We start from the raw sequence: 54,900 nt of genomic DNA on the forward strand, positions 1-54,900 counted from the left end.
TGGAGCGTTTTGAGCTGCGAATGCGCTCAGCCGAAGCGAAGGGCCGGCAAGGCAGCGACGGCGAAGCCGGCAAAAGGCTCCAGTGGAGCGTTTTGAGCTGCGAATGCGCTCAGCCGAAGCGAAGGGCCGGCAAGGCAGCGACGGCGAAGCCGGCAAAAGGCTCCAGTGGAGCGTTTTGCGCTGCGAATGCGCTCAGCCTTAAGCGAAGGGCCTTCAAGGCAGCGAAGTCCTGCTATCTCGACAGCGGGATGCATTGCGGGGGGGATGCTCGGGTCGGGCCCGTGCCGGGCGACGGAGGGGGCAGGCATCTTGCCCACAGTCGAAAGGCGTCCGCAGGGGACGCCTTTGCCTATGCCCGGCCTTGCACCGGGATCAGCGGAGCGCGCCGACCAGGACGTCGCGGCCGTTTTCGATCGTGACCCAGCGGCCGGTGTCGTTCTCGGCCTGGCGCTTCAGATAGGTGTAGGCCGTTGCATACCAGGGCCGCACCTCGTCGTTCAGGTTGTCGAGGATGAAATCGCCATCGGTGGTGCGCAGGGTCAGGACAGCGTGGCCTTCGCCGTCGGGCTTGCGCACCACGGTGATCAACAGGTCCGTCGGCTTGATGCCGGCTTCCATCAGGTCGCGGCGCTTGAGCAGGACGTAGTCCTCGCAATCGCCGACCGTGACGGGATAGGCCCAGTATTCGTTGCGGCCGAATGCCTGCTGGTCGGTCATCGGCCGGATCTGCTCGTTGACCTGCAGGTTGACCTGGCGGACGACCTGCCAGCCATGCTCCGTCAGCCTGGCACCGGATGTGTTGGTGCTGCGGATCGAGCACTCGCTCTCATGGGTCTTGCAGAATTCATAATGCCCGATGGGCTGGGAGGTGAGGCCGCCGGTGACCATGGACGGCTGTGCGACCGGGGCTGTAAAGGCCTTGTTGGTTGGCACAACAAAACTCAGGCCCGCCAGTAGAACAGCGAGCAACCTCAAGCTGGTGACCATGCACTTGTCCCTTCATCGTTAACAAAAAATTAACGAGAAGGACGGGCAAGTGTCAATCTGCGGACCTGTCGGAAACGGTGGCAATCCCTATATATGGTTAATTATGATGTTGCGATGCAACACGTGTTAACCGGTTTCACTTCGGTTTCGCCAGTATTTCAAGGGTGAATTCTAGGCGCTCGAGATCCTGCGGTCGCGAAAGCCTGTGATCTCCATCGCGAATCAGGGTCAGCACGACGTCGTCCGACGGCAGATATTCCATCAGTTTGAGCGCGTGCCCGTATGGAACATCGGCATCGTTCATGCCCTGGAGGATGTGGATCGGGCAGTCGATCTGCAGCGGAGCGGCCATGATCCGGTTGTTGCGACCGTCCTCGATCAGCGCCCGCGTATAGATATTCGGCTCCGGGCTGTATTGCGAGGTTTCCTCGAAGAAGCCCCGCTCGGCGAGCGACGCCTTCTGGCTGTCGGTCAAATGCGGCTCGATCAGTTCGGCGGTGAAATCCGGTGCAGGTGCGATCAGGGCGAGGCCGGAAATCTTCGGTCCCTGGCCGCGCCGGGCGATTTCCTGGGCAAGCCTGAGCGCGATCCATCCGCCCATCGACGAGCCGACGAGCACGACATCGCTGACGCCGGCATGGTCGATGACCGCGAGGGATTCCTCCAGCCAGCGCGAAATCGTGCCGTCGCGAAAGGCGCCGCCCGAGGCGCCATGGCCGGAATAGTCGAAGCGCACCGCCTTCAGGCCGAGACGGGCGGCGACGGCCTCCATGGCCTGCGCCTTCGTGCCGGTCATGTCGGAGCGATAGCCGCCGAGCCAGATGAGGGCCGGACCCGTGTCCTGGTCGGCTTCGCGCACCAGCATTGCAATGTCGCGCGCCTGGTCGCCGGAGCCGACTGTCAGCATGCTGGGAGGGGAAGAAGTATCGCTCATGGATTGGAATCCTTTCTCAGCGCCCTATAAACCTGATTCGAACCTTTACCGACAGCAGGTGATTTCTCTGAGGAAAGCTGCTATTGACAGGTCCATGGCTGCGGGCGCATTGGCGGGAGGAGGAAATTCCGGCCACTAAATGCCGCGCGGCAATCATGAAACGTTTAAGGAGAATACGACCATTCGCAGACCGTACAAAGCCGACGCCCCCGTAAAGGAAGGCCCGCGCTCAAACCGCGAAATACGGGTCCCCCGTGTACAGTTGATCAACGCAGAAGGCGATAACCTCGGGCCGACACCGACCGAGCAAGCCTTGGCCATGGCCGAAGAGGCTGGCCTGGATCTGGTTGAGATTTCGCCGAACTCCGATCCGCCGGTGTGCAAGATCCTTGATCTGGGCAAGCTGAAATACGCCAACCAGAAAAAGGCGGCCGAAGCGCGCAAGAAGCAGAAGGTCGTCGAGATCAAGGAAATCAAGATGCGCCCGAACATCGACACCCATGACTATGAGGTGAAGATGAAGGCGATGAACCGCTTTTTCGACGAAGGCGACAAGGTCCGCGTCACGCTGCGTTTCCGCGGCCGTGAAATGGCGCACCAGGAACTGGGCATGAAGCTGCTGATGCAGGTCAAGGAAGATACCCAGGAGATCGCCAAGGTGGAAGCCGAGCCGAAGCTCGAAGGCCGCCAGATGATGATGGTGCTCGCGCCGAGGTAATCGGAGCGGGTATCGCCGTTGCGGGCCGCCGGCCACAAAGGGCTGGCAACCGCAGTGCCGGCGCCATCAAGGGCGCCGTGCTCGATGAAGGTCCCGATCCGGCAAGGCACGACCCTTTCAACGGGTCCCGCGTGCCTTGCGGGTCGCACCGCCTGCAACCGGCAGGATGCGCTTTCAAGATCCCTGGCTTCGGGGCCGCCGTCCCGGTGGGCACATTGCCCGTCTGCCCGGCTGCTTGGCCGGATATCGGCCGGGCCTTGCCCGTTTCACTGCCCATTCCGCGTGACGGTGCAGATAAGCGGCGATTGAAGGCGCACTGGCCATTGCACTTTTCCAAGACTGCGGTTATAAGCCGCCGTCCGAACGGTCCGGCAGGGCATGCCGTGGCCGTTTTTGATGCTTGAAGCCCGCCTCGTCAGCAGGCCTCGATACAAGAAAAATGGAGTAGCAAAATGCCCAAGATGAAGACGAAGTCCTCCGCCAAGAAGCGGTTCAAGATCACGGCAACCGGCAAGGTTGTCGCAGCGGCCGCCGGCAAGCGCCACGGCATGATCAAGCGGTCCAACAAGTTCATCCGCGATGCACGCGGAACGATGGTCCTGGCTGAGCCTGACGGCAAGAAGGTCATCAAGAACTACCTGCCGAACGGTCTCTGAGACCTTCCGCATTTTTGGATTTTAAGGAGATCATGACATGGCACGCGTAAAACGCGGCGTTACCGCCCACGCAAAGCATAAGAAGGTTCTGAAGCAGGCCCGGGGTTTCTACGGCCGCCGCAAGAACACCATCCGTACGGCCAAGGCTGCCGTCGACCGTTCCAAGCAGTACGCTTACCGCGACCGCAAGGTCAACAAGCGCAACTTCCGCGCTCTGTGGATCCAGCGTATCAATGCTGCCGTCCGCGAATTCGGCCTGACCTATGGCCGCTTCATCGACGGCCTGAACAAGGCTGGCATCGAAGTCGACCGCAAGGTTCTGTCCGACATGGCCATCCATGAGCCGGCCGCATTCGAAGCCCTGGTCGGCGTATCGAAGAAGGCGCTGGATTATCTCAAGGAAGCCGGCACCACCAACGAGTTTGAAAGCGCGGTCAAGTAACCAGCGCTTCCCAAGCTTGCTGAGCGAATATTGATTGGGAAACCCGCGCTGGTCCGGCCAGCGCGGGTTTTTCTCGTTTTGACCCCGTTTGCGGCCCGCCTGCCGCAAGCCTCCCCGGGACGACCATGACGAATGCCCTGAAAGCCGACCAACCGGCGCCCCTGATGGATTTCGGCGAAGACGACATCGCGACGGTGATGCGCGCGCTGCTCGACAGTTCGCGCCGGGTGGAGCGGGTCCGGCTGTCCGACCGCAGCGTCTGGATCAAGCGCCAGGAGGCCAAGGTCCTGCCGATCTGGGTTTCGTTTCAGGGGGCGGCGGCGACACTCCTCAGAATGCCGGTGATGCGCCCGTCGCTCAGACTGGCGCCGGCGGCCATGCAGGCGCGCGAGGTGGCGCGGATCAGGGTCTTCGCCGAGAAGGGCTTTCCCGTGCCGCCGCTGCTCTACACCTCCGAAACGGCCATGGTGCTCGGCGATGTGAGCCCGACGGTCGAGGCGCGCATGCGCCAGTTGAAGAAGACCTCTCCCGAAGACCATGACGATCTGCTGGTCCAGTCGGCCTCGGCGCTGGGCGAACTGCATGCCGCCGGTCTCTGTCATGGCCGTCCGCATGTGCGCGATTTCTTCCTGCAGGACGGGCGGATCGGCTTTTTCGATTTCGAGGAAGATCCGACGGCGGTGATGCCGCTGGAAACGGCGCAGGCGCGCGATATCGCGCTGCTGTTTCTCACCGTGACCTCGAGAGCGATCCGCAAGGACGAGACGTGCCAGGCGGCACTCGAAGCCTGGTGCGCCCGCGCTCCGGCGGCCTCCATCGTCGAATTGCGGCGCTTCGGCCGGATGATGGGCAGGATTCTGCCTCTGGCACGGTTGATCGGTCGCGTTCACATGGGTAGTGATCTGCGACGCTTCATCATGGCCACCGAATTCTTGATGCATGCTCCAGAAACCGAAGCCGATGGCGAGCCGCCCGGCAAGGCAGGATATGATGGTTGAACTTGATACTTTGAAATCTGAACTGCTCTCGCAGATCGAGGCCGCCGGCGACGAGGGCGCGATCGAGGCCGTGCGGGTCTCGGCACTCGGCAAGAAGGGCTCGGTCTCCGACCTGTTGAAGACGCTGGGCGCGATGACGCCGGAAGAGCGCCAGACCCGCGGTGCGGCGATCAACGCGCTGAAGACCGAGGTGACCGACCGGATCACCGCCCGCAAGAGCGAATTGAAGGACGCCGCGATCAATGCGCGCCTGGCCGCCGAGACCGTCGACGTCTCGCTTCCCGTGCGTTCGTCGCCGGCCGAGCGCGGCCGCATCCATCCCATCAGCCAGATTACCGACGAGATCACCGCGATCTTCGCCGACATGGGCTTCTCGATCGCCGAAGGTCCGGATATCGAGACGGACTATTACAATTTCACGGCGCTGAACTTCCCCGACGGCCATCCCGCCCGCGAGATGCACGACACCTTCTTTCTACAGCCCGACGAGAACGGCGAGCGCAAGGTTCTGCGCACCCATACCTCGCCGGTGCAGGTGCGCACCATGGAAGCCTCGACCCCGCCGATCCGCATCGTCATCCCGGGCAAGACCTACCGTCAGGACAGCGACGCCACCCACTCGCCGATGTTCCACCAGGTCGAGGGCCTGGTGATCGACAAGACCGCCAATGTCGGTCATCTGCGCTGGGTGCTGGAAGAGTTCTGCAAGACCTTCTTCGAGGTCGAAAACGTCGTGATGCGCTTCCGGCCGTCCTTCTTCCCGTTCACCGAGCCATCGTTCGAGGTCGATATCCAGTGCGACCGTTCGTCCGGGCCGATCGTCAAGTTCGGCGAGGGTACCGACTGGATGGAGATCCTCGGCTGCGGCATGGTGCATCCGAACGTGCTGCGTGCCGGCGGCCTCGACCCGGACGAATACCAGGGCTTTGCCTGGGGCATGGGCCTCGACCGCATCGCCATGCTGAAATACGGCATGCCGGACCTGCGCGACTTCTTCAACGCCGATGTCCGCTGGATGAGCCACTACGGATTCCGCCCGCTGGACATGCCGACGCTGTTTGGTGGCTTGAGCGCTTAAAGATCATGCCAACCGTGCTTCGCAAATACGGTTTCCGTTTTCACTTCTACTCAGGCGATCGGTATGAGCCACCTCATATCCATGTCGATGGGAACGGCGGCGAAGCGAAGGTCTGGTTGACAGAGGTCAGGCTGGCCGAGGCCGGGGGCTTTAGCCAAAGGGATCTTGCACGTATATTGGCGGTGGTTGAGGAGCATAGACAGCAGATGCTGGAGGCATGGAATGACTATTTCGCATGATCCGTATCCGGACGCTGAGCGCCCTGTCGAAGCATGGTGTGACCTTCGCGAAGTTCACGTTCGTCTTGCCGATGGGCGGCATGTATCCACGCCGTTGTGGTGGTACCCGCGTCTTTTGAGCGCAACGCCCGCACAGCGCAACAATGTCCATCTCATGCTGGCGGGCATCCACTGGCCAGACGTCGATGAGGATTTGTCGGTACGCGGTATGCTCTCCGGCTGGAAAGCACCGGGAGCTGTGGCGCCCGAGAGGGCGGCTTAGAATGGCAAAGCATACAGGCGGCTGCCGTTGTGGCGCGATCCGGTTCGAGGCGGATGCCGATCCGATATATGCCAGCTATTGCCATTGCGAGGATTGCAAGCGTGCCAGTGGCGCCCCGATGGCGGCCTTTGTCGGTTTTCACGCTGCAGACGTGACATTTGACGGCGAAGACGCCGCGACCTACGGCAAGGCGCCTGTCAGCCGCAGCTTCTGTGCCACCTGCGGCGCGCCGCTTGCCTATGCCGACGCGCGGCTGCCCGAGCGGATCTTCTTCATGCTGGGCGCCATGGATGCGCCTGAAAACTATCCGCCGACCGTGCATGCCTATGCACCGGAGGCACTACCCTTTTTGCATATGGACGATGGTCTGCCGCGCAGCGACACGATGACGGTGCCGAGACCCGATGGAGACAAGACATGAAATTCACGCTCTCCTGGCTGAAGGATCACTTGGATACCGACGCCACGCTTGATGACATCTGCGAGCGGCTGACCGCCATCGGCCTCGAGGTCGAGGATGTCGACGACAAGGCGGCCTACAAGCCCTTCGTCATCGCCAGGGTGCTGTCGGCCGAAAAGCATCCGGAAGCCGACCGGTTGAAGGTCCTGTCGGTCGATGCCGGTCCGCAAGTGAATGGCGGCAAGCCGGTACAGATCGTCTGCGGTGCGCCCAATGCACGCGCCGGCCTCGTCGGTGCGCTCGCGCAGCCCGGCACCTATGTCCCGGGCATCGACGTGACGCTCTCGGTCGGCAAGATTCGCGGCGTGGAAAGCCACGGCATGATGTGCTCGGAAAAAGAGCTAGACATGTCGGACGATCACAACGGCATTATTGACCTGCCCGAGGATGCGCCCGTCGGCACATCCTTCGCGTCTTACGCCGGCCTCGACGATCCGGTCATCGAGATCAACCTGACGCCGAACCGCCCGGACTGCACCTCGATCTTCGGCATCGCCCGCGATCTGGCCGCCTCCGGTCTCGGCACGTTGAAGCAGCCGAAGGCGCCGAGCTTCACTGTCGAGGGCGATACGCCGCAGGACGTGAAGCTGGAGCTCGACGATCATCTCTGCCCCGGTTTCGCCTGGCGCCTGGTACGCGGCGTGAAGAATGGCCCGAGCCCGAAATGGATGCAGCAGCGTCTGCTGGCGATCGGTCTTCGTCCGATCTCGGCGCTGGTCGACGTCACCAACTACATGACCTTCGACCAGGGCCGGCCGATGCATGTCTTCGACGCCGACAAGGTCCACGGCGCGCTGGTCGTGCGCCGGGCGAAGGAGGGCGAGGAGATTCTCGCGCTCGACACCCGCACCTATAAACTGAATGCCAACAACATCGTCATTGCCGATGACAATGGTCCCGAATCGATCGGCGGTGTGATGGGCGGCGAGCATTCCGGCTGCGACGAGAACACCACCAATGTGCTGATCGAATCGGCACTCTGGGATCCGATCAACATCGCCAAGACCGGCCGTGCACTCGGCATCATCACCGATGCCCGCTATCGCTTCGAGCGCGGCGTCGATCCGGAATACATGATGCCGGGCCTCGAGCGCACCACGGAACTGGTGCTCGACATGTGCGGCGGAACCGCTGCCAAGGCCAGGGTCGCCGGCTACAAGGGCTACGACGCGAAGGTCGTCGACTTCCCCTATTCCGAGGTCAAGCGCCTGACCGGCCTGACCGTCTCCAACGACGAGTCACGCGAAATCCTCACCGGCCTCGGCTTTGGGGTCTCCGGCCAAGGGGAGACGGTCAAGGTCGCCGTGCCGTCCTGGCGCCCGGATGTCGATGGCAAGGCCGATCTGGTCGAGGAAGTCATGCGCATCCATGGCGTCGACGAGATCAAGCCGGAACCGCTGCCCTCGATCGGCAACGTAAACGTGCGGATCCTGACCACGCTGCAGATCCGCAGCCGCACGGCCAAGCGTGCGCTTGCTTCCCGGGGCATGATGGAAGCCGTTACCTGGTCGTTCATTTCGGAAGAGCAGGCGAAGCTTTTCGGCGGCGGCGCAACCGCGCTGAAGCTTGCCAACCCGATCGCCGCCGACATGTCGGACATGCGGCCTTCGCTGCTGCCGGGCCTGCTGTCGGCCGCCCAGCGCAATGCCGACCGCGGCCATGGCGATGTGGCGATCTTCGAGGTCTCCGGTACCTATGAGGGCGATACGCCGGACGGCCAGCGCCGGGTCGCCGGCGGCGTGCGTCGCGGCACCGCCTCGATGGCCGGCGCCGGCCGGATGTGGTCGAACAAGGACAAGGGCGGCGGCAAGCCGGTCGACGTCTATGACGCCAAGGCCGATGCGCTGGCGGTGATCGAGGCCTGCGGCCTGCCGCTGGGCAATGTCCAGATCGAGGCAGGGGCGCCCGACTGGTACCATCCGGGCCGCTCCGGCACGATCAAGATGGGCCCGAAGGTGATACTTGGCCATTTCGGCGAATTTCATCCGAAGACATTGTCGGCACTCGACGTCTCCGGTGTGCTGTGCGGCTTCGAGGTCTATGTCGATGCCATGCCCGAACCGAAGAAAAAGGCGACCCGCACCAAGCCGGCGCTCGACCTCTCGCCCTTCCAGGCGGTCAAGCGCGACTTCGCCTTTGTCGTCGACAGCGCGGTCGAGGCGGGCCAGATCATCAAGGCCGCCGGCAGTGCAGACCGCAAGCTGATCACCGGCGTCAATGTCTTCGACATCTTCGAAGGCGCATCCGTCGGCGAGGGCAAGAAGTCGGTGGCAATCGAGGTGCTGATCCAGCCGGTCGACAAGACGCTGACGGACGAGGATTTCGACGCGCTGACGAAGAAGATCGTCGGCAATGTCGAAAAGACTACCGGTGGCACGCTGCGCGCCTGACATAGCGGCGTCATCGGTCCAATAATCCAGACACGAATGTCTCCCGAAACGGGCCCCGGATTCGGGAGACATGCGCCTAAACAAGGTGCTGGAGCGCGGCAGCGAATATGGAAGATCGCGACGTGCTTCAGGCTCGTCCTTGCACCGACACGTTTTGGGCAATGGCGGGCTTTCGCCGGCTGCTCCCACGCTTTGGTGCGACTGGCCGGATGCGGGTGGCGCGTATTCTCGTCCGGCGCGGTCCGGACCGGGTCAGTCCTGCTTTGACGGTCCGACGGCATCGGCGTGTTCAAGCGCCCATTCGTAAACGGCGTCGAACGGTCCGCGCAGGCTCTGGCCCAGGGGGGTGATCGAATATTCCACCCCAACAGGTTTGGTCGGCAGCACCTCGCGGTGGATGAAGCCGCCCTCCTCCAGACGCTTCAGCGTCTCGGAAAGCGCCTTGTGGGTGATCCCCTCCAGCCGACGCATGATCTGGTTAAATCGGGCCGGTTGGGCGCAAAGCACGATCAGCACCAGCAGGGTCCACTTGCCGCTGATCTGGTCTAGCACGGGACGCATTTTCCGGATGTCGATCAGCGCCGTTTCATCTGCCATGACGATACTCCCGTATATCTAGTTTACATTAGGTGCATTCTTGCGCCTAGATATAGAGTGTATATCTGTCCCGTGTCATCTTCGAAAGGAAACAGAATGACACGACTGAAGGACAAACGCGTGCTGGTTATCGGCGGCGCCAGTGGGATAGGCGCGGCGATCGTGGAGCGGTTCGCTGCCGAAGGCGCTATCCTGGCTTTCACCGGCCGCAACAGGGACACGTTTCGTGCAATCGAGGATCGTTGTGGCGCGACGGGTCTCGTGGCTGATGCGTCCGATGCCAAGGCGGTTGCAGCCGTCGTCGCCACGGCATGCGAGACCCTCGGTGGTCTTGATGTCATGGTTTTCAGCGCGGGCGCCAGTTCGCCGGCGGTGCTGGCCGATGAGACAGCGGAGCATCTCGATCAGATCATCGGCCTGAACCTGCGCAGCGCAGCGCTCGCTGCCAAGGCGACGGTGGAGCAGATCAACGCCGGCGGTGCCATGGTCCTGATCGGATCCATTGCCGGGTTTGTCGGGGTTCCGGGTTATGGAGCCTACGCCGCCAGCAAGGCCGGCCTGCGCAGCCTCGGGCGGACTTGGGCGAAGGAACTGGCGTCAAAGGGTATCCGCGTAAACGTCGTCAGCCCCGGCCCGACGAACACGGCGATGATGGCGGCTGTCCCTGACGCGGTGAAAGCACAGCTGATTGCACCGATTGCGCTCGGTCGCATGGCCGAGCCAGCCGAGGTTGCCTCTGCGGCGCTCTTCCTGGCAAGCGATGAGGCAAATTACATCACCGGAGCGGAACTGGTCGTGGATGGTGGCATGACGGCGTGACGGTGAAGCCGGGGAGGGCTTTGCCATGCCGGCATCGGACATGCAGGTGGCGATCTTGCAGACGATCATCCGGCAGCCATCAGCCTTCCCCAGCAAAGGCGTTCGGTGAAAAGCCCGGACCTAACCCGCGCTTGTCTCCGGAAGCGATGATGAGCCACAGAGAGGGACAGTGTTCTCAACTGCCCGCCTCTTAGTCATGACGCTTCTTCTCGAACAGGATCCCGAAATGGCGACATTGCGGGATCCTTCACAAGCGGGCTAGGCTTGCTTGCGTGACGCTCAGCGGCCGGCCATCTTCGCCATCTGTTCGGGATAGCGCCCGCCGGCGACCTTGGTCGGCGACAGCAGATCGCCCAGCTGCGCGGCTTCCTCTGCTGTCAGGGTCACGTCGGCGGCGGCCACGTTCTTCTCCAGATTGGCGACCTTGGTGGTGCCGGGGATCGGCACGATGAAGTCGCCCTGCGCCATGACCCAAGCCAGCGCCAGCTGGGCTGCCGTCACACCCTTTTCTGCGGCCATGTCTTCCAGCAGCTGCACGAGCGCCAGGTTGGCATCGAAATTCTCCGCCTGGAAGCGGGGCAGGCCACGGCGGAAGTCATCGGCGGCAAGGCCATCGAGCTTCTTCAGGCCACCGGTCAGCGTGCCGCGTCCGAGCGGCGAGAAGGGGACGAAGCCGATGCCGAGCTCGCGGCAGGTGTCGAGCACGCCGTTCTCCTCGACATCGCGGGTCCAGAGCGAATATTCGCTCTGGATGGCGGCGATCGGATGGGTCGCATGGGCGCGGCGCAGCGTCTCGGCGCTCGCCTCGGACAGCCCGAGCGCCTTCACCTTGCCTTCCTTCAGCAGTTCGGCCATGGCGCCGACGGTCTCCTCGATCGGAACCGCCGGGTCGACGCGGTGCTGATAGTAGAGATCGATGACGTCGGTGCCGAGCCGCTTCAGCGAGGCTTCGGCGACGGCGCGGACATTTTCCGGCGTGCCATTGGTGCCGACCATCATCTGGCCGGCCGGCTTGCTGGCGTCGATACGGAAGCCGAACTTGGTGGCGATCTGCACCTTGTCGCGCATCGGCTTCAGCACGCGCCCGACCAGTTCCTCGTTCTTGTAGGGGCCGTAGACCTCGGCCGTGTCGAACAGCGTGACACCGAGGTCTACGGCCCGGTGCAGGGTGGCGATCGAGCCGGTCTCATCCTGGCTCGGGCTGTAGCCATGGCTCATGCCCATGCAGCCAAGGCCAAGCGCGGAAACGGAAAGGGAACCGAGATTTCGGGTTTTCATCGGATATGCTCCTCGGGGGACGGTTGGAGATCGCAATAGAGACTAGGCCCGGTCCGGCCATGACGCCAGTCACGGTGAGCTCCGAGCCATCAATCGAAATCTAGCGTATCAGGACCCATCTGATAATTGATGCAAAAGAGATAGACTTGTTCTAAATGATGGAACAATGAACAGAACCCAGCTGTCGCAACTGGCCGTGCTGGCCGCGGTTGCCCATCACAGGAGCTTTCGCCGGGCGGCGCATGAATTGGCGATCGCACCCTCGGCCGTCAGCCATGCCGTCGCGACGCTGGAGGAGGCGCTCGGCGTTCGGCTTCTGGCCCGTACCACCCGCAGCGTCCGGCCGACGGAGGAGGGCGCGCGCCTGCTGGAAAGCCTGGCGCCTGCGCTCGCCGAGATCGAGGCCGGGCTGCAGTCGCTTGCCGACCGCGGCGACCACCCGGCCGGTCTGCTGAAGATCACCATGCCGATGCTGGCCGCCCAGGATCTGGTCCTCCCACAGCTCGGCGCATTTCACCGGCTCTACCCGGATATCGAACTCGACATCCGCACCAATGACCGTTTCGAGAACATTGTCGAAAGCGGTTTCGATGCGGGCCTGCGCCTCGGCGAGCACCTGGAGGCCGACATGATCGCGGTGAAGGCGAGCGGTCCCTGGCGCGGCCTGATCGTCGGATCACCGGAATATATCGAACGGCGTGGCCGACCGCAGGTGCCGGCCGACCTGGTCGGGCATGCCTGCATACGGCGGCGCTTTTCCTCCGGGCTGATCTACCGCTGGGAACTGGAGAAGGACGGCAAGCCGGTGGTGGTGGATGTGACCGGTCCGCTGGTGCTGTCGGACCAGACGCTGATCCGCCGTGCGGTGATCGACGGGGTCGGGCTCGGTTTCGTCTTCGACCGCCGGATTACGGCGGATGTCGCGGCGGGCCGGCTGGTTGCCGTGCTCGAAGACTGGTGCCCGCCCTTCGACGGCTTCTTCATCTATTATCCATCCCGCCGGCAGATGCGACCGGCGCTGCGCGCCTTCATCGATTTCTTTCGCTACAGGGAGCGTTCCGACTAAGGTCGTGTGGGCCTGTCAGCCGAGCCCGATCTTGTAGCAGACCGTGCCGTTCTCCTCGGCATAGCTGTCATAGAGCGACCGGGCGCGGGTATTGTCGCGGTCGGTGTGCCAGTAGAGGCGGCTCCAGCCGTTCCGGCGACAGATGCCGACAAGGTCGTCGATCAGCGCGCGGCCCACACCTTTGCCGCGGATCGTCGCGTCGACGAACAGGTCTTCCAGATAACAGGCCGGGTCGATCGCCCAGGTGGTGTCGTGGTGATGGTGGATGGCAAAGCCGGCCATCCGGCCGTCGATGACGGCAAGCCGCATCTTCACCCGTGCCTCGGGATCGAGGATGCGCGCCCAGGTGTGGGCCGTCACGTCCTCCGGGATCGCCACCTTGTAGAATGTCAGATAGCCGTCCCAGAGACCGCGCCAAGCAGACTCGTCGGCGGCGGCCGGATCGCGGATCTCGACACCCATGCGGTCAGGCCCCGGCGGCGTTCAGCCGTTCCATCTGGTCCGCGGTCAGGTCCAGCCTGCCGGCGGCGATGATCGCATCGAGCTGGGAAAGGCTGGTGGCCGAGGCGATCGGCGCGGTGATGCCGGGACGGGCCGCGACCCAGGCGATCGCCACGCTTGCGGGCGAAACGCCGGTTTCCTTCGCCACAGTGTCGAGCGCCCCAAGAATGGCGTAGCCCCGGTCATTCAGATAGTCGCCGACCCGGTAACCACGCGAGCTGCCCTTGACGTCTTCGGCCTTGCGATATTTGCCGGTGAGGAAGCCGGCCGCCAGCGCATAATAGCTGATCACGCCGATCTCCTCCGCCTGGCAGAGGTCTGCCAGCGGTCCCTCGAATTTTTCGCGGGTGTAGAGATTGTATTCCGGCTGTATCACGTCATAGCGCGGCAGCCCGCTCTTCGCGGCGGCATCGAGCGAGGCCTTCAGCTGTTCGGCGCTGTAGTTGGAGCAGCCGATGGCGCGGATCTTGCCCTGATCCTTCAGCCTGGAAAGTGCTGCCAGCGTCTCCTCGTGCGGCGTATCGTCGTCGGGAAAATGCGTGAGGTAGAGGTCGATATAGTCGGTCTGCAGCCGCGCCAGCGACTGCTCCACCCCTTCCATGATCCAGCTCGGTTTCAGCCGCTTGTCGTCGCCCATCGAGGGATGGCCGACCTTGGAAACGATCACCGCCTTGTCGCGGGCAACCGAGCCGCGCTTCAGCCAGGCGCCGATCACCGTCTCACTCTCGCCGCCCTTGTGGCCGTCGACCCAGGCGGAATAGACATCCGCCGTGTCGATGGTGTTGAAGCCGGCGTCGAAAAAGCCGTCGAGCAGCTGAAACGAGGTCGCCTCGTCGGCCGTCCAGCCGAAGACGTTGCCGCCGAACACGACGGGGGCAATGGAAAGGCCGCTGCGGCCAAGTGCGCGCATCTGCATCGAAATCTCCCTGGGGTTTGCGGGATCGGTCGCAGACAGCGACCACCTGCAAGTGGATCTAGGGCGAACCTAGCGGCTCGGCGAGGGATCGACCATTCAAATGAATTGATGACAAGGCGGCGCTGGCCGATCAGATGCCGGCGCTACGATAGTGGCTCGGCGGCACGGCATTGTGCTGGCCCCAGACCCGGCGCAGATGGCGCGCCGAGGCAAAGCCGCAGCGTTCGGCGACGCTTTCCATGTCGAGCCGCGACTGGCCGAGAATGTCGCGCGCCAACGTCACCCGCATGAGGTTGATATAGTCGATCACCGACATGCCCGTGTGTTCGCGAAACAGCCGGGACAGATGCCGTGCGCTGACATGGCCGATCGCCGCCAGACGCTCCAGCGACCAGTCCTGCGACGGCATGGCGATGATCGCGTCCTGCACCCGGTGGATCGCCGGATGGATGTGGTTGCGCCCGGAAAGCCACGGCGAAATCTGCGGATCGGCGGCACTGCGGCGCATGTAGACGACCATGGTGCGCGCCACCGAAACCGCGGTCGCGGGCGAGGTGAGGCGCGAGACGAGATGCAGCATCAGATCGGTGCCGGTGGTGATGCCGGCGCTGGAAAGCCGCTCGCCATCCTCGACGAAGAGCCGGTTCTCCTCGACCCGTGCCAGTGGGGCAAGCCGGCGCAGGTCGGCGATACAATCGGCATGGGTGGTGCAGGCATGGTGGTCGAGAAGGCCGGCCTCGGCGGCCAGAAGCGCACCGGAGCAGATGGTTACCAGCGTGATGCCCGGCCGCACGACGGCGCAAAGCCATGCACTGATCTCGCCCCGCAATCGGCGGACATCCGGGTCTGCCAGGCTTTCACCGGCAGACCCGGGCACCAGCACATAGGCGCCTTCGGGCAGGGTGTCGGGCAAAGGTTCAAGGCCGGTCAGTTGCAGGCCGATGGACGTGTCGAGCTGCGGCTTCGGGGCGACGTAGCGATACGCGAACCGAATGTCCTTTTGCGCCGCATTGGCATAGCGCAGAACCTCCACCGGCCCGCCGAGGTCGATCAGCAGCATCCGCGGCGGGATCACCACGAAGACGGGGATGACAAGGGGGCCGGCGAGGGTCTGCACGGGTGTCATGCGGCCTCGTCCTGCCGCATGGCGAGGGCTTCCGCCACGGTGACGATCCGGGCGAAGCGTCCGGAAAGCACCAGTTCGGTGCGCTTGCGAATGTCGGCAGCCGAAAACACCGTGCCGTCGGCATGGGTCATCGGAAAGGTCAGCGTCGCCTCGGTCACATAGTCGACCGCATAGCCCTTGTCGGAGCCGTGCCGTGTCGTCGTCTCGCAGCATTGCTCGGTGCGGATGCCGGAGACGATCAGCTTGCGGATTCCGCGTTCGGTCAGCCACACATCGAGGCCGGTGCCGACGAAGGCGGAATGCCGCGACTTGGTGAAGACGGCGTCAGGCGCGATCCTCAGGCCATCGAGCGTGCGCACATGGCCCGATTCGGTGGAGAAGGGACCATCGCCGTCATTATGGAAGATCTGGATCACCGGGATGCCGCGGGCGACGGCTCCGTCGATCAGCGCCTGCTGCTTGGCGAGGAAGGCGGCGGCTTCATCCGGCTGCCAGTAGTCGCGGTGGCGAAAGGATTGCTGCACGTCGATGACGAGCAGAGCGGTCTGGGTGTAGGACATTTTTCTCAAAGCCTCCTTGTATTGGGATAGCCCAGACTAGGCTTTTCTAGAAGAGAGGAAATGCATGTCCCGGACGAAGAAGGGACATATCCGGCCAAGGTTCTGGGATCAAAGTCTTCCGCTGTGGGGCTGCTCGCATTGCATGGCATCCGGCTTTGCGGCTAAGGTCCGCCCGCAAAAGCCAATGGAGGATCGGATGCTGCGTTTCGGAATTTTATCGACGGCAAAAATCGGGCGCGACGCGGTCGTGCCGGCCATTCAGGACGCCGAAAACGCGGTGGTATCCGCCATTGCCAGCCGTGATCTGGAGCGGGCCCGGGCGATGGCCGATCGCTTCTCGGTGCCGCATGCCTTCGGCTCCTACGAGGAGATGCTGGCCTCGGACACGATCGATGCGGTCTACATCCCGCTGCCGACCTCGCAGCATGTCGAATGGTCGATCAAGGCGGCGGATGCCGGCAAGCATGTGCTCTGCGAGAAGCCGATCGCGCTGAACGCCGGCGAGATCGATGCGCTGATAGCCGCCCGTGACCGCAACACGGTGATCATCTCGGAAGCCTTCATGGTGACCTATGCGCCGGTCTGGCTGAAGGTACGCGCACTTCTGGCAGAGGGCGCGATCGGCCGGCTGCGCCATGTGCAGGGCGCCTTCACCTATTTCAACCGCGACCCGGCCAATATGCGCAATATTCCGGCGCTCGGCGGCGGCGGTCTGCCGGATATCGGTGTCTACCCGACGGTTACCACGCGGTTTGCCACCGCCAAGGAACCGCAGCGCGTCCAGGCGGTTACCGAGCGCGATGCCGAGTTCGGCACCGACATCTATTCGAGCGTCAAGGCGGATTTCGGCGATTTCGAGATGAGCTTCTACGTCTCGACCCAGATGGCCAACCGCCAGCTGATGGTGTTCCACGGCACGGAAGGCTTCATCGAGGTGAAATCGCCGTTCAACGGCGAGCGGTGGGGGGCCGAGGAGGTCGAGCTCGCCAATCAGAACCATGGCCAGTCGCAGATCTTCCGCTTCCCTGGCAGCCGGCAATACAAATGCGAGGCTGAAGCCTTTGCCTCCGCCGTTGCCGGCAAGGATGTCGAGATCTTCACGCTCGAGCAGTCGCGCGCCAACCAGCGCTTCATCGATGCCATCTACCGCGCCAGCAAAAAGGACGGCTGGGAGCCGGTCTGACATATCGGACGATGGACGGAAAACGGCGAATCGTGATGATCTCCAGCGATGGATCACCTTCGTTTCGCCGGTGCCTCGGCTGAGGAGCAGCAGGCTGCATTGATCGCCATGATCCGGTCGCAAGACTGGCTCATGGCGGCGCTGGAAGGCGTCAGCGGCATGGACTGGCCGGATGCCTGGATCGTTGCCGGCGCGATCTACAACATGGCCTGGAATTGCCTGACCGGCCGGCCGGGGGCAAGCGCCGTCAAGGACATCGATATCTTCTATTTCGATGCCGCCGATCTGTCCTACGAGGCAGAAGACCGGATGATCCGCCGGGCAGCAGAGCGGTTCGGCCATCTTCCGGTTCCGGTCGAGCTGCGCAACCAGGCGCGTGTTCACCTCTGGTTTGCCCGCCATTTCGGCTTTAAGATCGAGCCGATCCGCGACAGCCGCGATGCCATATCGCGCTTCTCTTCGGTGGCCTATGCGATTGGGGTCCGGCTCAACGACGAAGGCGAACTAGAGATCTTCGCGCCCTTCGGTCTTGAGGATCTGTTTGCCTTCCGCATCCGCCCCAACCGCTATTATGACAATCGCGATACCCATGCCGCGAAGGCCGCCCGTGCAAAGGCGGTCTGGCCCGAACTCACGGTCGATCCCTGGTAGGGATCAGCGGCGGAAGACGAAGCGGGAATAGCCGAAGAAGCTGAACAGCATGGCGCTTGCCGACGACAGGACCATGGCCGCCAAGGGATTGACCTCGGGATAGGTAAACACGACGCCTGCATAGATCAGGTAATTGACCAGCGACGAAGTCAGGCCGACGGAACCGTAACGAAACCCTTCGCGGATGAGCGAATGCCGCGAGGCGCCGAAGGTGAAGCGACGGTTGAGCTGCCAGGTGGCGCAGACCGCGAAGGCGATCGCGATGGCGCGCGAGACGTAAGGTCCGAGCGGAGTGAAATGCAGCAGGATCGCCAGGGTGCCGGCATCGACGATGAAGCCGACACCGCCGACGAGACTGAAACGAAGCAGTCGTTTCATGCGGCACTCTTCTTCCGCAGGCGAGGCTGTACCGGTGCGGCGACCGCCGGTTGCGGGGCCTTTGCCTCTTCGCGCCGCAGCGCCGGCAGGCTCATATAGCGAATGCGCAACTGATCGACCCGCGAGCGGGCGACGGAATCGAGGATGATGCCGGCGGTGAAGAACAGCAGGCCGATCATCATCAGGGTCATCGAGAAGACCCAGGTCGGCAGCCGGTCGACGAGACCGGTGAGGAAATAGGTATAGAGCACCGGCGCCATCAGGGTGAGGCTGGCGGCCACCAGGCCCGATGCGAAGATGCCGAAAAACGCAAACGGCCGCGTTTCCTTCATCAGCATGGCGAACATCCAGAGGATCCTGAGACCGTCGCCATAGGTGGAGAGCTTGGAATGCGACCCCTCGGGCCGCCGGCCATAGTCGAGTTCGATCTCGGCCACCGGCAGCTTCAGGTTCGAGGCATGGACGGACATTTCCGTCTCGATCTCGAAGCCGTGCGAGACCGCCGGGAAGCTCTTGACGAAGCGGTGGGAGAAGGCCCGGTAGCCAGAAAAGATGTCGGTGAAGTCATTGCCGAAGGTCGAGCGATAAAGGCGGTTGAACAGCCGGTTGCCGAAGGCATGGCCATTGCGGCCGGCATCGTCATGGACGCCGCGGCGGGTGCCGACCACCATGTCGGCTCGTTCGCCGACCAGCGTGCGGATCAGCTCTTCGGCGTCCTCGGCCCGGTAGGTGCCGTCGCCGTCTGCCATGATATAGATGTCGGCGTCGATATCGGAAAACATGCGGCGCACCACATGGCCCTTGCCCTGTCGCCGCTCGCGAAACACCGTGGCGCCGGCCAGCATGGCCTTCAGCGCGGTGCCGTCGGTCGAATTGTTGTCATAGACATAGATGGCCGCCTCGGGCAGCGTCCGGCGGAAATCGGCAACGACCTCGCCGATCGTCGTCGCCTCGTTGTAGCAGGGCAGAAGAACCGCGACCTGCTGCTGTTGTCTGTCGGTGTCGCCCATGGCCCCTGACCTTACGCAATACTTGCCCTGCCGCTCAAAGACTGCGGCGTCGGGCTTTACTATTTCTTGATTAGGTTAAGGCTAGGTTTCGCTCGTCCAACAGAGGGAGCATGAAACGCAGACATGGGTGTGGCAGGCATCACGACGGCCGGGACGAACCGGGCAGGGCTGGATCGCGGCAGCCTTTGGGATCGTTTCGCAGTCTCGCTGGCGCTTTATTGCGCCCTTGCCGTCATCCTCATCCTGGCGACCACCCTGCCGTTTGCGACCGATTATATCGGTGGCGACAACGACGACACCATGCGGCTGGTCGAGGTGCGCGATTTTCTCGGCGGACAGGGCTGGTTCGACCTGATGCAATACCGGTTGGGGCTCGGCGATGGCACGCTGATGCATTGGTCGCGACTGATCGACCTGCCGATCGCATCCCTGATCCGCTTCTTCGCTCTATTTGCCGGACCGGAACGGGCCGAGGCGCTTGCGGCGGCGGCCTGGCCGCTGTTGCTGACCCTGCCGCTGCTGGCAGCGCTCGGGCTCGGCGCCCGCAGGCTGGGCGGCACGGTCGCCATGCACGTTGCCTTTGCGCTCGGCGTGCTTTTCCTCGTCACCACGAACCGTTTTCTACCCGGCGCGCTGGACCACCACAATGTCCAGCTGACGCTGGTGGCCTGGATGGCGGCCATGCTGATCGACGCGCGCATGCGCGCCTCCAGCCTTGCCGTGGCCGGTTTCTGTGCCGCACTGGCGATCGCCATCGGGGCGGAGACGACGCCGCTGGTGGCCATCGTCTGCTTGATCGTCGCGATCAGCTGGCTTCTGGTCGGGCAGGCCTATCGCCGGGCAGCGGCTGCCTACGGCCTGTCGCTGGCACTGTTCATTTCGCTGTTCTTCTTTGCAACCGTGCCGCCGCATCTCTACGGCGCCCGGACCTGCGACAACCTGTCGATCTCCTATTACGGGCTCGCCTCGATCGGTGGCCTGCTGCTGGCCGTGTCGGCGCTGGCCTTTTCCGGACGATCCCTTGCCGTGCGGGCCGGCCTGCTGGCGGTCGATGGCCTGATTGCCGGCGCTGCGGTCCTCATTCTTGCGCCGCATTGCCTGCAGGGACCGCTTGCCGATCTCGACCCGATGCTGGTGAAATTCTGGCTGAGCCATGTCAGCGAGGCCTATTCCGCGCTCGAGGAACTGAAGCTCGATCCCGGCAAGTTCGGCGGCTTCTATGCCGTCGGGCTTTTCGGCCTGTCGGTCTGCCTGTTCCGTGCCCTGAAGGGCGACCGGGCCTTCCAGCACTGGACATTGTTCGCCATGATCCTGGTTGCCTGGGGTGTGGCCTTGATCCAGGTGCGCGGTGCGGTGTTCTCCGACATGCTGGCCATCCCGCCGCTGGCCTTCCTGATCGCCGAGCTGCGCGATATTTCGCGGCGCGAGCCGGAGAACCCGAGCAAGAGCTTTGCTTTCGCGGTCAGTGTGCTGATGGCGGTGTCCAGTGTGTGGGGATTTGCCGGCATGCTGTTGACCAATGGCACGGCCGAGGTCACCGAAAGCTTCGCCAATACGGTCAGCGCCTCCGAGGATTGCCGCTCGGGCAGCGCCATGCGGCAACTGGCGGGCCTGAAGGCCGCAACCGTCGCAGCGCCGGTCGACAGCGGCGCGCAGATCCTGCGCTTTACCCATCACCGGGTGATCGCCGGCCCCTATCACCGCGATCAGGGCGGCATGCTGACCGAACTGCATATCGGGCTTGCCCCGCCGAGCGAGGCGCCGGCGTTTCTGCGCGGCGCCGATATCGGCATCGTCGCATTCTGCCCTTCGGACTACCAGACGCAATTCCTGATCGACAGCAAGCCGGACGGTCTGTTCGCCGCGTTGAAGCGTGGCGATGTGCCGCCTTATCTGGTGCCTTTGCCGAAGGATCCTCAATCGGGCTTCCAGCTTTACCGGGTGGCGCTTGGCAAGAATTGAGCGGTCATCGTCGGCCTGTGCCGCCGAGGGCGCCGTTGCGTGACGGACCGCGGGGATCAGGAGGCGTCGTTCTGCCGGCGACGGAGCAGCAGCAGACCGAGCGCGACGCATTCGATCAGGCCGGCATTGTAGCCGGCGATGGCCAGGACGAGCGAGAGGATCGGCGGCATTGCCGGCGATATCAGGGCCGCGAGCGCAAAGGTCGCGACGATCAGGAAGGCGGCAACAGCAATCGCCGTCACCGAGCGCATCAGGCTCGCTGCGATACCGATCGTCATTGCCGTTACAAAAATCATGGTGCTGAATATCCGCTTCGGAGCGCTTCGATAGCTGACGATATAAGGGCTGCGCTAATAAAAGGTTTCATCGCCGTGCCCCGTAGTGGAACACGACGATGGTTTTTCAGACGAGACCGAGAATGTCGCCGGCGGTCGTTCCGGTCGAGAACACCTTCTGCACGCGGACCGGCAGGATGCTGCCGGCCGGCACTGCCTTGAAGGTGATGTCGGCCCCGGCAATGGTGGTGACCGCGAGATCGCCGCCCTGGCCGACATAGAGGCCGCGGGTCGCCTCGCTCAGCGTGTCGTCGTCCTGCGGAACGATGGCAAAGCCGAAAGAGGCCGGGCCGCTCAAGGACGCGTTGGAACCGGAAAATCGATCATGCATGGCAATTGCTCCTGTTGTTCGAAACGCTGCCATTATCCGCCTGTCGAAACGCATGCGGAAAACGAAGTCGCCAATTATGAACAGGCCGACGATCAGCGAAGGGCTGTGGCTCTCTGCTGGGGACCGGCGATTGCTTGCGGCTGAACTTGACGGCGATTTGCGCTAGGAATGAGGCATGGCCGATTTCTTCAGCGATGATTCGCGATCCAACGTCACAGAGTTTTCCGTCTCCGAGCTGTCCGGTTCGATCAAGCGGACGGTCGAGAACGCCTTCGATCACGTGCGGGTGCGCGGCGAGATTTCCGGCTATCGCGGTCCGCATTCCTCGGGCCACGCCTATTTTTCGCTGAAGGACGACAAGGCGCGGATCGACGCGGTGATCTGGCGCGGCAGCTTTTCCAAGCTGAAGCATCGCCCGGAAGAGGGGATGGAAGTCATCGCCACCGGCCGCATCACCACCTTCCCGGGATCCTCGAAATATCAGATCGTCATCGAGACGATGGAGCCGGCCGGTGCCGGCGCGCTGATGGCGCTGATCGAGGAGCGCAAGCGGAAGCTCGGCGCGGAAGGCCTGTTTGATCCGGGGCGCAAGCGGCCGCTGCCCTTCATGCCGAACGTGATCGGCGTGGTGACCTCGCCGACCGGCGCCGTCATCCGCGACATTCTTCACCGGATTACCGATCGCTTTCCCGTCCATGTCATCGTCTGGCCGGTGAAGGTTCAGGGCGAAGGCTCCGGCGAGGAAGTCGCGCGCGCGATCCACGGCTTCAATGCGATGCAGCCGGGTGGCGCGATTGGAAGGCCCGACGTGCTGATCGTCGCGCGCGGCGGCGGCAGTCTGGAGGACCTCTGGAGCTTCAACGACGAGAGCGTCGTGCGTGCGGCGGCCGAAAGCGCGATACCGCTGATCTCCGCCGTCGGCCACGAGACCGACTGGACGCTGATCGATCTGGCGGCCGACATGCGCGCCCCGACGCCGACCGGAGCCGCCGAAATGGCGGTGCCGGTGCGGGCCGAACTGGAAGCGCAGCTCGCCAACCTGTCGGCCCGGCTTGCCGGTGCCTCGTCGCGCCAGATGGAGCTGCGCCGGCAGAATGTGCGCGCCCTTGCCCGCGCGCTGCCGTCGCTCGACCAGTTGCTGGCGCTGCCGAGGCGTCGTTTCGACGAGGCTGCAGGCGGGCTTGGCCGCAGCCTGGAATTCAACACGGTCAGCAAGCGCGGCGCGTTCGAACGCGCGGCCTCGCGTCTGTCGCCCGACATCCTGGCGCGGCGGCTTTCCGACTGGAGGAACCGGGTCAGCGAGCGGGCGACGCTTGCCGAGCGGATCGTCGAGCGGCTGATCGACCGACAGCGGGCAAGGCTCGACCGCTTCGATGCGACCCTGTCGGCCGTGCCGGGGCGGCTGACAGCCCAGACCGGCCGCGCCCGCGACCGGCTGGAGACCTTCGGCCGGCGTGCCGACAGCGCCGTTGTCAACGATCTCAGGCGCCTGCGCTCCGGCCTCAGCGCCCATGAGCGCATGCTGCAGTCGCTGTCCTACAAGAACGTGCTGAAGCGCGGCTATGCGGTGATCCGCGACGAGGCCGACATGCCGGTCTCGCGCGGGGCGATGCTGGACCATGGCCAGCGGGTGGCGATCGAATTTGCCGATGGCCGTGTCAGCGCCGTGACCGGCGAGGGCGTCGCGCCACCACCGCCTGCCGATGGCAGCGCTTCGCAAACCCGGTCTGCATCCGCAAAGCCGCGTCCGAAGACGGCAAAGCCCGGAAAGCAGGCGCCTGCGCCCCCCGCACCGGTGCAGGGCGACCTGTTCTAGGGCAAAGCGGCATGGTCGAGCAGGCTCCCCGTCGCTACAGGGTGATCGAGACATGGGACGTCAGCTATCCCGACCCGATTGCGCTTGCGATCGGCGACCGCGTCTCGCTGACCGGCCGCGAAGATTTGTGGGACGGCCATCGCTGGCTCTGGGCGCGCGGTCCATCCGGCAAGGAGGGCTGGATACCCGACGCCGTTCTGGTCGATAGTGCCGGCAGTTTCAGGGCAAGCCGGGCCTTCAACGCGCAGGAACTGGGTTGCCGTCCGGGCATGGTGCTGGACGGGCTGGAAGCGCTGCATGGCTGGGTCTGGTGCCGCAACGCCGACGGCGCCTGCGGATGGGTCCCGCGCCGCAATCTCGCGGCCATGCCATCTTCGCCATCCTCCTGACATCAAGGGCGATCAAATGGCGGTGAACGATGGAACCGGCGGCCGTGGCTCGCGCGTTCCCTCATTACGTTTCAAGGAGACCTTCCATGCTGAAAATATTCGCTGTTGCCGCCACTGCCGTCGTTGCCACCCTGACTGTTGCCTGCCTTCCCGCCAAGGCGGATCAATCGGTCGCCTCGCAGGTCGTCTTCGGCAAGATCTACAATGACGGCGTCACGGCGATCCATGTCCTCGGTCCGAACCGCCGCACCCTTGCCGGCATGCTGCCGCTGTCGGTGACGGTTGCCACGCCCGCCAGCAAGCGTCGCGAGCAGGCGGAGGCGTCTGCCGATCCCCGTGTGATGGATGCGCTCGCTGCCCGCCATATCGAGCTGCAGAACGTGATCGAAGTGCAGACCGCCGCCAATGGCGGCAAGATCATCTATTATCGCTGACTTTGCTGCGCAGCGCTCAGCCTTGCAGAGCCCCGGCCTGACCGGGGCCCTTTTGCGTCAGCGAGGCGGCGTCAGGTCCATTCGCCCTTGCGCATCACCGGCACGGTCGATCCGTCAACCCGCACACCGTCGATATCGACCTTGTCGGAGCCGATCATCCAGTCGATATGGATCAGCGAGGCATTGCCGCCCTGGGCGGTGATCTGGTCCTGGGTCAGCGTCGCGCCGTCCAGGAAGCACTTCGAATAGCACTGCCCGAGCGCGATATGGCAGGAGGCGTTCTCGTCGAACAGGGTGTTGTAGAACAGCACGCCCGATGCCGAGATCGGCGAGGAATGCGGCACCAGCGCCACTTCGCCAAGACGCCGCGCGCCCTCATCGGTATCGAGCACCTTCAACAGCACTTCCTCGCCCTTCGAGGCATGGGCCTCGACGATCCGGCCCGCTTCGAAACGGACCTGGATGTCGTCGATCAGCGTGCCCTGATGCGACAGCGGCTTGGTCGACGACACCGTGCCCTCGACCTTCAGCGCGTGCGGCGTGGTAAACACCTCCTCGGTCGGAATGTTCGGGTTGCAGGTCACGCCGTTCTTGGCGGTGGAGGCGCCACCATGCCATTCGTGGCCATCCGCCAGGCCGACAGTCAGGTCTGTGCCGGGACCGGTGAAGTGGAGGGCGGAAAAGCGCTCGCCGTTCAGCCAGGTCGAGCGCTTTTTCAACTCGCCGTTATGCTGGCCCCAAGCCGCGACCGGGTCGTCCAGGTCGACGCGCGAGGCGGCAAAGATCGCCTCTGCCAGCTTCCTGACCGCCTCGTCGAGCGGCAGGTCGGGAAACACCTGCGCCGCCCAGGCCGGGTTCGGATAGGAGACGATGTTCCAGTTGATGTCGAAATTGGCGATCTTTTCGAGCGCCGGCTTGTAGGCCATGGAATTGGCCTTGTTGGCCCGAGCGACCTTGGCAGGATCCTGCGCTGCCAGCATCATCGGATTGTCGCCGGCGATCGCGAGCCGCGCCGCGCCGTTCTCATAGGCTTTCGCCATGCCCTCGTAGAGCCAGGCGGCCGCCTTGTCGAAGCTCTGGTCGGAGGCGTATTCGTAGCGGGCAAGAGTGGTCTCTTCATCGGAATAAAAGGTCGAGACGATCCCGGCGCCGGCCTTGTAGGCATGTTTGGTGATCGCCCGCACCAGCGGCAGGGAAGCCAGCGGCGCGGTGATGACCAGATCCTGGCCCTGCTGCAGCCCGAGGCCGACCTTGACGGCCACCGCCGCCAGCTTGTCGAGCTTTACGGGATCGATGGAAGCGGAAAAATCGGGAAGGGTCATGAGGCATCCTGCTGTGGTGATCGGTAGGCTTCAGACTTAGTGCCGTTTGCCGGCAAATTGAAGGGCGGGATTTGTCGATGACTTCGGGTATTGCGTCTTGCGATCCGATACACGAGGTGCCCGGTGCACCCCCCTCTGCCCTGCCGGGCATCTCCCCCTCAAGGGGGGAGATCACTCGTGGCGCGCGACCGCATCTCTCCGGCTGTCAGAATGCTGAAAGCGACTGAAGCCCGTTGCATGTCATGGTACGCGGGCCAATCTGGAGCGCGCTTGCACGGCTGGCTGATCTCCCCCCTTGAGGGGGAGATGCCCGGCAGGGCAGAGGGGGGTGTCCCGAGGCATAAACCACGACAGTTTGGCTCGATAATTCCAGCCGATCCGGCCAGCCGACTCCCGCTTACCTGTTATCTTCCAGCATCATCGCTGACGCTTTTTCGGCAATCATCACGGTCGGCGAATTGGTGTTGCCGGAGGTAATCGTCGGCATGATCGAGGCGTCGGCGATCCGCAGCCCTTTGAGACCGCGCAGCCGCAGCCGGGGATCGACGACGCTCTGCTCGTCGGCGCCCATGCGGCAGGTGCCGACGGGGTGGAAGATCGTCGTGCCGATCTCGCCGGCGGCCCGTTCCAGGTCGGCATCGGTCTGATAGCCGGGGCCGGGCTTGAACTCCTCCGGGTGAAAGCGGGCGAAGGAGGGCTGGGCGGCGATGCGGCGGGCGATGCGGATCGCCTTGACCGACACGTCGCGGTCCGCCGGCGCCGACAGATAATGCGGCGAGATCGCCGGCTGGGCGGAAAAATCGGGGGATTTCAGATGCACGCAGCCGCGGCTTTCCGGCCGCAGATTGCACACGCTCGCGGTGATCGCCGGGAAGGGATGGACCGGATCGCCGAATTTCTCCAGCGACACCGGCTGGACGTGAAACTGCAGGTCGGCCGTCTCCTTTTCCGGGCCGGAGCGGGTGAAGATGCCGAGCTGGCTCGGCGCCATCGCCATCGGGCCGGAGCGCCTCAGCGCGTATTCGAGTCCGATCGCCGCCTTTCCGAGCAGACGCGAGGCCTTCTCGTTCAGCGTCGGGACGCCGGTCACCTTGAAGGCGAGACGTAGCTGCAGATGGTCCTGCAGGTTCTCGCCGACATTTGCCATTTCATGCCGGACCGGTACGCCGGCCGCCTGCAGCGCGGAGCCGCGGCCGATACCGGAGAGTTCAAGGATATGCGGCGAGCCGATCGCGCCGGCCGACAGCACGGTCTCGACCGTCGCCGTGAAGCGTTTCGTCACGCTGTCATGGCGAACCTCGACACCGGTCACCGTACCGTCCTCGACGGTCAGGCGTTCGACCTGCGCCTTCGTCAGCACGGTGAGGTTCGCCCGCTTCATCGCCGGGCGAAGGAAGGCGCGCACCGCGCTCCAGCGCAAGCCGGATCGCTGGTTGACGTCGAAATAGCCGGACCCCTCGTTGTCGCCGCGATTGAAATCAGCGGTCTTCGGAATGCCCGCCTCTTCCGCTGCCTGCTGGAAGGCATCGAGCACCGCCCAGCGGACGCGGGCGGTTTCCACCCGCCATTCGCCGCCGCTGCCGTGGTGTTCGTCGGTGCCGCGATAGAAATCCTCCGACCGGCGGAAGGCCGGCAGCACCTCGTCCCAGCCCCAGCCGGTGCAGCCCATTTGGCGCCACTGGTCATAGTCCCGCGCCTGGCCGCGCATATAGATCATGCCGTTGATCGAGGAGCAGCCGCCCAGCACCTTGCCGCGCGGATAGTTGAGCGCGCGGCCGTTGAGACCGGGCTCCTTCTCGGTGGTGAAGCACCAGTCGGTGCGCGGATTGTTGATGCAGTAGAGATAGCCGACGGGAATATGGATCCAGTGATAATTGTCGTTGCCGCCGGCCTCCAAGAGCAGAACCCGGGTGTTGGGGTCGGCCGACAGCCGGTTTGCCAGAACGCAACCGGCCGTGCCGGCGCCGATGACGATGTAGTGAAAGCTGGTCTCCGCCGCATTGCGCATTGTCATGGGGCTGCAGCCCCGAACCTGGTCCGGTGCATAGGATGCATGTCGTCTCCTCCCGTTGCGACCGGTCCTCCAACCGGCATGTGGTCGCGAAGATGACGGCAAATCCGACGCAGGGCAATGGGTGTGAGGCAAAGGGGTAAGGGCAAGAGGAGAGCCTGCGCACCAAAGGCCGCGGTGGCCGGCTGCTGACCTTGTCTCGCCAGGAGGCTGTGCTAGATCTTCGCGCGAAGAGAGCAAAGGAAAACGATCCGATCATGCTGACCATCCATGGCATCAAGACCTCCGACACGATGAAGAGGGCGAGGACCTGGCTCGACGATCATGGCATCGCCTACGTCTTTCACGACTACAAGGTGAGCGGCATCGATCGCCAGAGCCTGGAGCGCTGGTGCGCGGCCAAGGGGTGGGACACGGTGCTGAACCGCGCCGGCACCACGTTCCGCAAGCTCGACGAGGCGGCGAAGTCCGGCCTCGATCAGGACAAGGCGATCGCGCTGATGCTGGAGCAGCCGTCGATGATCAAGCGCCCGATGCTGGAAGGCGAGGGCGTGCTGGTCGTCGGCTTCAAGCCGGAGATCTATGCCGCCGAGCTAAAGGCCTGAGCCATGGCAAGGACGACGCGGGCGACGCAGTTTCTCGAAAGGTCGGGCGTCGCCTTCGAAACGGCGACCTATGACTATGATCCGAATGCCGACCGCATCGGCCTGCAGGCGGCAGAGGCGATCGGCGAAGCGCCGCGCCGCGTGCTGAAGACGCTGATGGCGGTGCTCGACGGCAAGCCGGTCTGCGTCATCGTGCCCTCCGACCGGGAGGTCAGCATGAAGAAGCTGGCCGCCGCCTTCGGTGGCAAGCATGCGGCGATGATGAAGCCGGCGGAAGCGGAGAAGACGACCGGCTATGTGGTCGGCGGCATCAGCCCGTTCGGCCAGAAGAAGCAGGTGCCGACGGCGATCGAGATCGCGGCGCTCGACGAGGCTCTGGTCTACATCAACGGCGGCCAGCGCGGGCTGCAGGTGCGGCTGTCGCCGGTGGATGCGCGGGATGCGGTGAAGGCGATCGCGGCGTCACTGGTGGCGTGATCGGCGCGGGGTAGAGAGGGTTTGCTCTGCGCCTTGCTTTGTCATCACCAGCTAGCCATTTGGCTTGCCGCCTAACCCCCCTCTGGCCTGCCGGCCATCTCCCCCTCAAGGGGGGAGATCGACTCGTGGGGGCCGCTCGTTTTCAATCGCCGACGGTGCGACCGGGTTAAGTCCTTCCCTTGTGGCGAGGGTTGGGAGGGGACCTTTCGCCTATGCGATTGCCTATCCTCAAGGGGGAGGAGATCTGCTCGCGGCGGTCGCTCGGATTTCATCGGGGCTTGGCGTTCGGAACAGGTTCGAAATCTCGGGAATGTGGATGGCTTGTTCTTGCCGCTCTCGAAGATCGCCCAGTCCAGTCCCACACTCAGGCGCGGTTTGATGAGAATTCTGCACCAGCACTGCACGGCAATGGGACGGCTAAATTTCGGAATGGGCGATCAATACCAGCTGATCCCCTCTTGAGGGGGAGATGGCCGGCAGGCCAGAGGGGAGTATGGCGGGACGACGAGCCGGCCATTGCCGCGTCCAGAATCGCGATGGCCGACCTCAAAACGCCAGATCGGCGACCACGCTGTCGAGGACCAGCATGCCCTTCGGGGTGCAGCGCAGTCTCGAATTGCCCAGGCGTTCGATGAAGCCGAGGTCGAGCAGGGCCTGTTCGCGGTCGGGATCGGGATCGCGGCGGGAGAGGTGTTGCCAGCGGGCAAGATCGACGCCCTCGCGCAGCCGCAGTCCCATCAGCAGCAGTTCGTCGGCCTGTTCCTCCGGTCCCAGGAGTTCGTTCTCGACCATGCCATTGCGCTCCGCCTCGACCCGCTGCAGCCAGGCTTCCGGATTGCGCTCGGTGGCGGTGGCGCGCTTGGCCGCGCCGTGGCGCAGGCGGCCATGGGCGCCGGGGCCGATGCCGGCATAGTCGCCGTAGCGCCAATAGGTGAGATTGTGCCGGCTCTCGGCGCCGGGGCGGGCGTGGTTGGACACCTCGTAGGCCGGCATGCCCTGGGCTGCGGTGATCTCCTGCGTCGCCTCGTAGAGATCGGCGGCGCGCTCCTCGTCCAGCGTCTGCAGCTTGCCGGCCTTGTAGAGGCCGTAGAAAGCGGTGCCTTCCTCGATCGTCAGCTGGTAGAGCGAGAGGTGGTCGACGGCATAGGAGATCGCCTGCTTCAGTTCGGCTTCCCAGGCTTCGATCGTCTGGTCCGGCCGGGCATAGATCAGATCGAAGGACATGCGCGGGAAGATGTCGCGCGCAAGGCCGATCGCCTTCAGCGCTTCCTCGACATTGTGCAGCCGGCCCAGAAAGCGCAGATCCTTGTCGTTCAGCGCCTGCACGCCCATCGACACGCGGTTGACGCCGGCCGAGCGGTAGCCGCGAAAGCGGTCCGCCTCGACCGACGACGGATTGGCCTCCATGGTGATCTCGATGCCATCGGGCACATGCCAGCTGCGCGCGACACCATCGAGCACGGTCTCGATCGTTGCCGGATCCATCAGCGAGGGCGTGCCGCCGCCGACGAAGATGCTGGTCACGGTCTTCGGGCCGGACAGCTCGCGCATATAGGCGATTTCCTTGATGAAGGCCTCGGCGAAGCGCTGCTGATCTACCGGCTGGTGGCGGACATGGCTGTTGAAGTCGCAATAGGGGCATTTGGCCGCACAGAACGGCCAGTGCAGATAGATGCCGAAGCCCGGTTCGCCGGTATCAGGCAGGATGTTGGCGTTGGGCTTGATCAGCACGGCGGGTCAGGCGTCCAGGCAGGTTTCGACGAAGAGCTTGAAGGCCCGCGCACGGTGCGACAACGCCTGTGCGTCGCCCGGTTTCCAGCCGTGCTTTTGCTCGGCACTCATTTCGCCGAAGGTGGTGTCGTAACCCTCAGGCTGGAACACCGGGTCATAGCCAAAGCCGCTGCTGCCGCGCGGCGGCCATGCGACATGGCCCTCGACCTCGCCGCGGAAGAGTTCGGTATGGCCATCGGGCCAGGCCAGGCAAAGCACGCTGACGAAGCGGGCGGTGCGCTGGTCGGGCTTGTCGGCTCCCTTGTCGGCCAGTGCCGTCTCGACCTTCTGCATGGCCATGGCAAAGTCGCGGCTGCCGTCGGGAAGCTCGGCCCAGTCGGCGGTGTAGACGCCCGGGGCGCCGTCGAGCGCATCGACGACGAGGCCGGAATCGTCGGATAGTGCCGGAAGTCCCGATGCCGTCGCAGAGGCCAGCGCCTTGATCTTCGCATTCTCCTCGAAGGTCGTGCCGGTTTCGTCCGGCACGTCGAATTGCAGTTCCGCCGCCGACTTGGCGGAAAAGCCGAAGGGGCCGATCAGGTCGGCGATTTCGGCGATCTTGCCGGCATTGTGGCTGGCAACGACGATGGTCTTGGTCTCGAGCTTTCGCATGAACTACTCCAGGCCCCAGAGGGCGGGTTCGGCACATTCCAGACTGTTGCCGGCAGGATCGCGAAAATAGAAGGAGCGCGTACCGTTCGGCCAGTGAACTTCGGATTCGATTGTCACGCCCGCCTCGGCGAGCCGCTGCCGGACACCGTCCAGCGCCGGGCCGGCGACGCGAAAGCAGGCATGTCCCGGACCGCGGGCGCCATGGGCTGGCACGGCAATGGCATCGGACGCCGGCGGCTTTTGCGTCTCGGCGGGGTTGAAAATCAACAGCATGCCGGATCCGCAACGGAAGAAGACATGCCGGCTGTCAACACGGGTCAGCCGCTCCAGGCCGAGCACGTCGGCATAAAAGGCATCGGCGGCGTCGAGATCGTCGGCATAGAGCGAGGTCTCGAGTATCCCGTCAATCGCAATCGACATGCCGCCTCCGTCTGTCCGTTTCTCAGGCGAGCGCCTGTTTCTGCATCTCCACCAGGTCGGCGATGCCGTTGCGGGCCAGCCGCATCAGGGTCAGGAATTCCTCTTCCGAGAAGGGAACCCCCTCGGCGGTGCCCTGGATCTCGACGATCGAACCCGCACCCGTCATGACGAAATTGGCGTCGGTCTCGGCCGAGGAATCCTCCAGATAGTCGAGGTCGATGACCGGCTGGTTGGCGAAGATGCCGCAGGAAATGGCGGCGACATGGTCCTTCAGCACCTTGTCGACTTTCACCATGCTGCGTGCTTCCATCCATTTCAGGCATTCGTGCAGCGCCACGAAGCCGCCGGTGATCGAGGCGGTCCGGGTGCCGCCATCAGCCTGGATGACGTCGCAGTCGACGGTGATCTGTCGTTCGCCGAGCGCGGTCAGGTCGACCACGGCGCGCAGCGAGCGGCCGATCAGGCGCTGGATTTCCTGGGTGCGGCCGCCCTGCTTGCCGGCGGCAGCCTCGCGGCGCATGCGGTCACCGGTGGCGCGCGGCAGCATGCCGTATTCCGCCGTCACCCATCCCTTGCCGGAATTGCGCAGCCATGGCGGGGTCTTTTCTTCAAGGCTTGCCGTGCACAGCACATGCGTGTCGCCGAACTTGACGAGACACGAGCCCTCGGCATGTTTGGACACGGCCCGCTCGAACGAGACTTCCCGCATCTGATCTGTCTTCCTACCGGACGGGCGCATGGAGTTCTCCTTGAATTTCGTCTTGGCGCAACGCGCTTTCGGGGACTTCTACGGGGGGCGGAGCGCATTTGCAAAGGAAAAGGCGCAAGCCCCGGGGCCGCCGGGGTCCCGGAGCATTTACGATTTGTGCTGGCCGTGGGAATGCTTATATTTCGCCATGACGGAAGCAGAATGGCGAGGCCGGTTTTAAAGGTATGGGTATTTCGAGGATCACGGCAGGGGATACCGGCACGACGCTCGATGATCGTTCCCGGGAAATCTTTCGCCGCATCGTTGAGAGTTATCTCGATTCCGGCGAACCGCTTGGGTCGCGCAACCTCTCCCGCATCCTGCCGATGTCGCTTTCGCCGGCATCCGTGCGCAATGTGATGAGCGATCTGGAGGATCTCGGCCTTATCTACGCGCCGCATGTCAGTGCCGGCCGGATGCCGACCCAGGCCGGCCTGCGTTTCTTTGTCGATGCCTTCATGCAGGTTGGCGACCTGTCGCCCGATGAGCGGGGCGAGATCGAGCGGCAGATTTCGCCCAAGGGGCAGGACATGCCGCATGACAGCCTGCTGAACGAGGCGAGCCGGATGCTGTCGGGCCTGTCGCGGGGCGCCGGCCTGGTGATCTCGTCCAAGGGCGACCCCGTCCTCAAGCATGTCGAGTTCATCCGGCTGGAACCGACCAAGGCGCTTGCCATTCTGGTCGGCGAAAACAACCAGGTCGAGAACCGCATCATCGAATTGCCGGCCGGCACCACCGCGTCGCAGCTGACGGAGGCGGCCAATTTCGTCAACGCGCATCTCGCCGGTCAGACGCTGCCCGAGCTTCGCGCCGACCTTCTGCGACTGAAGCAGCAGGTGGCAAGCGAACTCGACATCCTGTCGCAGGACCTCGTCGAGCGGGGGCTGGCCGTCTGGTCGGGTGCCAGCGATATCGAGGCGCCGGGTCGGCTGATCATCCGGGGTCGCGGCAATCTGCTGGAGGGACTGGCCGGTGCCGAGGATGTCGACCGCGTGCGCCTGCTGTTCGACGATCTCGAGCGCAAGGACAGCCTGATCGATATCCTCAATCTGGCGGAGACCGGACCCGGCGTGCGGATCTTCATCGGGTCGGAAAACAAGCTGTTTTCCCTGTCGGGTTCGTCGCTGATCGTGGCGCCTTTCCGCGACAATGAAGAGCGCATCATCGGTGCCGTCGGCGTCATCGGTCCGACGCGGCTCAATTATTCCCGGATCGTGCCGATGGTCGACTATACGGCGCAGTTGATGGCCCGCCTGTCGCGCTGAGTTCTCACCTCGGCCCGCTTCTTTTCCTGCAAAGCCTTGATTTTTTCGCGCCGAACGCTGATATCGGGCACGATTTTGAAATCCAAAACCGGAGACCGTCATGACCGACGAAACGACCAAGAACGGACCTGACGCAATGGCTGGGGAAAACCAGGACACCGCAGCGCCGAAAGAGGCGCCGGAAACCGAAGCCGTCGCCGCCGAGCCCGATCTCTTCGATATTCTGAAGGCGGAAAATGCCGATCTGAAGGACCGCTTCCTGCGTCTGGCCGCTGATATGGATAATCTGCGTCGCCGCACGGACCGCGAGATCAAGGACGCCAAGAGCTATGCGGTGACCAATTTCGCCCGCGACATGCTGTCGGTGTCCGACAATCTGCGTCGCGCGCTGGATGCGATCCCGGCCGATGCCCGCGAGCAGGGCGATGCCGGCCTGAAGACACTGATCGAAGGCGTCGAGATGACCGAGCGGGCCATGCTGTCGGCGCTGGAGCGTCACGGCGTGCGCAAGATCGAGGCCGACGGCGAGAAGTTCGACCCGAATTTCCACCAGGCGATGTTTGAGGTGCCGAACCCCGAGGTGCCGAACAACACCGTCGTCCAGGTGGTGCAGGCAGGCTATGCCATTGGCGACCGGGTGCTGCGCCCGGCCATGGTCGGCGTTGCCAAGGGTGGCCAGAGGGCGGAGGCCGGTGAGGCTGCCGCGACCGAGCGCAAGGACGGCTGACGTCGAAGGGGCGGTAAACGCCCCCCTTTGCACTCTGCTGCAATGCCGGAATATCAGATGCGAGAAACGAGGACGCGGCTGCTCAGGCCGCGTTTGTCGTTTGGTCCTCGTTGAGGAAGGTATAGATCGCCTGCGCCGAATCGGTGGCGCGCAGCTTGGCGACCAGATCGTGATCGCGAAACACCCGGGCGATACGCGACAGCGCCTTCAGGTGGTCTGCGCCCGCACCTTCCGGTGCGAGCAGCAGGAAGGCCAGATCGACAGGCTGGTCGTCGAGCGCCTCGAAATCGACAGGCGTTTCCAGCCTGGCGAAGACGCCGACGATCGACGAGATGCTGTTGAGCTTTCCGTGCGGGATCGCCACACCGTGACCTACGCCGGTCGAGCCGAGTCGTTCACGCTGCAGGATCACGTCGAAAATCTCGCGCTCGGGAATGGAGGTGAGCTTCGATGCTCGCGCCGCCAGTTCCTGCAACAGTTGTTTCTTGGAGTTCACCCTCAATGTGGGGATGATCGCATCCTGTTGCAGCAAATCTGCCAAGGCCATATTTTTATCCTTCATCCCGCCAAACCAAGAACGCGGAGGTGGCTGGAAAGCCGACGCCTGGACGTCAGCCCTTTACGTTTGCTGAGTCGATCCAGCCGATATTGCCGTCATTCCGTCGGTAGACGATATTGATTTCGGTATTGCCCGGGCTGCGGAACAGCACGATGGGTTCATCCGTCATGTCGAGTGCCATGACGGCCGTGGCGACAGTCATGGTCCGCAGCTGCTTCGTGCTTTCGGCCACGATGGTCGGCGCGTAGTCCTCGGGCAGTTCTTCGGTTTCCGTCGGCACGGCGTCCATCACCGAATAGGCGATCTCGACGGAGCCGTTGCCGGAATGGTGATCCTTGAGCTTGCGCTTGTAACGGCGCAAGCGCTTGTCGATACGCTCCGCTGCCATGTCGAAGGCGACCTGCGGGTCGTTGGCCTGGCCATTTGCATGGAGGTTGACGCCCGTATCGAGATGGACGGTGCAGTCGGCCGAATATCGAGAGCTCGACTTGGTCACGGTGATCTGGCTGGAGAAGCCGCCGTCGAAATATTTCTCGACGCCTTCCTTGATGTTGCCCTCGATCCGCTCGCGGAACGAGTCGCCAATCTCCATATGTTTTCCGGATACACGCACGCTCATGGAGTAGTCCTTTTCTCGTGATTTGCGGGTATCAGTTTACGTCAAGGCTCGCTTGCATCCAAGCTCTTCAAGCAGAAAGTCCGCGCCCGGGTCGACCGGGCCGAAAGCAAGGCGGTCAAAGCTTTATGTCCCGCCTTCCGCCGATTGCCGCGGGCTTCTAACGTTAAGCCTCATGAAAGTCAACGCCGCCGCCCGGCTTTGACCGGCTCAGGCGGTGGCAGCCCTTGCCAGCGCACGCTTTTCGCGCCGTCGCTGGACCGAGGAGGGGATGTTCATCGCCTCGCGATATTTGGCGACAGTGCGGCGGGCGAGGTCGATGCCGCTCTCACGAAGCGCCGTGACGATGTCGTCGTCGGACAGCACGGCCTCTGGCGTTTCGGCCGTGATCAGCGCGCGAATCCGGTGGCGGACCGATTCCGCCGAATGGGAATCACCGCTGTCGGAGGCGTTGATCGACACGCTGAAGAAATATTTGAGTTCGAACAGGCCGCGCGGCGTCAGCATGTATTTGTTGGCCGTGACGCGGCTGACGGTCGATTCGTGCATCTTGATCGCCTCGGCGACGGCCTTCAGATTGAGCGGCCGAAGATGATTGACGCCGTGCCGCAGAAAGGCGTCCTGCTGGCGCACGATCTCGGTCGCCACCCGCATGATGGTCTTGGCCCGCTGGTCGAGGCTGCGGGTCAGCCAATTGGCATTTTGCAGGCATTCCGACAGGAAGGCCTGGTCCGCGGTGCGCTGCACGCCCTTGCGGGTGACACTTGCGGCATAGATCTGGTTGACGATCACCCGCGGCAGCACATCGCTGTTGAGCTCGATCATCCAGCTCCCGTCGGTTGCCGCCCGCACCAGAATATCGGGCACGACGGCTTCGCTGACGGTCCGGTCGAAATCGCTGCCGGGCTTGGGATTGAGCTTGCGGATTTCCGACAGCATGTCGACGAGGTCTTCCTCGTTGACGCCGCACAGTTTTTTCAACGACGCGAAATCGCGTTTTGCCAGCATTGTCAGATTGTTGACCAGCGCCAGCATGGCAGGGTCGAGCCGGTCGCGCTGCCGCAGCTGGATCGCCAGGCATTCGCTGAGCGAGCGGGCGAAGACGCCCGGCGGATCCAGGGACTGCAAGCGGTCGAGAACCCGTTCGACATGCCGGATGTCGGTGGTGAAATGCGCCGCGATATCCGCAAGCGCGCAGTGCAGATAGCCTGTGTCATCGAGCTGGTCGACAAGGGCTGCAGCAATCAGCCGGTCGGCGGGGTCGCGGATGGCGAGCGGCAGTTGCTGCTCCAGATGGTCGCGCAGGCTGGCATGACCGGCGACGAAGTCTTCCAGGTCGTAGGCCTCCCCGCTGCTGCCGGAACCCGGCATGGACTTCCACTGGCCGATCAGTTCGGGGGCGGCGGCCGGGGTCGGGCTGGCTTCATCGCTATAGGCTTCACCAAAATTGGCGTCCATGCCTTCGCTCAGCGCGCCGTCCTTGCCTTCTTCATACCAGTCGCTGGCACTCGTGCGGTCGACGTCGCCTTCCGCCTCGCTCTGGGCGGCGCTGTCGGTCGCGGTCTCCGGCGCATCGCCTATTATCTCGTCATTTGACGCCAATTCGAGCAGCGGATTCTTTTCGATCTCCTGCGCAATGAACTGGTTTATCTCCAGATGAGTCATATGAAGCAGCTGAATCGACTGCATCAGCTGTGGAGTCATTACCAGAGATTGGTTCTGTCGCAGGTAAAGACTTGCCGACAACGCCATGGCGTACGCGAAACTCCCCTAAATCCCCAAGACCTCCGTTGTCTTTCCATACGGAAAGGCCAACTGGCCCAAAAATTGCTTTTTTATGCAGTTTGGTCAAGCTGTGGATGGGGCGGGCATGCGTTTTTCTGGATGCAGCCTCAAAGGCTGAATTTGTCGCCGAGATAGAGGCGGCGGACATCGGCATTGCTGACGACTTCGTCGGCACGGCCGTGGGTCAGCACTTCGCCGGCATGGATGATATAGGCCCGGTCAATCAGGCCGAGCGTCTCGCGCACATTGTGGTCGGTGATCAGCACGCCGATGCCGCGGGCCGTCAGATGACGCACCAGGTTCTGGATGTCGGAGACGGAGATCGGGTCGACGCCGGCAAACGGCTCGTCCAGCAGCATGAAGGTCGGGTTGGTGGCCAGCGCGCGGGCGATTTCCAGGCGGCGGCGCTCACCGCCGGATAGCGCGACGGCTGCCGAATTGCGCAGCTTCTCGATGTGGAATTCTTCCAGCAACTCGTCGAGCTTGGCTTCGCGGGCCTTCTTGTCGTGCTCGTGCACCTCGAGGACGGCGCGAATGTTCTGCTCGACGGTCAGGCCGCGAAAGATCGAGGCTTCCTGCGGCAGATAACCGACGCCGAGCCGGGCGCGGCGATACATCGGCATGCCGGTGACCTCGTTGCCGTCGATCGCGATCATGCCTTCATCGACCGGCACAAGGCCGGTGATCATGTAGAAACAGGTGGTCTTGCCCGCCCCGTTCGGGCCCAGAAGCCCGACGGCCTCGCCGCGCCGAACCACCATCGACACGCCGTTGACGACGCGCCGCGAGTTGTAGCTCTTTGTCAGGCCATGGGCGATCAGCGTGCCGTCATAGCGCGTCCGGTCGAGCCGTGGTGCCGTGTCATCGGGCTTCGGGCCTTTGGCCGAAGCGAAAACTTTGGGTAGGCTGGGGAATTTCACGATGGAGGATCTTACTTTTTCTTCTGGGATTTCGGATCGAGCTGAATCTGGACGCGCCCTCCGCAGCTTTCCAGCTTCGCCTCGCCCGAGGTCATCTGTACGGTCAGCTTGCAGCCGACGAATACATTCTGTCCCTCCGACAGCACCACGCGGTCGCCCTGCAGCACGAAAACCTGCTTTTGCAGGTTGAAGGTGCCGTTGTCGGCTGTCGCCTGCTGCGTGCCCGACGACAGGAAGACCTTGTTCGAGACGTCGATCTTTTCGATATCGGCATTGCCGGCGGTCACATCCGTGCTTTCGCCGGTATAATGCACGACCATCTCTCCGGCCTTCAGCGTGGTGGTGCCCTGTACCACTTTCACATTGCCGGTGAAGGTCGCCGCCTTGTCCTGCTGGCGGAACTGAAGCTGATCGCTCTCGATCTGGATCGGTTCGTCATTGGAGAGCTTCATCCCGTCCATCTTGGTGGTCTGTGCCGCGCCAAGGCCGGGCAGGGCTAGCAATCCGGTCATCAGAAGCGCCGAGAAAATACCTGTCTTGTTCATTTCCTGTCGCCCTTATCCCTTGTTGTTGCGGATGGTCGCGGGGTCGATATGGACCCTGACCGAGCCCGAGAAGGTCACCGTTTGCCCCTTATCGGTGATATTAAGGGAGTCTGCAACAATGGAGGCTTCATTGGAGGTGATCGAGACCGGCTCCTTTGTGTCCATCTCGCCGCCCTTGATGTCGAGGAAGGCGGACTGGAATTTCGCCTCCAGCCCGCTGGAAAGCCGGATCGTGAACGGTGCGGTCATGTTGAGCCGGTCCGACGACCGGTCGTATACGCCGGATTCGGCGACGACGCGGGCGATCGACTTCTCGTTCAGCGGCACCGCCGCGGTGATGTTTTCCAGCGTGATGAGATTCGGATCCTTGATGTCCTGCAGGGCCCGGACGGCTCGCATGGAATAGTTGATGCCGTCGCGGTTGCGCCCGGAGACGGCCGGGCGTTCCATGACGATCTTGCCGTTTTCGATATGGGCCGCCTCCAGCTGCAGATTTTCCGGCAGGAAGGTGCGGATCACCGATACAGCGACGAAGCAGAGCGAAATTATGACGGCGATCAAGGGCAGCAGAATCTTCAGCCGGCGCACGCGGGCCGAATGCCGCAGAGCCGCGCGATAAGCCGTGTTGCTCGCGCCCGGAGCAAGGACCCCCGCGCTATCCGCTACCCTGTTGAGCATGCAAAGCCTTGTGTCTTCATGTCGGTTGACTTGGGCCGCTGGAGGTCTAGATGTGCGGCTCCAGCGGTCGGCCGGTCAATTCGCATGATTGTGCTTGCTTGCCAATATGGAAATTGCGCGTGCAAAAACAAGACATCATCGAGGCTGTTCGCCATGATCAGACATGCTAAGCTGACGGTTCGCAACCGGGGCAAGTTGTTTCTTGACGCTGCACCCGGCGTTTGGCACCTTGCCGAGGTTCACAAGCGAAGTATTCGGGCCAATTATTCGGGGGGTTCCCGTGATCAAATCTGAACTGGTGCAGATCGTGGCTGCGCGAAATCCGCACCTCTACCACCGCGATGTCGAAAATATCGTCAACGCCGTGCTCGATGAGATTACGGATGCCCTGGCGGGTGGAAATCGCGTCGAACTGCGCGGCTTCGGCGCATTTTCGGTGAAAAATCGCCCATCGCGCTCGGGCCGCAATCCGCGCACCGGCGAGGCGGTCTTCGTCGAGGAAAAATGGGTGCCCTTCTTCAAGACCGGCAAGGAGCTGCGCGAACGGCTCAATCCCGATCTGGTCGATGGTGAAAGCGACTAGGCTCTTGCCATGTCGCCTGTGCCGCGCCACATCCGTTACCGGTAGAGACGCATCGGGCGTATGCGAGTGTGGTCAGGCTCTCATAGCCGGGACCGGGCCTGCGGAATGAAGGAGAGATCCATGCTGAAAAAGATCGTCACCCTGTTCGTCCTGGTGCCGCTCGGCATCCTGCTGATCGTGCTTTGCGTGACCAACCGGCAGAGCGTCAGCCTCGCCTTCAATCCGTTCAAGCCTGCCGACCAGGCTTTGTCGCTGACGGCGCCGTTCTTCGTCTGGCTGTTCGTCGCGCTGATCCTCGGCATGGTCGTGGGATCGTTCGCCACCTGGTTCTCGCAGGGCCGCTATCGCAAGCGCGCGCGCGTCGAAGCGAAATCGGCGGTCCACTGGAAGAAGGAAGTGGACAAGAAAACCCGCACAGATCAGGTGCCGGTCAGCGAAATCCCGCGACTGACCTGATCATTTCCATCACACCTCTATGGCAGGGGCTTGGCCTTGGGGCTTTTCCTGGCCGCCACACAGTGGTACTTGCGGCTTCTTTCAGCATGTCGCCGAAGGCGGGAGCCGGTTTCGGCATCGAGACATGCGTCAAAATGAGGATCTGAAGCGCGAGCCGCTATGCAGATCTGGCGGATGGCGGAACACGACCTTTGAAGAAGCAACGCATGCGGGACCGGAAAGATCAGGCAGGCGCGCCCGACAAGGGCAAGCGCCCGGCTGCGCCGGCAAAGCGCGGGCCGGGTGCTGGCAACTCCGCCCCCAAGGCGGCCGCCAAACCCTCCGGCGAGCGCTCTCAGCCGAGACCGCCAAAGGCCGTGCGCGAACGCGAGCCTGCGTCCGCTGCCGCCGAAGCACCCCGCATCCTGTCGCTGAAATCCGGCGAACGTCCGGCCGAGCATGTGCCGCTGATCCTCGAATCGGCCTCCGCCGGCGATTTCCACCTGATCGACAGTGGCCACGGGTTGAAGCTCGAGCAATACGGTCCCTACCGGATCGTCCGCCCGGATGCCCAGGCGCTCTGGCCGAAGAGCCTGCCGGACCATAGCTGGGACGGCGCCGACGCCATCTTTACCGGCGACACCGACGAGGACGGCATGGGGCGCTGGCGCTTTCCACGCCAGGCGCTCGGCGAGACATGGCCGATGCAGTTGCTGGACGTCGATTTTCTCGGCCGCTTCACCGCCTTTCGCCATGTCGGTGTGTTTCCGGAGCAGATTGCCCACTGGACCTGGATGAAGCAGCAGGTCGAAGCAGCCGGCCGGCCGGTCAGGGTGCTGAACCTGTTCGGCTATACCGGGGTCGCCTCGCTGGTCGCCGCCGCCGCCGGCGCGGAGGTCACCCATGTCGATGCGTCGAAGAAGGCGATCGGCTGGGCGCGCGAAAACCAGCAATTGAGCCGCCTCGACCGGGCGCCGATCCGCTGGATCTGCGATGACGCGATGAAGTTCATCCAGCGTGAGGAACGCCGCGGCAACAGCTATGACATCATCCTGACCGATCCGCCGAAATTCGGTCGCGGCCCGAACGGCGAAGTCTGGCAGCTGTTCGACCATCTGCCTGTGATGCTCGACATTTGCCGCGCCCTGCTGTCGCGGGATGCGATCGGGCTGGTGCTGACCGCCTATTCGATCCGGGCAAGCTTCTACGCCATGCACGAATTGATGCGGGAGACGATGCGCGGCAAGGGCGGCCTGGTGGAATCCGGCGAACTGGTGATCCGCGAGGCCGGTCTCGACGGCCATACGCCGGGTCGCGCACTCTCAACCTCACTCTTCAGCCGCTGGGTGCCGAAATGACGGATAGACACGATGAAGGCGGCCCGCGCCGCGTCGGGCAGGTGAAGGAGATCACCAGCCTGTCCAACCCGATCATCAAGGACATCAAGGCGCTCACCAACAAGAAGACGCGGGAGGAGACGAAGTCCTTCCTCGCCGAGGGCCTGAAGCTGATCATCGATGCGCTGGATCTCGGCTGGACGATCCGCACGCTGATCTATTCCAAGGCCGCCAAGGGCAAGCCGATCGTCGAAAAGACCGCAGCGCGCACCGTGGCATCCGGCGGCCTGGTGCTCGAAGTCAGCGAGAAGGTGATGACCTCGATCACCCGGCGCGACAATCCGCAAATGGTCGCCGGTGTCTTCGAGCATCGCTGGAAGCCGCTGAAATCCGTCGAACTTGGCCGCAACGATACCTGGATCGCCCTCGACCGGGTCCGCGATCCCGGCAATCTGGGCACCATCATCCGCACCGCCGATGCCGCGGGCGCCTCCGGCGTGATCCTGGTCGGCGACTGCACCGATCCCTTCTCGCTCGAGACCGTGCGCGCCACCATGGGCTCCGTCTTCGCCCTGCCGATCGCACGGGCCGGCGTGTCGGAGTTTCTCGACTGGTCGCGCAAATCGGGTGCCCGGCTGGTGGCAACCCATCTGGCCGGCGCCGTCGACTATCGCACCATCGACTACAAGAGCCGTCCGGTCGTCTTGTTGATGGGCAACGAGCAGTCCGGCCTGCCCGAAGAGCTGGCAGGGGCTGCCGATGCGCTCGCCCGCATTCCCCAGGCCGGTCGCGCCGACAGCCTCAATCTGGCGGTTGCCACCGGCGTCATGCTGTTCGAGGCGCGCCGCCATTGCCTCAGCCTCGACGGGGAGGGCGCATGACCCAGCGTTCGGTCTTTTCGCATCCGCTGCCTGCCGGCATTGCCATCGTGATTGCGCTGCTGCTCGACCAGGTGATCAAATATCTGGTGGAGATCAGCCTGCCGCTGCAGCAGGTGGTGCCGGTGATGCCGTTCTTCGCGCTCTACCGCACCCATAATCTCGGGGTTGCCTTCTCCATGCTGTCGGGCATGGACAGCTGGTTTATCGTCGGCATGCGGCTGATCATCGTCGGCTTCGTGCTGTGGATGTGGCGCCGGACCGACAAGACGCACCATTTCGCGCATTTCGGCTATGTGCTGATCGTCGCCGGTGCGCTCGGCAATCTGGTGGACCGGTTCATTTACGGCCAGGTGGTCGACTATGTCCTGTTCCACACGGCGACATGGTCGTTTGCCGTCTTCAACCTCGCCGACGCCTTCATCACCATCGGTGCCGGCTGCGTCCTGCTGCAGGAGATTTTCATCTCCAGGGCCCGCAAGGCCGACTGACGGTCCGCAAGCCGGGACAAAACTTCAGAACCCCTGAAGCAACGCGGCAGCCTGTCACGCTGGTGTTGCATATACGTGATTTATCGCCGCATATTATTACAGTAGCGGGAGACGAATCACGGTGAGCGGTGATCTGTTGGACCGGGAAAGGGTGCGCGCTGCGCAGCTCTCCCCGAAGGGTACTATTGTCTTTGGCGCCAGCGATGTTCTGGGGCGTATCGGCTCGCTGCAGGTGCGGCTTGCGCGAAACACACGGGAAATCGAGGCGGCACAGGCCGTGCGCTACCGCGTCTTCGTCGAGGAGATGCGGGCGACCTTGCCGCCCATGGCCATGCGGTTGCGCCGCGATATCGACCGATGGGACGCGATCTGCGATCATCTGCTGGTGCTTGATACGGCAATCGAGGGAGATGCCGAAGACCAGATCGTCGGCACATACCGCCTGTTGCGACAGGATGTCGCCACTCTCCACGGCGGCTTCTATTCGGCCTGCGAATTCGAAGTCGAGACGCTGACGGGTCGTCATCCCGGCAAGCGGTTCATGGAACTCGGCCGCTCCTGCGTGCTGCCGACCTACCGCGCCAAGCGCACGGTCGAACTGCTGTGGCAGGGCAATTGGGCCTATGCGCTGCGCCACAATGTCGATGCGATGTTCGGCTGCGGCTCCTTTCCGGGTACCGCGCCGGAAATGCATGCTCTTGCGCTATCCTTCCTGCATCACGTTGCGCGTGCCGATCCGGACTGGCAGGTCGCCGCGCGGCCGGACCAGTTGCGTGACATGGACATGATGCCGGTCGAGGCGATCAGTCCGCGGCGCGCGCTGCTCGCCCTTCCGCCGCTGATCAAGGGCTATCTGCGGCTCGGGGCCATGGTGGGAACCGGGGCGGTGGTCGACCAGGCGTTCAACACCACCGACGTCCTGATCCTGTTGCCGGTCGAGCGGATCGCCAACCGCTACGTCAATTATTACGGCGCCGATGCCGGTCGCTTCGCCAGTTGAGCCGTGTCGGCGGCTCGCTCCTTCTTGACCCGGGGCGCCGGTCCCGGGCGTCATCCCTTGCGGTCGAAGGGCAGGTCGCCGCGTTCGCGTTCCCCCATCGCAAGGATGTCCGGATGGGCCAGAGGATCGCCAGGTTCTTCGGACGCGACCCGCCCCGCGCGACCCGTATCCCGCGACAAGCAGCTGATCACCCTCAAGAAAAACTGAAGCATGGCCATCGCCTCCCGGCCCGTTTGCGCAATGGCCGGAAAACTGGCTAAATTCAGCCATGGGCACAATCGAGATTTGTCTGCGATGTCTATAGGTATTCTATATGCGTAACCTGAACCTGGTCCATCTGAACGGACTGAAGGCGGTGGAAGCGGTGGGACGGCTCGGCTCGCTGCAGGCGGCGGCCGATGAGCTTGGCGTCACCATCGGAGCCGTCAGCCAGCAGGTGATCAAGTCGGAGCGCCAGCTTGGCCGCACCCTGTTCCTGCGCGAGCCGCGCGGCATGGTTCTGACGGGTGTCGGTGCGGCGCTGTTGCCGCGGTTGAGCGCCGCCTTCGGGGCGATCTCGCAGGCGCTGGACACCCTGCGCGATGACCGCGAACAGGTGCTGACGATCTCGGTCGCACCGGTCTTTGCCGCCCGCTGGCTGGTGTTCCGGATAGGCGAATTTGCCGAGCGCCATCCCGACATCAGGCTCAGGCTGGATGCGACCACCAAGATCGCCGACCCCTCCATCGGCGATGTCGATCTGTGCATTCGGGTCGGACGCGGCAACTGGCCGGGCGTCGAGGCGGAGCTGCTCCTGCCGCAGCTGGTGTTTCCCGTCTGCGCACCGGCCCTTGCCGAACGCCTGAAGGAACCACGTGATCTCATCGGCATGCCGGCCGTGCTCGACGGACGCTCGATGTTCAGCTGGGATGTCTGGCTGTCGGAGGTCGGGCTGGGCGGGCAGGAAATGTCCACGGGCCACGTGTTCAACGAGGCATCGCTCAGCCTCGATGCGACCATTGCCGGCCAGGGCGTCATGCTCGCCTGGCAGACGCTTGCATCCCACGCGATCCGGGCGGGGCAACTGGTCGTGCCTTTCGCCAGGCCGGTGCCGACCGGCGCCGGGCACTATCTGGTGACCGCCAGCGGTACCCGAAAGTCACCCAAGCTTGAGGCCTTTCGCAGCTGGATCACCGAGGCCTTGCAGGCGGACATGGCCGCACTCGAGCCCTTGATCAATTCCGCCTGACGCCGACTGCCCGGCGGCCTGTCATTCCTCGCCGATGGCGTTATAGGCAGCGATCATCGCCATGTTGACGATGTCGCTGTCCTTGGCGCCCATCTGGGCGATCTGCACCGATTGCGCCAGGCCGACCAGCAGCGGGCCGATGACCGTCGAGCCGCCGAGTTCCTGCAGCATCTTGGTCGAGATCGAGGCGGAGTGAAAGGCCGGCATCACCAGCACGTTTGCCGGAGCCGACAGCCGGCAAAACGGATACTGCTCCATCCGGCTCATGTTGAGCGCGACGTCGGCCCCCATCTCGCCGTCATATTCGAAATCGACATGCCGGCCGTCGAGCAGCTTGACCGCCTCGCGGACGCGTTCGGAGCGTTCGCCGGTCGGATGGCCGAAGGTGGAATAGGCAAGCAGCGCCACCCGCGGCTCGTAGCCCATGCGCCGGGCAACGGTGGCCGCCTCCTCGGCGATGTCGGCCAACTCCTCCGCCGTCGGCATGTCGTGCACGGCGGTATCGGCGACCAGCACCGTTCGCCCGCGGGTCAGGGCCAGGGAGACGCCGATTACCCGGTGCCCCGGTTCGGCGTCGATGCAGCGGCGCACGTCTTCGAGCGCGGTCGAATAATTGCGCGTCGTGCCGGTGACCATGGCGTCGGCATCACCGAGCGTCACCATGCAGGCGGCGAAATGGTTGCGGTCGGTGTTGATCAGCCGCTGGCAGTCCCGGTAGAGATAACCGCGCCGCTGCAGCCGCGAATAGAGGTGATCGGTATAGGCCTCGACCCGGTCGGAGACGCGGGCGTTGACGAGTTCGATGCCGGGGCGGTCGAGATCGATCCCGGCATGGCCGGCGGTCGCCTTCATCGCCTCGTCGCGGCCAAGCAGGATGGCGGTGCCGAGCCCCTGGGCGGCAAAGGCGACGGCGGCGCGCATCACCTGTTCCTCCTCGCCCTCGGCAAACACGACGCGCTTCGGGTTCTTGCGCACCCTGTCGAACAGGCGCTGCGTCGTCGCGGCGATCGGATCGCGCCGGGCCGAGAGTTCCTGGGCATAGGTGCCGATATCCTCGATCGCCTTGCGCGCCACGCCGCTTTCCATCGCGGCCTTCGCGACCGCGACCGGAATGGCCGAGATCAGTCGGGGGTCGAAAGGCACGGGAATGATGTAGTCCGGGCCGAAACGCGGCCGGTTCCCCTGATAGGCGGCGACCACGTCGTCGGGCACGTCCTCGCGGGCGAGGTCGGCCAGCGCCTGGGCGGCGGCAATCTTCATCGCGTCGTTGATCGAGGTCGCGCGCACGTCGAGCGCGCCGCGGAAGATATAGGGAAAGCCGAGCACGTTGTTGACCTGGTTGGGGTAGTCCGACCGTCCCGTCGCCATGATCGCATCGTCGCGGATCTCGGCGACCTCTTCCGGCGTGATTTCCGGGTCGGGATTGGCCATGGCGAAGATGATCGGGTTCTTCGCCATCGAGCGGATCATCTCGGCGGTAAAGGCACCCTTCTGCGACAGGCCGAAGACCACGTCGGCACCGTTCATCGCATCCGCCAGTGTCCGGTCCTCGGTCTTTGCCGCATGCGCCGATTTCCACTGGTTCATGCCCTCGGTGCGGCCTTGGTAGATAACGCCCTTGGTGTCGCAGAGCGTGATGTTTTCAGGCGCAAAGCCCATGCTCTTGATCAGCTCGACGCAGGCAATCGCAGCGGCGCCTGCGCCATTGCAGACGAGTTTCGTCGTCTTCAGGTCCCGCCCGGTGAGGTCGAGCGCATTGATCAGGCCGGCGGTCGCGATGATCGCGGTGCCGTGCTGGTCGTCGTGGAAGACCGGGATATCCATCAGTTCGCGCAGCCGCTGCTCGATGATGAAGCAGTCGGGCGCCTTGATGTCTTCCAGGTTGATGCCGCCGAAGGAGGGGCCGAGATAGCGCACGCTGTTGATGAATTCGTCGACATTCTCGGTGTCGACCTCCAGGTCGATCGAATCGACATCGGCAAAGCGCTTGAACAGTACCGACTTGCCTTCCATCACCGGCTTGGAGGCAAGCGCGCCCAGATTGCCGAGGCCGAGAATGGCGGTGCCGTTGGAAATGACGGCGACCATGTTGCCACGGGTGGTGTAGTCGTATGCGGCGAGGGGATCGGCGGCGATTGCCCTGACCGGCACGGCAACCCCCGGCGAATAGGCAAGCGACAGGTCGCGCTGCGTGGCCATCGGCTTGGTCGGAATGATTTCCAGCTTGCCCGGACGGCCCTTGGCGTGAAAGTCGAGCGCTTCCTGCTCCGTGACCGTCGAACGGCTCCGGCGTTTCCTGTCCTGCATCGGGGTGCGTCCTCCACGCTATTTTGTGGGCAGCATCTGTTACGGCCACCCTTGATGTTGTTTTTGCCTCTCCAAGCCCGTTAGTGTGGCACGACTTCCCGCGCAATTAAACCAGACGTTGCCTGACCCATGAACAGTCCCCTCGATATGGAGGTCCTGAAGACCGCTCAACTCGCCTCGCAGGAGAGCCGTGCCTCGGCGACGCCGATGATGGAGCAGTTCATCGAGATCAAGGCGGCCAATCCCGACAGCATGCTGTTCTACCGCATGGGCGACTTCTACGAGCTGTTCTTCGAGGATGCGGTGGATGCGTCGCGGGCGCTCGGCATCACCCTGACCAAGCGCGGCCAGCACATGGGCATCGACATTCCGATGTGCGGCGTGCCGGTGCATGCGGCCGACGACTACCTGCAGAAGCTGATCGGTCTCGGCTTCCGCGTCGCCGTCTGCGAGCAGGTCGAGGATCCGGCCGAGGCCAAGAAGCGCGGGTCCAAATCGGTGGTCAAGCGCGACGTCGTGCGGCTCGTCACACCGGGCACGATCACCGAAGACAAGCTGTTGTCGCCCTCCGAATCGAACTACCTGATGGCGCTCGCCCGGGTGCGCGGCGCCGGCAACAACATGGCGCTCGCCTGGATCGACATCTCGACCGGCGTGTTCCGCATTGCCGAAACGGACGATCAGCGACTGCTGGCCGACATCCTGGCGATCGAGCCGCGCGAGCTGATCCTCGCCGACAACCTGTTCCACGACGACGAACTGCGTCCGGTGATGGAGGTGCTGGGCCGCATTGCCGTGCCGCAGCCGGCGGTGCTGTTCGACAGCGCCATGGCCGAGGGCCGCATCACCCGCTATTTCGATGTGGCGACGCTCGAAGGTTTCGGCAATTTCTCGCGTGTCGAACTGGCGGCCGCCGCCGCCGCGATCGCCTATGTCGAGAAGACGCAGATCGCCGAGCGTCCGCCGCTTGGCGTGCCGGAGCGGCTGGCGTCTTCCTCGACGATGTTCATCGATCCGGCGACGCGCGCCAATCTGGAACTGGTCAAGACGCTGTCGGGCGACCGCAACGGCGCGCTGCTGAAGGCGATCGACCGCACGGTGACCGGGGGCGGCGCGCGCATGCTGTCCGAACGGCTGATGTCGCCCTTGACCGATCCGGCGGCGATTGCCGCGCGCCAGGAGGCGATCGCCTTCCTGCTGGCCGAACCGGTGCTGACCGACCGGCTGCGCGACCGGCTGAAGCGGGTGCCCGACATGCCGCGCGCCCTGTCGCGGCTGGCCCTCGATCGCGGCGGTCCGCGCGATCTCGGCGCCATCGGTGCCGGCCTTGGCGCCGCCCGCGAAGTTTCGGGCCTGCTGTCAGGGCATATCGGCCTGCCGGACGAACTTGCCAACGCGCTTGGCGACATCGAGGCGCTGCCGCGCGCCATCGAGGCGCATCTCGGCACCATGCTCGCCGACGAACTGCCGCTGCTGAAGCGCGACGGCAATTTCCTGCGCGAAGGTGCCCATGCGGAACTCGACGAATTGCGGGCGCTGCGCGACCAGTCGCGGCGGGTGATCGCGGGCCTGCAGCTGCAATATGCCGACGAGACCGGGATCCGCTCGCTGAAGATCAAGCACAACAACGTGCTTGGCTATTTCATCGAGGTGACGGCCAACAATGCCGGGCCGCTGACCGAAGGCGAGGCCAAGGCCCGTTTCATCCATCGCCAGTCGATGGCCAATGCCATGCGCTTTACAACGACCGAGCTGGCGGATCTGGAAAGCCGGATCGCCAATGCGGCGGGGCAGGCGCTGTCGATCGAGCTCGAGGCCTTTGCCGCGATGACTTCGGATGTCGTCGGGTCCGCCGAGGCGATCAAGAAGGGCGCGCGGGCGCTTGCCGTGATCGATGTCGCAGCAGGCCTTGCAGCCCTTGCCGAGGAGCAGGGCTACTGCCGGCCGATCGTCGATGACAGCCGCATGTTCAACATCGTCGGCGGCCGCCATCCGGTGGTCGAGCAGGCGCTGCGGCGTCAGTCGGCGGGTCCGTTCATCGCCAACAATTGCGATCTTTCTCCGACGCAAGGGCAGGAGAGCGGCGCCATCTGGCTTCTCACCGGACCGAACATGGGCGGTAAGTCGACCTTCCTGCGTCAGAATGCGCTGATCGCGATCCTCGCCCAGATGGGGTCCTTCGTGCCGGCGGGCTCGGCCCATATCGGCGTCGTCGACCGGCTGTTCTCCCGCGTCGGCGCCTCCGACGATCTGGCGCGCGGACGTTCGACCTTCATGGTCGAGATGGTCGAGACGGCGGCGATTCTCAACCAGGCCGGCGACCGCTCGCTGGTGATTCTCGACGAGATCGGCCGCGGCACATCGACCTTCGACGGGTTGTCGATCGCCTGGGCGGCGGTCGAGCATCTGCACGAGGTCAACCGCTGCCGCTCGCTGTTCGCCACCCATTTCCACGAGTTGACCCAGCTCTCCGACAAGCTGGCGCGTCTCGCAAACGCCACGATGCGGGTGAAGGAATGGCAGGGCGACGTGGTCTTTCTGCACGAGGTCGGGCCGGGTGCGGCCGATCGCTCCTACGGCGTCCAGGTGGCGCGGCTCGCCGGTCTGCCGGCGCCGGTGGTGCAGCGGGCGCGCGAGGTGCTGGATCTCCTGGAGAGCAGCGGTTCGAAAAAGCCGACCAAGCAGCTGGTCGACGACCTGCCGCTGTTCAATATCGCGGTAAAGCGCGAGGATGTGGCAAAGGCCGCCTCGGCGCCGTCCAGGGTCGAGGACAGTCTGAAGGTACTCGATCTCGACGACATGACGCCGCGCCAGGCGCTGGAGGCCCTTTACGCGCTGAAGCAAGAACTTGGCAAAGTTTGATCGCTAACCTGCCTGTCCAACAACCGGCAAAGGCGGTATAGCGCCATGGCCGCGTGCACGGTGCAGCAAAGGAAAATGCTCTTTCATGTCGAAGCTGGAACTCGGATACGGCGACATTCTCGATGTGGCCGCCTTCAACGCTGAATGCGATGCGATCGCCCTTCGCCTCAACGGCAACCAGCTCCAGATCCGCGCCGCGCTGCTGCCCGTGCTGAAGGCCGCGATCACCGACGGGCGTGAGGCCGTGCGTCAGATGCTCTATGTCGATGGCAGCGGTATCGATTGCGCGCGCCGTCTGTCCTGGCTTCAAGACCAGTTGCTGGCCACCCTGTTCAACGTTGCCATCAGCCGGATCTTCGGCGGCAAGGTGGACACGGTCGCGCTCGCCGCCGTCGGCGGCTATGGCCGTGGCACGCTGGCGCCGGGCTCCGACATCGACCTGTTGTTCCTGATGCCGCCGAAGATCTCGCAGGACATGCACAAGGCGGTCGAATTCATCCTCTATCTGCTCTGGGATCTCGGCTTCAAGGTCGGCCATGCCACCCGCACGGTCGAGGAATGCATCCGGCTGTCGAAAGAGGACATGACGATCCGCACGGCCGTGCTGGAGGCGCGCTTCGTCTGCGGCCGCGAGGCACTGGTCGAGGAACTGCTGCAGCGTTTCGATGCCGAGGTGGTGGAGGGCACGGCGCCGGAATTCATCGCCGCCAAGCTTGCCGAGCGCAACGAGCGCCACCGCAAGGCAGGCGACACGCGCTATCTGGTCGAGCCGAACGTCAAGGAAGGCAAGGGCGGGCTTCGCGACCTGCAGACGCTGTTCTGGATCGCCAAATACAAGTTCCACGTCCGCGATGCCGAGGAGCTGGTCAAGCTCGGCGTGCTGTCGCGCCACGAATGGCGGCTGTTCGAGAAGGCCGACGACTTCCTCTGGGCGGTCCGCTGCCACATGCACTATCTGACGGGCAAGCCGGAGGAACGGCTGTCCTTCGACATCCAGCCGGAAATTGCCCAGCTGTTCGACTATCAGGACCGGCCGGGCCTGTCCGCCGTCGAGCGCTTCATGAAGCATTATTTCCTGGTCGCCAAGGATGTCGGCGACCTGACGCGGATCATCTGCTCGGTGCTGGAGGAGCAGCAGGCCAAGGCGACGACAGGACTGTCCGGCGCCATCGTGCGGTTCACCAACCGTCCGCGCAAGATTTCCGGTACCGCCGAATTCATCGAGGATCGCGGCCGCATCGCCCTTGCCGACCCGGATGTGTTCAAGCGCGACCCGATCTCGATCATGCGGCTCTTTCATGTCGCCGACCTCAACGATCTCGAATTCCATCCCGATGCGCTGAAGGCCGTCACCCGGTCGCTGAAGCGGATCGACCAGGCGTTTCGCGAAAGCGAGGAGGCCAACCGCATCTTCCTGTCAATCCTGACATCCCGGGGGGATCCGGCGCTGATCCTGCGGCGGATGAACGAGGCCGGCGTGCTTGGCCGCTTCCTGCCAGAATTCGGCAAGATCGTCTCGATGATGCAGTTCAACATGTATCATCACTATACGGTGGACGAGCACCTGATCCGCTCGGTCGCCGTGCTGTCGGAAATCGACAAGCAGGAGGCGGAGGAACTGCATCCGCTGGCATCCAAGGTCATGCCCTCGATCGAGGAGCGCACGGTGCTCTACACGGCCGTCCTGCTGCACGATGTCGCCAAGGGACGGCAGGAGGATCACTCGGTCGCCGGCGCCAAGGTGGCGCGCAAGCTCTGCCCGCGGCTCGGCCTGACACCGAAGCAGACCGAGCTCGTCGCCTGGCTGATCGACCAGCATCTCCTGATGTCGATGGTCGCCCAGACCCGCGACCTCAACGACCGCAAGACGATTACCGATTTCGCCGAAAAGGTGCAGACGCTCGACCGGCTGAAAATGCTGCTGGTGTTGACCGTCTGCGATATCCGCGCCGTCGGGCCGGGCGTCTGGAACGGCTGGAAGGGCCAGCTGCTGCGCACGCTCTATTACGAAACCGAGCTTCTGCTGTCGGGCGGCTTTTCCGAGGTGTCGCGCAAGGAGCGCACCCAGCATGCGGAAATCCTACTGGCGGAAGCGCTCACCGACTGGTCCGAGGCCGAGCGCGCCGACTACGTCAAGCTGCACTATCCGCCCTATCTTCTGACGGTCACGCTGGAGGACCAGGTCCGCCATGCGGAATTCATCCGCCAGGCGGACAAGGCCGGCCATGCGCTGGCGACCATGGTGCGCACCCATTCCTTCCATGCGATCACAGAAATCACCGTGCTTGCCCCCGACCATCCGCGCCTGCTGTCGATCATCACCGGCGCCTGTGCGGCCGCCGGCGCCAACATCGCCGATGCCCAGGTCTTCACCACCTCTGACGGCCGGGCGCTCGACACGATCCTGGTCAACCGCGAATTCGCCGACGATGCGGACGAGAAGCGAAGGGCGGGGACGATCGGCCGGATGATCGAGGACGTGCTGGCCGGCCGCAAGCGTCTGCCCGAAGTGATCGCCGCGCGCAGCAAGGGCAAGACGCGCAAGAACAAGGCTTTCGCCGTCGTTCCGAGCGTGACGATCTCCAACGGGCTGTCGAACAAGTTCACCGTCATCGAGATCGAATGCCTCGACCGCATCGGCCTTCTGGCGGAGGTGACGGCGGTGCTGTCGGACCTATCGCTCGACATTCATTCCGCCCGCATCACCACCTTCGGCGAGAAGGTGATCGACACCTTCTATGTGAGCGATCTCATCGGCCACAAGGTGACGAGCGAAAACCGGCTGGCCATGGTCACCGGCCGGATCAAGGCGGTGCTCGCCGAGCAGGACGACGAACTGCGCGACCGCATGCCGTCCGGCATGATTGCGCCGGCACCGCGCCGCGGTGTCGTGGTGAAGCGAAAAGCGAGAGCCTGAAACCGCCCATGCCTCCGAAACCCCTTCTCGTCCTGGTGATCTCATGAGCCTGGTGCGCAAGTTTGCAACCGTCGGCGGCGCCACCTTCGGCAGCCGCATTTTCGGTTTTGTCCGCGAAACCTTCATGGCGGCTGCCCTCGGCACCGGGCCCATGGCCGACGTCTTCTACGCCGCCTTCCGCTTTCCCAACCTGTTTCGCCGGCTGTTTGCCGAAGGTGCCTTCAACGTGGCCTTCGTGCCGCTGTTTTCCAAGGAGATCGAGGAAAGCGGCGTGGAGGGCGCCAAGCGCTTTTCCGAGGAAGTCTTCGGCGTGCTGTTCTCTGTGCTGCTGCTGATCACCATCGGCATGGAGCTGGCCATGCCGCTCCTCGTCGAATGGGTGATCGCGCCGGGCTTTAAAGATGATCCGGAGAAGTTCGCACTCACCGTCAGGCTGGCGGTCGTGATGTTTCCCTATCTGATGTGCATGTCCCTGACCGCGATGATGAGCGGCATGCTGAACTCGCTGCATCATTTCTTCGCGGCGGCGATTGCGCCGGTCTTCCTTAACGTCGTGATGATCGCGGCGCTGTTTTACGGGCTCTATACCGGTGCCGACCCGCTGGCGACGGCCTGGTATCTGTCCTGGTCCGTGCTCTTGGCCGGCATTCTGCAGTTGCTCGTGGTCTATATCGGCGTGCGCCATGCCGGGATGAATTTCGGCATTCGCTTTCCGCGCATGACGCCGAAGGTCAAGCGTCTGCTGATCCTCGCCGTCCCGGCCGCTGTCACCGGCGGCATTACCCAGATCAACCAGCTGATCGGCCAGGCGATCGCCTCCGGCAAGGACGGTGCGATCGCCGCCCTGCAATATGCCGACCGGATCTACCAGCTGCCGCTCGGCGTCGTCGGCGTGGCGGTCGGTGTGGTGCTGCTGCCGGAATTGTCGCGGGCGCTGAAGGGCGGCCACCGCGTCGAGGCGCTGAACATCCAGAACCGTTCGATCGAATTCGTGCTGTTCCTGACGCTACCGGCCGCGGCGGGGCTCTGGGTGCTGTCCGAAGCGATCATCCGCGTCCTCTACGAGCGCGGCGCTTTCTCGGCCGAAAATACCTCGGTGGTCGCGGCCATCCTTGCGATCTACGGCGTCGGCCTGCCCGGCTTCGTGCTGATCAAGGCGTTGCAGCCGGGCTTCTATGCCCGCGAGGACACCAAGACGCCGATGCGCTTCACCATTCTCTCGGTGATCGTCAATTCCGGTCTGGCGATCACGCTTTTCCCGGTGCTGGCCGAGAGGGGCATTGCAA

General features: G+C 63.8%; 56 protein-coding genes (1 of these 56 only partly in view). 31 read left to right on the forward strand and 25 right to left on the reverse strand.

The window, feature by feature from the left end; translation table 11 throughout:
* Positions 1-372 precede the first annotated feature (372 nt).
* Entirely contained in the window at positions 373-987 is a 615-nt protein-coding gene (locus J2Z17_RS13260; protein ID WP_377300107.1) for a transglutaminase-like cysteine peptidase, read from the reverse strand.
* Positions 988-1,123: 136 nt separating this feature from the next.
* On the reverse strand, positions 1,124-1,921 hold the full coding sequence (locus J2Z17_RS13265) for an alpha/beta hydrolase (protein ID WP_209945773.1): 798 nt from the start codon (positions 1,919-1,921) through the stop codon (positions 1,124-1,126).
* A 181-nt stretch (positions 1,922-2,102) separates the two neighbouring features.
* Here J2Z17_RS13265 and infC point away from each other — a divergent pair, with 181 nt between their 5' ends.
* The 9 genes from infC to pheT all read left to right on the forward strand — a co-directional run bounded on the left by infC (position 2,103) and on the right by pheT (position 9,164).
* Entirely contained in the window at positions 2,103-2,639 is a 537-nt protein-coding gene (infC, locus tag J2Z17_RS13270; protein WP_342454409.1) for a translation initiation factor IF-3, read from the forward strand.
* 452 nt (positions 2,640-3,091) lie between these two features.
* The gene (gene rpmI / locus J2Z17_RS13275) at positions 3,092-3,295 is read left to right on the forward strand and encodes a 50S ribosomal protein L35 (protein WP_029620731.1); all 204 of its coding nucleotides are present in this window, start codon (positions 3,092-3,094) and stop codon (positions 3,293-3,295) included.
* Positions 3,296-3,332: 37 nt separating this feature from the next.
* A complete protein-coding gene (gene rplT, locus J2Z17_RS13280) occupies positions 3,333-3,737 on the forward strand; it encodes a 50S ribosomal protein L20 (protein WP_209945778.1) in 405 nt (134 codons plus the stop codon).
* A gap of 125 nt (positions 3,738-3,862) precedes the next feature.
* Positions 3,863-4,735 carry a BUD32 family EKC/KEOPS complex subunit gene (locus J2Z17_RS13285; protein ID WP_209945780.1) on the forward strand — a complete coding sequence of 291 codons (873 nt, stop codon included), beginning with the start codon at positions 3,863-3,865 and terminating at the stop codon, positions 4,733-4,735.
* On the forward strand, positions 4,728-5,813 hold the full coding sequence (gene pheS / locus J2Z17_RS13290) for a phenylalanine--tRNA ligase subunit alpha (protein WP_209946317.1): 1,086 nt from the start codon (positions 4,728-4,730) through the stop codon (positions 5,811-5,813). The genes J2Z17_RS13285 and pheS overlap by 8 nt, the downstream gene beginning before the upstream one ends.
* A gap of 5 nt (positions 5,814-5,818) precedes the next feature.
* Positions 5,819-6,052 (forward strand): DUF4160 domain-containing protein, encoded by a 234-nt coding sequence (locus tag J2Z17_RS13295; RefSeq protein ID WP_209945782.1) that lies wholly within the window; start codon positions 5,819-5,821, stop codon positions 6,050-6,052.
* Positions 6,036-6,314 (forward strand): DUF2442 domain-containing protein, encoded by a 279-nt coding sequence (locus tag J2Z17_RS13300; RefSeq protein ID WP_209945784.1) that lies wholly within the window; start codon positions 6,036-6,038, stop codon positions 6,312-6,314. The genes J2Z17_RS13295 and J2Z17_RS13300 overlap by 17 nt, the downstream gene beginning before the upstream one ends.
* 1 nt (position 6,315) lies before the next feature.
* The gene (locus J2Z17_RS13305; RefSeq protein WP_209945786.1) at positions 6,316-6,735 is read left to right on the forward strand and encodes a GFA family protein; all 420 of its coding nucleotides are present in this window, start codon (positions 6,316-6,318) and stop codon (positions 6,733-6,735) included.
* Entirely contained in the window at positions 6,732-9,164 is a 2,433-nt protein-coding gene (pheT, locus tag J2Z17_RS13310; RefSeq protein WP_209945788.1) for a phenylalanine--tRNA ligase subunit beta, read from the forward strand. Before J2Z17_RS13305 ends, pheT begins: the two co-directional genes overlap by 4 nt.
* Positions 9,165-9,416: 252 nt before the next feature.
* Here the strand turns inward: pheT and J2Z17_RS13315 are convergent, their stop codons facing one another.
* Complete coding sequence (locus J2Z17_RS13315; protein WP_209945790.1) at positions 9,417-9,761, reverse strand: winged helix-turn-helix transcriptional regulator; 345 nt, start codon at positions 9,759-9,761, stop codon at positions 9,417-9,419.
* Between the two features lie 96 nt (positions 9,762-9,857).
* On the opposite strand from J2Z17_RS13315, the gene J2Z17_RS13320 reads away from it, so the two are divergent.
* Positions 9,858-10,580 carry an SDR family NAD(P)-dependent oxidoreductase gene (locus tag J2Z17_RS13320; protein ID WP_209945793.1) on the forward strand — a complete coding sequence of 241 codons (723 nt, stop codon included), beginning with the start codon at positions 9,858-9,860 and terminating at the stop codon, positions 10,578-10,580.
* A gap of 279 nt (positions 10,581-10,859) precedes the next feature.
* Here the strand turns inward: J2Z17_RS13320 and J2Z17_RS13325 are convergent, their stop codons facing one another.
* Positions 10,860-11,858, reverse strand: a complete 999-nt coding sequence (locus J2Z17_RS13325; RefSeq protein WP_209945795.1) for an aldo/keto reductase — start codon at positions 11,856-11,858, stop codon at positions 10,860-10,862.
* A gap of 166 nt (positions 11,859-12,024) precedes the next feature.
* Here J2Z17_RS13325 and J2Z17_RS13330 point away from each other — a divergent pair, with 166 nt between their 5' ends.
* Entirely contained in the window at positions 12,025-12,924 is a 900-nt protein-coding gene (locus J2Z17_RS13330) for a LysR family transcriptional regulator (RefSeq protein WP_209945797.1), read from the forward strand.
* A gap of 15 nt (positions 12,925-12,939) precedes the next feature.
* Here the strand turns inward: J2Z17_RS13330 and J2Z17_RS13335 are convergent, their stop codons facing one another.
* From J2Z17_RS13335 to J2Z17_RS13350, 4 genes are all read right to left on the reverse strand, one after another.
* Positions 12,940-13,386 (reverse strand): GNAT family N-acetyltransferase, encoded by a 447-nt coding sequence (locus tag J2Z17_RS13335; RefSeq protein ID WP_209945800.1) that lies wholly within the window; start codon positions 13,384-13,386, stop codon positions 12,940-12,942.
* Between the two features lie 4 nt (positions 13,387-13,390).
* On the reverse strand, positions 13,391-14,341 hold the full coding sequence (locus J2Z17_RS13340) for an aldo/keto reductase (RefSeq protein WP_209945802.1): 951 nt from the start codon (positions 14,339-14,341) through the stop codon (positions 13,391-13,393).
* Between the two features lie 130 nt (positions 14,342-14,471).
* The gene (locus J2Z17_RS13345; protein ID WP_209945804.1) at positions 14,472-15,467 is read right to left on the reverse strand and encodes a GlxA family transcriptional regulator; all 996 of its coding nucleotides are present in this window, start codon (positions 15,465-15,467) and stop codon (positions 14,472-14,474) included.
* The gene (locus J2Z17_RS13350; protein ID WP_209945806.1) at positions 15,464-16,027 is read right to left on the reverse strand and encodes an isochorismatase family protein; all 564 of its coding nucleotides are present in this window, start codon (positions 16,025-16,027) and stop codon (positions 15,464-15,466) included. The genes J2Z17_RS13345 and J2Z17_RS13350 overlap by 4 nt, the downstream gene beginning before the upstream one ends.
* A 196-nt stretch (positions 16,028-16,223) precedes the next feature.
* On the opposite strand from J2Z17_RS13350, the gene J2Z17_RS13355 reads away from it, so the two are divergent.
* Together J2Z17_RS13355 and J2Z17_RS13360 are read left to right on the forward strand one after the other, a co-directional pair.
* Complete coding sequence (locus J2Z17_RS13355; protein WP_209945808.1) at positions 16,224-17,210, forward strand: Gfo/Idh/MocA family protein; 987 nt, start codon at positions 16,224-16,226, stop codon at positions 17,208-17,210.
* Between the two features lie 48 nt (positions 17,211-17,258).
* Positions 17,259-17,861 (forward strand): nucleotidyltransferase family protein, encoded by a 603-nt coding sequence (locus J2Z17_RS13360; RefSeq protein ID WP_209945810.1) that lies wholly within the window; start codon positions 17,259-17,261, stop codon positions 17,859-17,861.
* Between the two features lie 3 nt (positions 17,862-17,864).
* Here the strand turns inward: J2Z17_RS13360 and J2Z17_RS13365 are convergent, their stop codons facing one another.
* Positions 17,865-18,239 carry a GtrA family protein gene (locus tag J2Z17_RS13365; RefSeq protein WP_209945812.1) on the reverse strand — a complete coding sequence of 125 codons (375 nt, stop codon included), beginning with the start codon at positions 18,237-18,239 and terminating at the stop codon, positions 17,865-17,867.
* Positions 18,236-19,249, reverse strand: a complete 1,014-nt coding sequence (locus tag J2Z17_RS13370) for a glycosyltransferase (protein ID WP_209945814.1) — start codon at positions 19,247-19,249, stop codon at positions 18,236-18,238. Before J2Z17_RS13370 ends, J2Z17_RS13365 begins: the two co-directional genes overlap by 4 nt.
* A gap of 123 nt (positions 19,250-19,372) precedes the next feature.
* Between J2Z17_RS13370 and J2Z17_RS13375 the strand changes: the two genes are divergently transcribed.
* Positions 19,373-21,211: a hypothetical protein gene (locus tag J2Z17_RS13375; RefSeq protein ID WP_209945816.1), complete on the forward strand. Its 1,839-nt coding sequence runs from the start codon at positions 19,373-19,375 to the stop codon at positions 21,209-21,211.
* Positions 21,212-21,267: 56 nt separating this feature from the next.
* Here the strand turns inward: J2Z17_RS13375 and J2Z17_RS13380 are convergent, their stop codons facing one another.
* Together J2Z17_RS13380 and J2Z17_RS13385 are read right to left on the reverse strand one after the other, a co-directional pair.
* The gene (locus J2Z17_RS13380; RefSeq protein WP_209945818.1) at positions 21,268-21,507 is read right to left on the reverse strand and encodes a hypothetical protein; all 240 of its coding nucleotides are present in this window, start codon (positions 21,505-21,507) and stop codon (positions 21,268-21,270) included.
* Between the two features lie 106 nt (positions 21,508-21,613).
* Positions 21,614-21,877, reverse strand: coding sequence for a spike base protein, RCAP_Rcc01079 family (locus tag J2Z17_RS13385; protein ID WP_209945820.1), 264 nt, complete (start codon positions 21,875-21,877; stop codon positions 21,614-21,616).
* A 175-nt stretch (positions 21,878-22,052) separates the two neighbouring features.
* Between J2Z17_RS13385 and xseA the strand changes: the two genes are divergently transcribed.
* From xseA to J2Z17_RS13400, 3 genes are all read left to right on the forward strand, one after another.
* Positions 22,053-23,693, forward strand: a complete 1,641-nt coding sequence (xseA, locus tag J2Z17_RS13390) for an exodeoxyribonuclease VII large subunit (RefSeq protein WP_209945822.1) — start codon at positions 22,053-22,055, stop codon at positions 23,691-23,693.
* Between the two features lie 11 nt (positions 23,694-23,704).
* Complete coding sequence (locus J2Z17_RS13395; RefSeq protein WP_209945825.1) at positions 23,705-24,082, forward strand: SH3 domain-containing protein; 378 nt, start codon at positions 23,705-23,707, stop codon at positions 24,080-24,082.
* Positions 24,083-24,168: 86 nt separating this feature from the next.
* Entirely contained in the window at positions 24,169-24,516 is a 348-nt protein-coding gene (locus J2Z17_RS13400; RefSeq protein ID WP_209945827.1) for a hypothetical protein, read from the forward strand.
* A 71-nt stretch (positions 24,517-24,587) separates the two neighbouring features.
* Here J2Z17_RS13400 and J2Z17_RS13405 read toward each other — a convergent pair whose 3' ends face one another.
* Both J2Z17_RS13405 and J2Z17_RS13410 read right to left on the reverse strand, forming a co-directional pair.
* Positions 24,588-25,838 carry an aminopeptidase gene (locus tag J2Z17_RS13405; RefSeq protein ID WP_209945829.1) on the reverse strand — a complete coding sequence of 417 codons (1,251 nt, stop codon included), beginning with the start codon at positions 25,836-25,838 and terminating at the stop codon, positions 24,588-24,590.
* A 397-nt stretch (positions 25,839-26,235) separates the two neighbouring features.
* A complete protein-coding gene (locus J2Z17_RS13410; protein ID WP_209946318.1) occupies positions 26,236-27,846 on the reverse strand; it encodes a GMC family oxidoreductase in 1,611 nt (536 codons plus the stop codon).
* Positions 27,847-28,103: 257 nt separating this feature from the next.
* Here J2Z17_RS13410 and J2Z17_RS13415 point away from each other — a divergent pair, with 257 nt between their 5' ends.
* Positions 28,104-28,454, forward strand: coding sequence for an ArsC family reductase (locus J2Z17_RS13415; RefSeq protein WP_209946319.1), 351 nt, complete (start codon positions 28,104-28,106; stop codon positions 28,452-28,454).
* Positions 28,455-28,457: 3 nt separating this feature from the next.
* Positions 28,458-28,931 (forward strand): Cys-tRNA(Pro) deacylase, encoded by a 474-nt coding sequence (gene ybaK / locus J2Z17_RS13420; protein WP_209945831.1) that lies wholly within the window; start codon positions 28,458-28,460, stop codon positions 28,929-28,931.
* 546 nt (positions 28,932-29,477) lie between these two features.
* Here ybaK and hemW read toward each other — a convergent pair.
* The 4 genes from hemW to rph are packed head-to-tail and all read right to left on the reverse strand — an operon-like array spanning position 29,478 to position 32,472.
* The gene (gene hemW / locus J2Z17_RS13425; RefSeq protein ID WP_209945833.1) at positions 29,478-30,662 is read right to left on the reverse strand and encodes a radical SAM family heme chaperone HemW; all 1,185 of its coding nucleotides are present in this window, start codon (positions 30,660-30,662) and stop codon (positions 29,478-29,480) included.
* 6 nt (positions 30,663-30,668) lie between these two features.
* Entirely contained in the window at positions 30,669-31,313 is a 645-nt protein-coding gene (gene rdgB / locus J2Z17_RS13430; protein WP_209945835.1) for an RdgB/HAM1 family non-canonical purine NTP pyrophosphatase, read from the reverse strand.
* Positions 31,314-31,316: 3 nt separating this feature from the next.
* Positions 31,317-31,733 (reverse strand): VOC family protein, encoded by a 417-nt coding sequence (locus tag J2Z17_RS13435; protein ID WP_209945837.1) that lies wholly within the window; start codon positions 31,731-31,733, stop codon positions 31,317-31,319.
* A 22-nt stretch (positions 31,734-31,755) separates the two neighbouring features.
* Positions 31,756-32,472, reverse strand: a complete 717-nt coding sequence (gene rph / locus J2Z17_RS13440) for a ribonuclease PH (RefSeq protein ID WP_209945839.1) — start codon at positions 32,470-32,472, stop codon at positions 31,756-31,758.
* Positions 32,473-32,666: 194 nt separating this feature from the next.
* On the opposite strand from rph, the gene hrcA reads away from it, so the two are divergent.
* On the forward strand, positions 32,667-33,746 hold the full coding sequence (gene hrcA / locus J2Z17_RS13445; protein WP_209945841.1) for a heat-inducible transcriptional repressor HrcA: 1,080 nt from the start codon (positions 32,667-32,669) through the stop codon (positions 33,744-33,746).
* Positions 33,747-33,846: 100 nt separating this feature from the next.
* On the forward strand, positions 33,847-34,473 hold the full coding sequence (gene grpE / locus J2Z17_RS13450) for a nucleotide exchange factor GrpE (RefSeq protein WP_209945843.1): 627 nt from the start codon (positions 33,847-33,849) through the stop codon (positions 34,471-34,473).
* A gap of 82 nt (positions 34,474-34,555) precedes the next feature.
* On the opposite strand, the gene ptsN is transcribed toward grpE, so the two are convergent.
* The 6 genes from ptsN to lptC all read right to left on the reverse strand — a co-directional run bounded on the left by ptsN (position 34,556) and on the right by lptC (position 39,576).
* A complete protein-coding gene (ptsN, locus tag J2Z17_RS13455) occupies positions 34,556-35,020 on the reverse strand; it encodes a PTS IIA-like nitrogen regulatory protein PtsN (RefSeq protein WP_209945844.1) in 465 nt (154 codons plus the stop codon).
* 64 nt (positions 35,021-35,084) lie between these two features.
* Positions 35,085-35,651: a ribosome hibernation-promoting factor, HPF/YfiA family gene (gene hpf, locus J2Z17_RS13460; protein WP_209945846.1), complete on the reverse strand. Its 567-nt coding sequence runs from the start codon at positions 35,649-35,651 to the stop codon at positions 35,085-35,087.
* Between the two features lie 207 nt (positions 35,652-35,858).
* Positions 35,859-37,400, reverse strand: coding sequence for an RNA polymerase factor sigma-54 (gene rpoN, locus J2Z17_RS13465; RefSeq protein ID WP_209945848.1), 1,542 nt, complete (start codon positions 37,398-37,400; stop codon positions 35,859-35,861).
* A gap of 140 nt (positions 37,401-37,540) precedes the next feature.
* Positions 37,541-38,353, reverse strand: coding sequence for an LPS export ABC transporter ATP-binding protein (gene lptB / locus J2Z17_RS13470; RefSeq protein WP_209945850.1), 813 nt, complete (start codon positions 38,351-38,353; stop codon positions 37,541-37,543).
* Between the two features lie 11 nt (positions 38,354-38,364).
* Positions 38,365-38,898 (reverse strand): LptA/OstA family protein, encoded by a 534-nt coding sequence (locus J2Z17_RS13475; protein WP_209945853.1) that lies wholly within the window; start codon positions 38,896-38,898, stop codon positions 38,365-38,367.
* Positions 38,899-38,910: 12 nt separating this feature from the next.
* The gene (gene lptC, locus J2Z17_RS13480; protein ID WP_209945855.1) at positions 38,911-39,576 is read right to left on the reverse strand and encodes an LPS export ABC transporter periplasmic protein LptC; all 666 of its coding nucleotides are present in this window, start codon (positions 39,574-39,576) and stop codon (positions 38,911-38,913) included.
* Between the two features lie 280 nt (positions 39,577-39,856).
* Between lptC and J2Z17_RS13485 the strand changes: the two genes are divergently transcribed.
* The 7 genes from J2Z17_RS13485 to J2Z17_RS13515 all read left to right on the forward strand — a co-directional run bounded on the left by J2Z17_RS13485 (position 39,857) and on the right by J2Z17_RS13515 (position 45,528).
* Positions 39,857-40,159, forward strand: a complete 303-nt coding sequence (locus J2Z17_RS13485) for an integration host factor subunit beta (protein WP_209946320.1) — start codon at positions 39,857-39,859, stop codon at positions 40,157-40,159.
* A gap of 120 nt (positions 40,160-40,279) precedes the next feature.
* On the forward strand, positions 40,280-40,615 hold the full coding sequence (locus J2Z17_RS13490; protein ID WP_209945857.1) for a lipopolysaccharide assembly protein LapA domain-containing protein: 336 nt from the start codon (positions 40,280-40,282) through the stop codon (positions 40,613-40,615).
* A 206-nt stretch (positions 40,616-40,821) separates the two neighbouring features.
* Positions 40,822-41,952 (forward strand): class I SAM-dependent methyltransferase, encoded by a 1,131-nt coding sequence (locus J2Z17_RS13495; RefSeq protein ID WP_209945859.1) that lies wholly within the window; start codon positions 40,822-40,824, stop codon positions 41,950-41,952.
* Positions 41,949-42,812, forward strand: coding sequence for a TrmH family RNA methyltransferase (locus J2Z17_RS13500; RefSeq protein WP_209945861.1), 864 nt, complete (start codon positions 41,949-41,951; stop codon positions 42,810-42,812). Before J2Z17_RS13495 ends, J2Z17_RS13500 begins: the two co-directional genes overlap by 4 nt.
* Positions 42,809-43,300, forward strand: coding sequence for a signal peptidase II (lspA, locus tag J2Z17_RS13505; RefSeq protein WP_209945863.1), 492 nt, complete (start codon positions 42,809-42,811; stop codon positions 43,298-43,300). The genes J2Z17_RS13500 and lspA overlap by 4 nt, the downstream gene beginning before the upstream one ends.
* Positions 43,301-43,451: 151 nt before the next feature.
* Entirely contained in the window at positions 43,452-44,300 is an 849-nt protein-coding gene (olsB, locus tag J2Z17_RS13510; RefSeq protein WP_342454410.1) for a l-ornithine N(alpha)-acyltransferase, read from the forward strand.
* Positions 44,301-44,613: 313 nt separating this feature from the next.
* Positions 44,614-45,528: a LysR substrate-binding domain-containing protein gene (locus J2Z17_RS13515; RefSeq protein ID WP_209945867.1), complete on the forward strand. Its 915-nt coding sequence runs from the start codon at positions 44,614-44,616 to the stop codon at positions 45,526-45,528.
* A 21-nt stretch (positions 45,529-45,549) separates the two neighbouring features.
* Here J2Z17_RS13515 and J2Z17_RS13520 read toward each other — a convergent pair whose 3' ends face one another.
* Positions 45,550-47,835 carry an NADP-dependent malic enzyme gene (locus tag J2Z17_RS13520; protein ID WP_209945869.1) on the reverse strand — a complete coding sequence of 762 codons (2,286 nt, stop codon included), beginning with the start codon at positions 47,833-47,835 and terminating at the stop codon, positions 45,550-45,552.
* 129 nt (positions 47,836-47,964) lie between these two features.
* Here J2Z17_RS13520 and mutS point away from each other — a divergent pair, with 129 nt between their 5' ends.
* The 3 genes from mutS to murJ all read left to right on the forward strand — a co-directional run.
* The gene (gene mutS / locus J2Z17_RS13525; protein WP_209945871.1) at positions 47,965-50,697 is read left to right on the forward strand and encodes a DNA mismatch repair protein MutS; all 2,733 of its coding nucleotides are present in this window, start codon (positions 47,965-47,967) and stop codon (positions 50,695-50,697) included.
* Positions 50,698-50,782: 85 nt separating this feature from the next.
* Positions 50,783-53,614, forward strand: a complete 2,832-nt coding sequence (locus J2Z17_RS13530) for a [protein-PII] uridylyltransferase (RefSeq protein WP_209945873.1) — start codon at positions 50,783-50,785, stop codon at positions 53,612-53,614.
* Positions 53,615-53,657: 43 nt separating this feature from the next.
* Positions 53,658-54,900, forward strand: partial view of a murein biosynthesis integral membrane protein MurJ gene (gene murJ / locus J2Z17_RS13535; RefSeq protein ID WP_209945875.1) — the 5' portion only. 329 nt of this gene lie beyond the right edge of the window; 1,243 of the gene's 1,572 nt are visible here — the first part of the coding sequence; its start codon is at positions 53,658-53,660; its stop codon lies beyond the right edge, outside the window.

The organism is Heterorhizobium halophytocola (genome assembly GCF_017873095.1).
GTDB lineage: Bacteria > Pseudomonadota > Alphaproteobacteria > Rhizobiales > Rhizobiaceae > Allorhizobium > Allorhizobium halophytocola.

What these genes read in the sequence shown, in the direction of transcription:
- J2Z17_RS13475 (WP_209945853.1), bottom strand. Translation starts at nt 38,898, where the DNA reads ATGAACAAGACAGGTATTTTCTCGGCGCTTCTGATGACCGGATTGCTA.
- J2Z17_RS13530 (WP_209945873.1), top strand. Translation starts at nt 50,783, where the DNA reads ATGTCGAAGCTGGAACTCGGATACGGCGACATTCTCGATGTGGCCGCC.
- pheS (WP_209946317.1), top strand. Translation starts at nt 4,728, where the DNA reads ATGGTTGAACTTGATACTTTGAAATCTGAACTGCTCTCGCAGATCGAG.
- J2Z17_RS13385 (WP_209945820.1), bottom strand. Translation starts at nt 21,877, where the DNA reads ATGCATGATCGATTTTCCGGTTCCAACGCGTCCTTGAGCGGCCCGGCC.
- J2Z17_RS13400 (WP_209945827.1), top strand. Translation starts at nt 24,169, where the DNA reads ATGCTGAAAATATTCGCTGTTGCCGCCACTGCCGTCGTTGCCACCCTG.
- J2Z17_RS13370 (WP_209945814.1), bottom strand. Translation starts at nt 19,249, where the DNA reads ATGGGCGACACCGACAGACAACAGCAGCAGGTCGCGGTTCTTCTGCCC.
- mutS (WP_209945871.1), top strand. Translation starts at nt 47,965, where the DNA reads ATGAACAGTCCCCTCGATATGGAGGTCCTGAAGACCGCTCAACTCGCC.
- rpmI (WP_029620731.1), top strand. Translation starts at nt 3,092, where the DNA reads ATGCCCAAGATGAAGACGAAGTCCTCCGCCAAGAAGCGGTTCAAGATC.
- J2Z17_RS13360 (WP_209945810.1), top strand. Translation starts at nt 17,259, where the DNA reads ATGGATCACCTTCGTTTCGCCGGTGCCTCGGCTGAGGAGCAGCAGGCT.
- J2Z17_RS13335 (WP_209945800.1), bottom strand. Translation starts at nt 13,386, where the DNA reads ATGGGTGTCGAGATCCGCGATCCGGCCGCCGCCGACGAGTCTGCTTGG.
- J2Z17_RS13340 (WP_209945802.1), bottom strand. Translation starts at nt 14,341, where the DNA reads ATGCAGATGCGCGCACTTGGCCGCAGCGGCCTTTCCATTGCCCCCGTC.
- J2Z17_RS13435 (WP_209945837.1), bottom strand. Translation starts at nt 31,733, where the DNA reads ATGTCGATTGCGATTGACGGGATACTCGAGACCTCGCTCTATGCCGAC.
- J2Z17_RS13375 (WP_209945816.1), top strand. Translation starts at nt 19,373, where the DNA reads ATGGGTGTGGCAGGCATCACGACGGCCGGGACGAACCGGGCAGGGCTG.
- J2Z17_RS13260 (WP_377300107.1), bottom strand. Translation starts at nt 987, where the DNA reads ATGGTCACCAGCTTGAGGTTGCTCGCTGTTCTACTGGCGGGCCTGAGT.
- J2Z17_RS13490 (WP_209945857.1), top strand. Translation starts at nt 40,280, where the DNA reads ATGCTGAAAAAGATCGTCACCCTGTTCGTCCTGGTGCCGCTCGGCATC.
- lptC (WP_209945855.1), bottom strand. Translation starts at nt 39,576, where the DNA reads ATGCTCAACAGGGTAGCGGATAGCGCGGGGGTCCTTGCTCCGGGCGCG.
- J2Z17_RS13265 (WP_209945773.1), bottom strand. Translation starts at nt 1,921, where the DNA reads ATGAGCGATACTTCTTCCCCTCCCAGCATGCTGACAGTCGGCTCCGGC.
- ptsN (WP_209945844.1), bottom strand. Translation starts at nt 35,020, where the DNA reads ATGGCCTTGGCAGATTTGCTGCAACAGGATGCGATCATCCCCACATTG.
- hpf (WP_209945846.1), bottom strand. Translation starts at nt 35,651, where the DNA reads ATGAGCGTGCGTGTATCCGGAAAACATATGGAGATTGGCGACTCGTTC.
- J2Z17_RS13330 (WP_209945797.1), top strand. Translation starts at nt 12,025, where the DNA reads ATGAACAGAACCCAGCTGTCGCAACTGGCCGTGCTGGCCGCGGTTGCC.
- lspA (WP_209945863.1), top strand. Translation starts at nt 42,809, where the DNA reads ATGACCCAGCGTTCGGTCTTTTCGCATCCGCTGCCTGCCGGCATTGCC.
- J2Z17_RS13325 (WP_209945795.1), bottom strand. Translation starts at nt 11,858, where the DNA reads ATGAAAACCCGAAATCTCGGTTCCCTTTCCGTTTCCGCGCTTGGCCTT.
- ybaK (WP_209945831.1), top strand. Translation starts at nt 28,458, where the DNA reads ATGGCAAGGACGACGCGGGCGACGCAGTTTCTCGAAAGGTCGGGCGTC.
- pheT (WP_209945788.1), top strand. Translation starts at nt 6,732, where the DNA reads ATGAAATTCACGCTCTCCTGGCTGAAGGATCACTTGGATACCGACGCC.
- xseA (WP_209945822.1), top strand. Translation starts at nt 22,053, where the DNA reads ATGGCCGATTTCTTCAGCGATGATTCGCGATCCAACGTCACAGAGTTT.
- J2Z17_RS13300 (WP_209945784.1), top strand. Translation starts at nt 6,036, where the DNA reads ATGACTATTTCGCATGATCCGTATCCGGACGCTGAGCGCCCTGTCGAA.
- J2Z17_RS13345 (WP_209945804.1), bottom strand. Translation starts at nt 15,467, where the DNA reads ATGACACCCGTGCAGACCCTCGCCGGCCCCCTTGTCATCCCCGTCTTC.
- J2Z17_RS13520 (WP_209945869.1), bottom strand. Translation starts at nt 47,835, where the DNA reads ATGCAGGACAGGAAACGCCGGAGCCGTTCGACGGTCACGGAGCAGGAA.
- rpoN (WP_209945848.1), bottom strand. Translation starts at nt 37,400, where the DNA reads ATGGCGTTGTCGGCAAGTCTTTACCTGCGACAGAACCAATCTCTGGTA.
- J2Z17_RS13410 (WP_209946318.1), bottom strand. Translation starts at nt 27,846, where the DNA reads ATGCGCAATGCGGCGGAGACCAGCTTTCACTACATCGTCATCGGCGCC.
- J2Z17_RS13315 (WP_209945790.1), bottom strand. Translation starts at nt 9,761, where the DNA reads ATGGCAGATGAAACGGCGCTGATCGACATCCGGAAAATGCGTCCCGTG.
- J2Z17_RS13305 (WP_209945786.1), top strand. Translation starts at nt 6,316, where the DNA reads ATGGCAAAGCATACAGGCGGCTGCCGTTGTGGCGCGATCCGGTTCGAG.
- J2Z17_RS13380 (WP_209945818.1), bottom strand. Translation starts at nt 21,507, where the DNA reads ATGATTTTTGTAACGGCAATGACGATCGGTATCGCAGCGAGCCTGATG.
- rdgB (WP_209945835.1), bottom strand. Translation starts at nt 31,313, where the DNA reads ATGCGAAAGCTCGAGACCAAGACCATCGTCGTTGCCAGCCACAATGCC.
- J2Z17_RS13405 (WP_209945829.1), bottom strand. Translation starts at nt 25,838, where the DNA reads ATGACCCTTCCCGATTTTTCCGCTTCCATCGATCCCGTAAAGCTCGAC.
- J2Z17_RS13320 (WP_209945793.1), top strand. Translation starts at nt 9,858, where the DNA reads ATGACACGACTGAAGGACAAACGCGTGCTGGTTATCGGCGGCGCCAGT.
- J2Z17_RS13515 (WP_209945867.1), top strand. Translation starts at nt 44,614, where the DNA reads ATGCGTAACCTGAACCTGGTCCATCTGAACGGACTGAAGGCGGTGGAA.
- J2Z17_RS13355 (WP_209945808.1), top strand. Translation starts at nt 16,224, where the DNA reads ATGCTGCGTTTCGGAATTTTATCGACGGCAAAAATCGGGCGCGACGCG.
- J2Z17_RS13285 (WP_209945780.1), top strand. Translation starts at nt 3,863, where the DNA reads ATGACGAATGCCCTGAAAGCCGACCAACCGGCGCCCCTGATGGATTTC.
- J2Z17_RS13500 (WP_209945861.1), top strand. Translation starts at nt 41,949, where the DNA reads ATGACGGATAGACACGATGAAGGCGGCCCGCGCCGCGTCGGGCAGGTG.
- rplT (WP_209945778.1), top strand. Translation starts at nt 3,333, where the DNA reads ATGGCACGCGTAAAACGCGGCGTTACCGCCCACGCAAAGCATAAGAAG.
- J2Z17_RS13365 (WP_209945812.1), bottom strand. Translation starts at nt 18,239, where the DNA reads ATGAAACGACTGCTTCGTTTCAGTCTCGTCGGCGGTGTCGGCTTCATC.
- J2Z17_RS13295 (WP_209945782.1), top strand. Translation starts at nt 5,819, where the DNA reads ATGCCAACCGTGCTTCGCAAATACGGTTTCCGTTTTCACTTCTACTCA.
- J2Z17_RS13495 (WP_209945859.1), top strand. Translation starts at nt 40,822, where the DNA reads ATGCGGGACCGGAAAGATCAGGCAGGCGCGCCCGACAAGGGCAAGCGC.
- grpE (WP_209945843.1), top strand. Translation starts at nt 33,847, where the DNA reads ATGACCGACGAAACGACCAAGAACGGACCTGACGCAATGGCTGGGGAA.
- rph (WP_209945839.1), bottom strand. Translation starts at nt 32,472, where the DNA reads ATGCGCCCGTCCGGTAGGAAGACAGATCAGATGCGGGAAGTCTCGTTC.
- hrcA (WP_209945841.1), top strand. Translation starts at nt 32,667, where the DNA reads ATGGGTATTTCGAGGATCACGGCAGGGGATACCGGCACGACGCTCGAT.
- J2Z17_RS13395 (WP_209945825.1), top strand. Translation starts at nt 23,705, where the DNA reads ATGGTCGAGCAGGCTCCCCGTCGCTACAGGGTGATCGAGACATGGGAC.
- J2Z17_RS13350 (WP_209945806.1), bottom strand. Translation starts at nt 16,027, where the DNA reads ATGTCCTACACCCAGACCGCTCTGCTCGTCATCGACGTGCAGCAATCC.